This window comes from Pseudothioclava nitratireducens (assembly GCF_029210495.1).
Lineage (GTDB): Bacteria > Pseudomonadota > Alphaproteobacteria > Rhodobacterales > Rhodobacteraceae > Pseudothioclava > Pseudothioclava nitratireducens.
The window spans coordinates 111745-166038 of the sequence record NZ_JARGDK010000006.1 but is presented as its reverse complement, the minus strand read 5'-3'; the positions used below and the strand labels follow the sequence as shown (position 1 = coordinate 166038).

Here is a 54294-nt window from a genome sequence, read left to right as displayed (position 1 = left end):
TGCCACGAGTTGTTCGCCTGAGGCCAAAGCCCGTTGCGGCCCCCGAGAAACGCCGCTATAGACAGCCGCAGGCACCCGTAGCTCAGCTGGATAGAGCGCTGCCCTCCGAAGGCAGAGGCCACAGGTTCGAATCCTGTCGGGTGCGCCAATCTCTCTCATTTGACGAACCTTGCGTGGCTTGATGCCGCTTGGCTGCGCATTTGCGCGCGGGTTGCGACAGCCTGCCGCAGGGGGTGATCCGGAATGTCGCAGGGGAATGTGCTCACATTCCCGTTATGGAATTTGAATACCATTGTATCCAATCTAAGCGCCAGATCTCGGAGAGCGGATGAAACACACAGCGAAAAGGATGACGGCATTCGTCTCGGCCGTCATTCTGGGGGCGGGGGTCGCGTTCGCGCAGGACGCCCCGTCCGGGGAGGAGACGCCCGAAACCGGCGCGATGTCGCGCCCGGATGCCGCGGCCCTGGCCTCCAAGGCCGCGCATATGAGCGACCCGGTCAAGAAGCTGACCGCCGATCACTCCAAGTTCGACGTGCTCAAGGGGCCGTTTGCTTCGGGTCCCGAGGTCACGGCGGCCTGTCTGTCGTGCCATACCGAGGCCTCGAACCAGGTCATGCACTCGGTGCACTGGAAATGGGAATACGAGAATCCGGAAACCGGGCAGGTGCTTGGCAAGGCCAAGGTGATGAACGCGTTTTGCGGCAACGTCGCTTCGAACGAAGTGCGCTGCACCTCGTGCCATACCGGCTATGGCTGGGAGGATGTGCGCGCGCCGATGCCCGACGATCCCAGCGCGGTGGACTGCCTCGTCTGCCACGATAAATCGGGCCAATATACCAAGCAGGACAATCTCGCCGGTCACCCGCCGCTTGAGCCCGTTGCGGAAAAGGCCAAGACGATCACCGGGCAAAAGGCCTGGGCGGTCGATCTGGCCAAGGCGGCGCTGTCGGTCGGTCCGCCTCCGGGGCGGGAGAATTGCGGCTCGTGTCACTTCTATGGCGGCGGCGGCGATAACGTGAAGCATGGCGACCTGTCCTCGGCCCTGTTCGATCCGGCCCGTTCGGTCGATGTGCATATGTCCAAGGACGGCGCGAACTTCACCTGTGAGGCCTGCCACGTCTCCGACAAGCACGTGCTGGCGGGGTCGCGCTACAATACGGATGTGGTCGATCCGCATGCCGATCGCAAGCCGGGCGAGGCGCGGGACGTCGCAAGCTGCACCTCGTGTCACTCGGACGCGCCCCATGAGGGGCCGAACCCGGTGATTGCGATGAAGCTCAACGATCACACGGATCGCGTGGCGTGCCAGACCTGCCACATCCCCGAATTCGCCAAGGGCGGGGTGGCGACCAAGACTGTCTGGGACTGGTCCACGGCGGGCAAGCTCAAGGATGGCGAACCCTATTCCGAGGACGCGTTCGTCCAATCGGACGGCAAGCACCTGCACACCTACATGTCGACCAAGGGCGATTTCGAATGGGGTGAGAATGTCGTGCCCTATTACGCCTGGTCGAATGGCACGATGAGCTACACCCTGCCGGAAACCGAGATCGACCCGACCAAGGTGGTCGAGATCAATGCGATCGAGGGCAGCCCCGAGGATGGCAAATCGCGGATCTTCCCGTTCAAGCGGATGATCGGGCGCCAGTCCTATGACACCGAGCGCAATGTGCTGCTTTATAACCATGTCTATGGTCCGGGCGATGGCACGGCGCTGTGGTCCTATTTCGACTATGACAAGTCGATCAAGGCCGCGATGGATTATGTCGGGCTGGAATTCTCGGGCAAGTACGACTTCGTCGATACCTATATGTACTGGCCGATCACCCATATGGTCGGGCCCAAGGACGATGCGCTCAAATGCGACAGCTGTCACGCCGAGAACGGTCGGATGGCCAATCTCGCGGGCATCTACCTGCCGGGCTCGGGTCTGGGGATCGGCGGCAAACTGGGGCTGGCGGCCTTCCTGATGGCGCTGATGGGCGTGATCGGGCATGGCGTCCTGCGGGCCTTTGGCAAGAAAGGGGGCCACCATGGCTGAGCGTTACGTCAAGGTTTACACCCGCTTCAACCGCATCTGGCACTGGTCGCAGATGGTCTCGATCATGCTGCTGTTCTTCACCGGTGCGCGGCTTCTGGGCTTTCACCAGATCGGGCCGTTCGGTCTTGCGGTGACGGTGCACACGATCGTGGCGCTGGCGTTGCTGGTGCTGTGGGCGTTCGCAACCTTCTGGCTGTTCACGACCGAGGGCTGGAAGCAGTTCGTTCCCCGGCTGACCGGTCTGGCAGAGGTCGCGCGTTTCTACGCATGGGGTGTCTTCAAGGGCGAAGAGCATCCCTATGTGAAGCGCTTCGACCGCCGTCATAACCCTTTGCAGGCCTTCGCCTATTTCGCGCTCAAGATGGCGCTGTTCCCGTTGATCTGGATCTCGGGGCTGCTCTATCTGACCTATGGGGTCTGGGGCGATGGCGATACCAACAGCGTGCTCTTGACCATCGTTGCGAACCTGCATGTGCTGGGCGCCTTTGCGATCGCAAGCTTCGTGGTGGTGCATATCTACCTGCTCACCATCGGACACGGCTTCCGCGAGCATGTCCGCCCGATGGTGACGGGCTATGACAAGGTGGATCTTTGCCCCGAGGGCGAGGCCTATTTCGAGAAACAGGGCAAGCTCAAGCCGCTCGAAAACTGAGGCGAGCGCCCAGAGAAACAAACGCCCCGGTCGCAGGCCGGGGCGTTTTTCGTTGCGGATCAGCCGATGCGGCCCTGCACCGGACAAAAGAAAAAGCGCCGCGAAAGCGGCGCCGTTTTCCTGTCTGGATGCGTAAGGCTTACGCGCCCCAGGTGCGGACCGGGCCGCAATCCATATGGACGAAATTCGAACGCGAGTATTTACCCACGCCACCTGCATGGCAGGCCGAAGCGGCGCGATACATCTGGCTGACCGAGCGCGACTTGAGGCGCAGGTCAGCGGCCTGACCGCGCATATGCAGCGAGTTCTTGGCGACCCCGCCGGACTTCGAGCGCAGCATCGAGTTGGTCTTGGGCGAGCGATAGCCCGACAGCATCATGTAGGGCTCGTTCACATCCATCAGGCGATGCGCGGCGGCGGCGATATCAACAGTGCGCGGGTCGATGACCTTCACCTGATTGGTGCGCCAGTCCCGCATGAAGTGATTGATTTCGTTCAGGGCTTCTTTGATGTAGCTGCCCTCGATCCAATAGACGGTGTCGATGCTCTCACCGGTCCGGCCCGAATACATGCGGATGCGACGGATGTCACCGGCGCCACGCAGAATGCCGAAAGCGTTGGAAGAGGTCGGAGCGGCTGTGATCATCGTCGCGGCAAAGGCGCCGAGAAGCCCGCGCCGGGAAAACGTCGTCATGCTCATGTCAGTTCGCCTGTCCTGTAGTCCGTGCCAGTTTCTGTGTTTGGCTTCAGGTGTGATTAACCCCTGTTGATGGCATGTTTATGGCACAAGGTGATTCTCGAGCCAACCGTTGATTTCCCTCAGCGCGGCTGCAAGGGGGAAATCGGCAGAAATTCGCCCAAGTTGAATCTGTGGCGGCGCTGCATCGCTCAGGCCTCGCGCGGCCCGCTTGGCGCGATTTGATCGCGGCGCGCTCTGGACAAGGCCGGGAATATGCGTGACCTTTGGAAAACAAGGGGTTTTCGCAAGTTTGGGGGGCACATGGCGGGCAAGAACCGGATGGGCGTGGTTTGGGGTGTTGTCGCGGCCGCGACGCTGTGGACGGCGCCGGTCGCGCTGGCCGAAGGAACAGCGCGCACGCTCAGCGGCTACACGCAGGCCATCGCCGTGTCCGCCGCCAGGGATGAGGCGCTCGCGGCCTTCTATGCCGCGCGCGATTACCGCCCGATCTGGACCTCCGAACAGGATGCAGACCGCCGCGCGGCGCTCTTGCGCGCGCTGGAAGGGGCGCCGGCCCATGGCCTGCCCGCGGAGCGTTACGATGTCGAGGGTCTGCGGGCTGCCTTTGCCGCCGTTAAAACTGAACGCGACCGGGGAGAACTCGAGGTTGCGGTGTCGCGGGCCTATCTCGACTATGCCCATGATATTTCGAACGGAATTCTTGATCCCAAGAGCATCGACAGCGGCATCGTGCGCGAGATTCCGCGCCGCGATGGGCTTGACCTTCTGCGCGGGATCGCGGGCGACCGGCCCGCGCTCTATCTGCGCGAATTGGCCCCGCAGGCCCCGCAATATGCCCAGTTGCTCAAGGCGAAACTCGACCTTGAGGCGCTGATCGCGCGCGGCGGCTGGGGGGAGACCGTGCCCGCCAAGAGCCTCAAGCCCGGCGATACCGGCCCTGCCGTTCTGGCACTGCGCGAGCGGCTGCGGGCGATGGGCTATCTGGGGCGTTCGGCAACCGCCGTTTATGACGCGGACATCCAGAAAGCGGTTCAGCAATATCAGTTCGACCTTGGCCTGACGCCGGATGGTGTCGCCGGGGCAGGGACCATCGACGAAATCAACCGTGCCCCCGAGGAGCGCATGAAATCCATTCTCGTCGCCCTTGAACGGCTGCGCTGGATGAACGGGATCGACCTCGGCGCGCGCCACATCTGGGTGAACATCACCGATTTCAGCGTGCGCATCGTGGATCACGGCAAGACCAGTTTTGAATCCGTGACCGTGGTCGGACAGAACCAGTCGGATCGCCGCACGCCGGAATTCTCGGATGAGATGGAAATGATGGTCATCAATCCGAGCTGGCATGTGCCGCGCTCGATCGTGACCAAGGAATACCTGCCGATGATGCAGCGCAATCCCAATGCGGCGGGGCATATCAACCTGATCGACTCGCGCGGGCGAACGGTGCCGCGCTCGGCGGTGAATTTCTCCAACTATACCGCGCGCAACTTCCCCTTTGCGATGCGCCAGCCGCCCTCGCAGGGGAATGCTCTGGGGTTGGTGAAATTCCTGTTCCCGAATAAATACAATATCTACCTGCATGACACGCCGTCGAAGTCGCTGTTCCAAAAGGAAACCCGCGCTTTCAGTCATGGCTGTGTGCGAGTGGGCAAACCGTTCGAGTTGGCCTATGCGCTGCTCGCGCCGCAAAGCGAGGACCCGAAGGGCGAGTTCCACCGCATCCTGAACACCGGAAACGAGACCACCGTGCGGCTGGAGCAGCCGGTGCCGGTGCATCTGGTCTACTATACCGCGTGGCCCACGGCGCGCGGTCATGTCGAGTATCGCCGCGACGTTTACGGGCGCGATGCCGCGCTCTTTGCCGCGCTCAGCAAGGCCGGGGTAGAATTGCCCGCGTTTTCGCACTAAATCGGAAGCGGGCCCGGTTTGTGCGGGTCCGCGATCCGAGGGTGAAGATGATGGCGCAAAGCCTTGAAACCATTGCTAAAGCGCTTGAAGCTCGGGTCGCGGGGGATCTGTCGATCATGATCGCGTCGGCCTCTGAGCCGCACACAGCCGCGCCGGATCAGATCGCGCTGGCGATGGACCCGAAATATCTCGACAAGATCCGCGAAGGGCGCGCACGCGCCGCCATCGTGCCCGAGGGGACGGATTGGCGGGGGTTGGGCCTTGAGGGCGCTATTTTTGTGACCCGCCCGCGTCTGGCGATGGCGGGGCTGTCCAAGGCTTTTGATCCGGGTCCCGAAATCGCGCCCGGCATCCATCCGAGCGCGGTGATCGACCCGAGCGCCGAGATCGGTATTGGCGCGGCTATTGGGCCTTTCGTCACCATCGGGGCGGGCGTGCGGATCGGTGCGCGGGCGCGGATCGCCTCGCATGTCTCGGTGGCCGAGGGCGCGCGGGTCGGCGACGATGCGATGATCCTCCAAGGTGTCCGTATTGGCGCGCGGGTGGTGATCGGGGATCGCTTCATCGCTCAGCCCAATGCGGTGATCGGCGCGGACGGGTTCTCCTTCGTGACGCCCGAGAAGTCCGGGGTTGAAGAAATCCGTCAAACCCTCGGAAAACGCGAGGAAATCCGCGAGCAGCACTGGACCCGCATCCATTCGCTTGGGACGGTCGAGATCGGGGATGATGTCGAGGTTGGCGCCAATGCGACCATCGACCGGGGCACGGTGCGTGCCACCTCTGTCGGGCGCGGGACCAAGCTCGATAACATGGTGCATCTGGGCCATAATGTTCAGGTGGGCGAGGACTGTCTGCTTTGTGGGCAGGTCGGGGTCGCAGGTTCGACCCGGATCGGCAACCGCGTCGTGCTGGCGGGCAAATGCGGGGTCTCGGACAATATCTTTATCGGGGATGACGTGATCGCGGGGGGTGGCACGAATATCTATTCCAACGTCCCCAATGGCCGCGTGATCTGGGGCAGCCCGGCGGTCAAGATGGAGACGCAGGTCGAAGCGCAAAAGAATATCCGGCGTCTGGGCCGCCTTTTCACGCAAGTCGCCGAACTTCGGGAAACTGTTACACGACTCGCGCAAAAGGGGGACACGGAGTAACTGGCTGATGAGGTCCGACGTGCAAGACAAGATCTTCGATATCATCGCGCGCGAGGCGCTGCGTGATCCCGCCGAACTGACCACTGAAACCACGCTCGACGAGCTGGGGCTGGATAGCCTCGGGCTGGTCGAGGTGATCTTCGCCATCGAAGAAAGCTTTGGCGTGACCGTTCCCTTCAACGCGAATGAACCCGGCAAGGCCGAGTTCGACATTTCCTCGATTGGGGCGATCACCCGCGCGGTCGAGCATCTGCTGGCCGGGACGCGCCCCGCGCAGGCTGTCGCCTGACGATGCGCCGGGTCGTAATAACCGGGGCTGGCACGGTCAACGCGCTGGCCCTGGATGTGCCCGGAACGCTGGCGGCGATGGCCGAGGGGCGTTCGGGGATCGGGCCGCTGACCTTCCCCGAGGTGGAGCGGCTCTCGATCGGGATCGGTGCGCAGGTGCGTGGCTTTGATCCCGATATGCATTTCGATCCGCAAAAACGCGCGCTCTATGATCCGTTTACGCAATATGCGCTTGTGGCCGCACGCGAGGCGATGGCGATGGCCGGGCTGGGGCAGGTGGCGCGCCCCGAAGGCTGGGGCTGCATCATGGGCACGGCGGGCGGCGGCAATCACACGATCAACGACGCCTATCGCGCGGTCTATGCCGAGGGACGCAACCGGGTGCATCCATTCACGGTGCCGCGCCTGATGCCGAATGCGGCCGCCGCGCATATCGCGATGCAATTTGGCCTTCAGGGGCCGAGCTTCGCGGTCTCGACCGCCTGTGCAAGTTCGAACCATGCAATCGGTCTGGCCTATCAGATGGTGCGCGGCGGCGTGGCCGAGGGGATGCTGACGGGCGGGTCAGAGGCGATGCTGAATTTCGGCGGGCTGAAGGCGTGGGAGGGCTTGCGGGTGATGTCGCCCGATGGGTGCCGCCCGTTCTCGCAGACCCGCAACGGCATGGTGCAGGGCGAAGGCGCGGGCGTCTTCGTGATCGAAACGCTTGAGAGCGCCGAGGCGCGGGGGGCCGAGCCGCTGGCGGAGATTCGTGGCTTTGCGATGAGTTCGGATGCGGGCGATATCGTGATGCCCTCGGTTGATGGGGCGTCGCGTGCGATCCGGGCTGCGCTGGACGATGCGGGGCTGTCGCCGGACGAGATCGGCTACATCAACGCCCATGGTACCGGGACGGCGGCAAATGACCGGACCGAATGTCTCGCCATCCGGCAGGTCTTTGGCGCGGCGGCGGAGCGGGTGATGCTGTCGTCCACCAAGGCGATGCATGGGCATTGCATCGGCGCGACCGGCGCGGTGGAGTTGCTGGCCTGTCTGATGGCGTTGCGAGACGGGCTGATCGCCCCCACGATCAATTTCGAGGCGTCCGATCCCGATTGCGATCTGGATGTCGTCCCGAATGTCGCGCGCGCGGCGCAGGTCGAGGCCGTGCTCACGAATGCCTTTGCCTTTGGCGGAATGAACGCGGTTCTGGCGTTGTCGCGGGTGTGAAAAAACCGCCCCGCCGGTTTCTCGGGGGGCGGTTTTCGAGATTCTCAGTTGCGCGGGCCTTACTGGGCGGGTGCCGCGTTCACCTTGGACACCGCGTCATAAGCGGCGGTGAAGCCCTTGAGCGAGATGTCGAGATTGACCTTCTGATCGGGAGCGGCCACCGGCACGATCGTCATCACGGCCTTGTTGCCGCGTTTGAAGGCGGTCACCTCCTCGGGGCGCAGCGCGAGGCGCGACACGCAGCCGCCGCCGGTGCAGAAGGTGAACGGGTAGGCCTTGGACTCGCCCGCATCGACCTTGATCAGCACGCCATGCGTGAGCAGCGTTTCGAGCGGGGTCATGATCGTGGCCCCGGCTGCGACTTTCTGGTTCGGGTCGAGCGCGAAGATCGAGATATCGGCAACATTGTTGCCCTGCTCATCCTTGAGAAGCTGATAGATCTGGCAGGGATCGTCGCCCTCGGGGGTGCGCACGCATTGCAGCTGCCAGTCTTCGAAGGTCTCGGCGACATAGGTGGTGCCGGGGCCGTCGGGCGCGGGCTGCGCGGGCGCGGCGGCCTCGGCAGCCGGTGCCTCGGTTGCGGGGGCTTCCGTCACGGGGGCTTCGGTCGCGGGGGCTTCCGTCGTCGGGGTCTCTGCGGCGGGCGCCTCAGCCGGGGCGGGGGCGTCCTGCGCAAAGCCCGCCTGCGCCATGCCGAGCAGCAATGCGAGTGCGAGAGGTTTGGTGAAATCAGCCATGTCACTCTTCCTTGAAAGGTCTTTCGCAGCGGCTTAGCACGCCCGTTTGGCGCTGTCAGGTCCGTTCTGGGGCTTTGCGGCTCACGACTGGGTGCGCTTGGCGTGAAGCCGCCGGTTACGGGCGTGGGCGGGTCGGGACGGGCACGTCCGGAATATGAAAAGCGGTTCCGTTGCCAGAACCGCTTTCCTTATATTTTCCCCCTGTCGGACTGGCCGACTTCGTCATTACGGCGGACGCTAGATCGGAAATACCGTTCCGTCAACAGCGATTTTTCGACAGGTGCGGAATTCAACCTACTGAATGCAGTAGAAAAAAAGCCGCACCCCTTGGGGCGCGGCAGTCTGACAGGGAGGAAGCGTCCCAAGCGCGCATCGCTGCCACACTTTGGGACATAACCAGACTGGCACAGTTTGGTTAAATAAGTATTGTTGGCCGCAACAGAGTTTAGCGGAGTGGGCCATGACCGGAGTTCTGACCGAAGCGGGTGTGTTTGTTGGCGGCGGTGGCGAGGGCTATGGTGCGCCGCAGGAATTGTTGCTGAAATATGCCAACCGTCACGGGCTGATCGCAGGCGCGACGGGCACCGGCAAGACGGTGACGCTTCAAATTCTGGCGGAGGCGTTTTCGGCGGCGGGCGTGCCGGTCTTTCTGTCGGATGTGAAGGGCGATCTGTCCGGCATCGCGAAAGCAGGCACCGAGACCCACAAGCTGCATGCGCCCTTCACCGAGCGCGCGGCGACGATCGGCTTCGATCTCGAATATCGCGCCTTCCCGGTGACCTTCTGGGACATGTTCGGCGAGCAGGGCCACCCGGTGCGCACGACGGTCTCTGAAATGGGGCCGCTGCTCTTGTCGCGCTTGCTCGATCTGACCGAGGCGCAGGAAGGGGTGCTCAACATCGCCTTCCACCTTGCCGACACCGAGGGGCTCGCGCTGCTCGATCTCGACGATTTGCGCTCGATGCTGGTCTATGTGGCCGAGCAGGCCGATGAGTTGGAAAAGCGCTACGGCAATGTCGACGGGCGTTCGGTGGGCGCGATCCAGCGGCAATTGCTGGTGCTCGAGAACCAGGGCGCCACGCAGTTCTTCGGAGAGCCGGCGCTGGATCTGGCCGATATGATGTCGTGCGACACGGATGCGCGCGGGCGGATCAACATCCTCGCCTCGGACAAGCTGATGTCGAGCCCGCGGCTCTACGCGACCTTCCTGCTGTGGTTGCTCTCGGAACTGTTCGAAGAACTCCCCGAGGTCGGGAACCCGGACAAGCCGAAATTCGTCTTCTTCTTCGACGAGGCGCACCTGCTCTTTGACGACGCGCCCAAGGCGCTGGTCGACAAGGTCGAGCAGGTCGCGCGGCTGATCCGCTCCAAGGGGGTGGGCGTTTATTTCGTCACGCAGAACCCGACCGACGTGCCCGACAGCATTCTCAGCCAGCTTGGCAACCGGGTGCAGCACGCGCTGCGCGCCTTTACCGCGCGCGATCAGCGTGACCTGAAGCGCGCTGCCGAGAACTATCGTCCGAACCCGCGCTTCAGCACCGAGGACGCGATCAAGGAGGTCGGCACGGGCGAGGCGGTGACCTCGTTCCTCGAAGCCAAGGGCGTGCCAAGCGTGGTCGAGCGCACACTGATCCGCCCGCCCTGTTCGCAACTGGGGCCGATCACCCCCGAGGAACGCCGCGCGCTGATGCAGTCCTCGTCCTTCGGATTGAAATACGACAAGGAGATCGACCGCGAGTCGGCGCATGAGATCCTGACCCGCCGGGCCGAAGCGGCAGCGCAGGAGGCCGCCGAAGCAGAGGCCCGGGCGCTGGCCGAGAAAGAAGAAGAGCAGCGGGTGCGCGAGTTCAACAAGGCGCGCCGCTTCGAACCGATCAAGACCTCGACGCGCAGCACGCGCAAATCGTCGAGCCGGTCAGACTCGTTGGCTGAAACCTTCGCCAAAAGCGTGGTGCGGCAACTGGGAACGAAATCGGGTCAGGCGCTTGTGCGCGGCGTGCTGGGGTCGCTGTTCAAGTCGCGTTGAGGGTATGCGGGGAGGGCGCGCGCAGCGCCCTCCGCTCAACGGGTTCAGCCCATCGACGGCGGGCGCGGCAGCAGCCGGGCCTCGGCCATCATGGCAATCAGCACCTCGATGTGACGCATCAGATTGTAATGCGCCGCCCCCTCGCGCCGCGAGGTTTCAAGCAGGGTTTCTTCGGCCATCAAACGTTCCAGCGCTGATTCGGGCGAGGGCACAGTCGGCTGCCGCATCAGCCGGCGCAGGTCACGATTGCGGTTATAGTCTCGCAGGCCAAATCGCGCTGCGCGGATCAATAGGCGCGGACGGCGAAGATTGGACACCAATTCGAAAAGGTCGGTCATGTGAAGTCCCCGGATAGTGACCGACACAGATTACTCAACCTTAGCGGGTGTTGCGCAAAGCCCCGCTCAACCGTACGCAGGGTTCGGTAATCTTTATCTTTTTTAAACAATTCTCGGCGTCGCCCTGTTTCTTAACGAACGGGTAACCAAAGCAACCCACGGTTGAGCGCGCAGACCCGCTCGATGCTCTTGCATCCATGCCATCTGGGGGAAGAATGAAACCTGCTGAAACGGCCATGGCGGGCCTTCCTGCCTGGCTGCCCGACTATGCCCGGCTCTACCTGCGCCACGTCGAAGAGGGTGTCCCGATCCGACAGTTGGCGCGGGCCGAGGGCTGCCATGCCTCGACCGTTCTGCGCCGCGTGCGCCGGGTCGAGACTCGCCGCGACGATCCGCTCGTCGATGAGGCGCTGGCGCGGCTTGGGCAACTGGCGGCAGGGGACGCGTTCGACCCGGTGGACATGGCCGTCTCACCAGAGAAAGACCCGCCGATGACCGCTCCGATCCGACCCAACCCGCTCTGTGCCGATGAAGAGGAAATCCTGCGCGAAGGGCGCCGCGTGCTGCGGCGGCTCGCCGAGCCGGGTGCGCTCTTGATCGTTGCGGTCGATATGGACAAGGCCGTGGTCCTGCGTGGCACGGTCCGCACAGCCGTGGTCGCGCGTGAAATGGCGCAGGCTTTCGCGCTCAAGGATTGGATTCAGATCGTTCATGAGAAGCGCGTCACCAGCTACGAGATCAGCGTCGCGGGGCGCGCGGCACTCAAGCGGATGCTCGACGAGGAGGCGGCGGCGCGGGGGGATGCGAGCGCGGGCAACGCCTTTGGCGATCAGCACCGCGATTATGCTGCGCGCGAGATGGAGGAACCCGATGGCCGTCGCCGCCGGATGCGGGCGAACCTCGCGGAAAGCCCGTTGGGCGTGCTTGCCCGGCGCAAGGATCGGGATGGCAAGCCGTTTCTGTCGGCGGAGCTGGTCGCGGCGGGGGAGCGGCTGCGCGAGGATTTCGAGCTGGCCCAGATGGGGCCGCGCGTGGCGCAGAACTGGGAGCGGTTCATGACCGGGGGGGCGCGTGGGCAATACAGCCCCGAGCGCACGATGGGCGGCGGCTCGGAGCGGGCGCGGGAGCGGGTGGCGATGGCGCTGCGCGATCTGGGGCCGGGGCTAGGGGATATGGTGCTGCGCTGCTGCTGCTTTCTCGAGGGGCTGGAAGCGGCGGAGAAGCGGATGGGCTGGTCCGCGCGCTCGGGCAAGATCGTGTTGCGGATCGCGCTCGAGCGGCTCAAGCGCCATTATGACGAAACCTACGGGGGCGCTTCGCCGCTGATCGGGTAAAGGGGCGCTGCCCCCTCTGGCGCTATGCGCCATTCACCCCCGGGATATTTCGAGCGATTGGAAGTGAGGCCGGGTGCCGGGGCGTCCCGGCCTCTGGCCGCGCCGTTTCCTGGTGGGCGCGGGCCCAAGTGGCGCGTGGGGCGCCGCTTGTTGGAATGGTTCTAGATTCGCTGTGATAGTGGTGCAAGCCCGGATCGGCACTTGCTGCGCGCCGGGCTACACGTTCCCGTGAGTGTGCCGGGCGCGATGGGGCATTGCGGGATTGCCCCTGCGGCGCGAAGGGCGTATGGCAGGGAAGACCCGAGCTCGAGGGAGGACACCCCCATGCGCGACCTGAAAATTCCCGGCGAACGCCACCCGGAAAAGGCCCATCGGCCCGATCAGGCCCAGCCGAAGAAACCCGACTGGATTCGCGTCAAGGCGCCGGTGTCGCAGGGCTATAAGGACACCCGCGAGATCCTCAAGACCAACAAGCTGACGACCGTCTGCGAAGAGGCGGGCTGCCCCAATGTCGGGGAATGCTGGAGCCACGGCCATGCCACCATGATGATCATGGGCGAGATTTGCACGCGGGGCTGTTCATTCTGCAATGTGGCGACGGGGCGCCCCGATGCGCTTGATGTGTTCGAGCCGGGGCGCGTGGCCCATGCGGTGGAGACGCTGGGCCTCAAGCATGTGGTGATCACCAGTGTGGACCGCGACGATCTGGAGGATGGCGGCGCCGAGCACTTCGCCCAGACCATCCGCGCGGTGCGGCACCGTTCGCCGCAGACCACGATTGAGATCCTGACGCCCGATTTCCTGAAATGCGATGAGAGCGCTTTGGAAAAGGTGGTCGAGGCGCGGCCTGACGTGTTCAACCACAATCTCGAGACCGTGCCGGGGCTTTATCCGACGGTGCGGCCGGGCGCGCGCTATTTCCACAGTCTGCGCCTGTTGCAGCGGGTCAAAGAGCTGGACCCGGCGATGTTCACCAAATCGGGGATCATGGTTGGTCTGGGCGAGGATGAGCAGGGCGTGCGTCAGGTCATGGATGATATGCGCTCGGCCGATATCGATTTCCTGACGATCGGTCAGTATCTCCAGCCGACGCCCAAGCATCACCGGGTCGAACGGTTCGTCACGCCCGACGAATTCAAGACCTATGAGAAGGCCGCCTATAACAAGGGCTTTCTGATGGTCTCTGCGACGCCCCTCACGCGGTCGAGTTATCACGCGGGCGACGATTTCGCGCGGTTGCGCGCGGCGCGGCTGGCCAAGCTCGGGCAGGGCTGAGGATCAGCCCTCGGGCGTCCAGGCGCGTGCCTGTGGCGCGGTAAGTCGCAACAGATCGACCGCGCGGGCGGCGATCTGCCGGGTGATCTCACCGACTGTTTGCGGGTTCAGGTAAAAGGCGGGGACCGGGGGCAGGACGATGCCGCCCATCTCGGTGACCGAGGTCATGTTGCGCAGATGCGCGAGCGTGAGCGGGGCTTCGCGTGCAAGCAGGATCAGCGGGCGACGTTCCTTGAGCTGCACCGAGGCCGCACGGGTCAGCAGATTGTCGTCGAGCCCCTGTGCGATCGCCGCGAGGCTGCGCATCGAACAGGGCGCGACGATCATCCCCGCGACCGGGTGCGAGCCCGAGGCGATGGTTGCGCCCAGATCGCGGATCGGGTGGGTCCGATCGGCGAGCGCGCACAGCTCGGCCTGCGCGTCCGGCCCGATCTCCAGTTCCAGCGTGCGTTCGGCCATCGGCGAGAGCACCAGATCGATCCGCGCGCCCGCGCTGCGCAGGGCCTGCGCGCAATCGAGCGCCAGCGCCGCGCCGGACGCGCCCGAGACGCCAAGGACCACGCGCGGCCCGCTCATCCCAGCACCTTCGAGAGGATTTCTGCCGCGCGCGCCTCATGCGCGGGGTCAAGCGCCATCACCTCGCCCCAGTCGCGGGTGGTCTCGGCGCCGATCTTGGTGGTCGCGTCGATCCCGATCTTGCCCGCCAGCCCTTCGCGGGGGGAGGCGAAATCGAGGTAATCCATCGGTGTGCTGTCGATGCTCATCACATCGCGCGCCGGGTCCATCCGCGTCGAGATCGCCCAGAGCACATCGTCCCAGTTGCGCGCGTCGATATCGTCATCCACCACGACGATCATCTTGGTATAGCTGAATTGCGGCAACATCCCCCACAGCGCCATCATCACGCGGCGTGCCTGTCCGGGGTAGCGCTTGGCGATTCGGACCACCGCCATCCGGTAGGAGCAGGCGGCGGGCGGCAGCCAGAGGTCGAGCACCTCGGGGATCTGCGCCTGCACGACCGGCAGGGCGAGGTCGTTGAAGACCTCGCCGATCACGGAGGGCTCGTCCGGCGGGCGTCCGGTCACGGTGCTGAGGTAGAGCGGATCGCGGCGGCAGGTGATGGCGCTGACCTGCATCAGCGGGAAGGGTTCGGCGGCGTTGTAATAGCCGGTATGGTCGCCGAACGGGCCTTCGAGCGCGGTCTCGCCGGGATGCACCCAGCCCTCGATCACGATCTCGGCGCGGGCAGGGACCATGAGGGGGATGGTCCTGGCGGGGGCGATCTCGGTGCGCGCGCCGCGCGGCACCCCCGAGAAGGTCAGTTCCGAGACGGTCTCGGGCAGGGGCAGCGCCGCAGAAAGCAGCAGCGCCGGATCGCAGCCCAACGCGATGGCGACCGGCATCGGCGCGCCCGCGCGCGCCCAGCCACGCGCATGGGCCGCACCACCCCGATGCGCGAGCCAGCGCAGGATGAGCCGGTCCGGCCCCAGCACCTGTGCGCGGTAGACGCCCAGATTGTAGCGCTGCACTGCCTCGGGGGGGGTGTCATGCGGGCGGGTCACGACCACGGGCCATGTGATGAGAGGTCCGGCATCGCCCGGCCATGGTGTCTGCACGGGCAGGGCGGTCAGGTCGGGCAGGCGCTCTTGCTGAACGGGGGGACGTTTCATCACCTTGGGGCGGGTAGCGAGTGCGGCTTTCAGCATCGGCCAGCGCGACAGCGCGTCGCGCATCCCCTCGACCGGGGCCGGCGCGCGCAGGGCCGCGAGAAAGGACCCGAATTCAGGTACTTGCTGCACGTCCAGCCCGAGGCCCGCCGCCACACGCTGCCGGGTGCCGAACAGGTTGGCGATCACGGGGATCGGGCTTGGCTGTCCATCTGCCTGCACCGCTCTCTCGAAGCGCAGCGCCGGGCCGCCAGCGCGCAGGGCGGCCAGTTCAAAGGCCGTCATCTCATGGCGCAGATCGACGGGATCGGTCAGCCGCGCAAGCGCGCCTGACCCTTCCGCCCATGTCAGGAAGCTTCGCAGATCGGGAAAGGCGGGCAGGCTGCGCATCGGTCTCTTGGTCCAGGGTCGGACCGGACATATCAGCGCAGGGGGCGGGGCAACTTGATCAATGTCAATCCGGGCCGGGCGCGATCCGGCTAGGCAAGGGCATGATGCGACATGACCTTATTGCGCCCCTCTTCTCCGCGCCCTTCGCGCTGGCGCCGCTCAACCTCGCGCTGTCGCGGCTGATGCGACGGATTGCGGCCCGCCATCCCGGCATCCTGCGCCGCCTTGGCCCGCATGGGCAGGCGCGTATCCTGATTGATGTGCCTGATGCCCCGGTGCTATTGCTGATGCAGCCCTCGGGCCAGCGCCTCACCGCGCATCGCCGCACCGCGCCGCCGCCCGGCTCTGACGCGACGATTCGAGGCCGGCTCGGGGCGTTTCTGGCGATGCTGCACGGGACCGAGGATGGCGATGCGCTGTTCTTTTCGGGCGAGCTGGAAATCTCGGGCGACACGGCGGCGGTTCTGGCGCTGCGCAATGCGCTCGACGATGCCGAGCTGGACCTGACCGAGGAACTGGCCACGCTGGGCGGGCGCGCTGGCCCCGCATTGCGCCGGCTTTCGGGGATCGTCGCGCGGCGCTCGGGCCTTGTCCTTTCACGACCGGAGATTTTCTGATGATGGAACTGGTTTGCCCGGCGGGTACGCCCGCGGCGCTTCGTGCGGCTGTGGATGCGGGCGCACATGCGGTCTATTGCGGCTTTGCCGATGAAACCAATGCGCGCAATTTTCCGGGGCTGAACTTTTCGCGCGAGGAGATGGCCGAGGGCATTGCCTACGCCCATGCGCGCGGCGCGAAGGTGCTGGTGGCGATCAATACCTTCCCGCGCGCGGGCGATCAGCCGATCTGGCACCGCGCGGTGGCCGATGCCGAGCGCTGCGGGGCGGATGCCGTGATCCTGGCCGATCTGGGCCTGCTCGCCCATGCCGCCGAGCGCCATCCCGGCCTGCGCCTGCATCTGTCGGTGCAGGCGGCGGCGGCGAACCCGGATGCGATCAATCTTTATGCCGAGGCTTTCGGCGTGAAACGCGTGGTGCTGCCGCGGGTTCTCACGGTCGAGGAAATCACCGCCATCAACCGCGAGATCGACGTCGAGACCGAGGTCTTCGTGTTTGGCGGGCTGTGCGTGATGGCCGAGGGGCGCTGTTCGCTCTCGTCCTATGCGACGGGGCTGTCGCCCAATATGAACGGGGTCTGCTCGCCTGCGAGCCATGTCGCCTATGCCGAGCAATCGGGCGCCCAAGAGGCCCGGCTGGGGGGCTTTCTGATCCACCGCACGCCGAAGGGCGCGCCGGTGCCTTATCCGACGCTCTGCAAGGGCTGTTTCACCTCGGGCGAGCAGACCGGCCATATCTTCGAGGACCCGGTGAGTCTCGATGCGACCCGGCTGATCCCGGCGCTGCAAAAGGCCGGGGTGCGCGCGCTCAAGATCGAGGGGCGGCAGCGCTCGCGGGCCTATGTCGGGCAGGTGGTGCGCGCCTTCTGCGCCGCTGTCGAGGCCGCCGACAAAGGCCAGCCGATGCCCGAGGGCTTGCTGGCGAAACTGACCGAAGGGCAGGCCGCCACGACCGGCGCCTATGCCAAGACCTGGAGATGACGATGGATTTGAGCGTTGGGCCGAACGCCTTTTTCTGGAGCGCCGAGACGGTGCGCGATTTCTATCGCGCGCTGGCCGAGACCCCCGTGCAGCGGGTGGTGATCGGGGAATGGGTCTGCTCGAAACGGCTGCCCTTCTGGCAGGATGAAATCCCCGGCGCGGTCGAGGCGCTGCAAATGGCGGGCAAGGAGGTCGCGGTGACGAGTCTTGCGCTCATCACCCTGCGCCGCGAGCGCCGTCAGACGGCGGATCTTGCCGAGATGGGCCTGCCGGTCGAAATCAACGACCTTTCCGCGCTGCACCATATTCCCGAAGGCGCGCCGTTCTGGGTCGGGCCGGTGGTCAATGTCTATAACGAGGGCACGCTTGAGTGGCTGGCACGGCGGGGGGCGACGCGGATTTGTCTGCCGCCCGAATTGCCGCTCGCTTCGGTGGCCGCACTTGCGCGGGCCGGGCATGCGGCGGGGGTCGCGGTTGAGGTCTGGGGTCATGGCCGCGCGCCATTGGCGATTTCCGGGCGCTGCTACCACGCGCGGCTTCATGACCGGGCCAAGGATAGCTGTCAGTTCGTCTGTGGCGACGACCCGGACGGGCGCGATGTCGATACGCTGGACGGGCGCGCCTTTCTGACGGTGAACGGGGTGCAGACGCTGGGCCGCGCGGTGACCACCGTCGCGGGTCAGATCGAGGCGCTGCGCGATGCGGGTGTCGCATCGCTGCGCCTGTCGCCGCAGATTGGGGCCTTCCCCGAGATCGCACGGGCCTATGCCGCGGCGCTTGACGGGGCGCCGGACCTGCCCGGGACTCTGGCGCGGCTGATGCCGGGCGCGGAGTTCTGCGACGGCTTTCTCGCGGGACAACCCGGCGTGGCACAGGTGGCGCTCGGCTGACGGGCGGTTTGCGCGCGCGCGCAATTCATGTAAAGAGCGCGCGCAACCTCGCCTCTGTCAAAGCCTGCCTGATGTCCCTCGCCTTGTCGAAAACCGCGCCCTCGCGCCTGTCCGTTGCGCCCATGATGGACTGGACGGACCGTCATTGCCGCGTGTTTCACCGCACGATCTCGGCGCGTGCGTTGCTTTATACCGAGATGGTCACCGCGCCTGCGGTCATCCATGGAAAACGTGCGCTACTGCTGGATTACAGCGCGGCTGAGCATCCGGTTGCGTTGCAACTCGGTGGCTCGGACCCGCGCGAGCTGGCCGAGGCCACGCGGATCGCGCGCGATTGGGGCTATGACGAGATCAACCTCAACTGCGGCTGCCCGTCGGATCGAGTGCAGTCGGGGGCTTTTGGGGCGGTGCTGATGAAATCCCCCGATCTGGTGGCCGAGTGTGTGGCGGCGATGATCGAAGCCTCGGATGTCGAGGTGACCGTGAAATGCCGGATCGGTGTGGATGACGATGACCCGGCTGAGCGCCTGCCGGGGTTTCTGGAAACCGTGTCGAAGGCGGGCGTCTCCCGCTTCACGATCCATGCGCGCAAGGCTTGGCTGCAAGGTCTCAGCCCCAAGGACAACCGCGAGATTCCGCCGCTTGACTATGATCTGGTCTATCGGATGAAGGCCGAATACCCGCATCTGGACCTGTCGATCAATGGCGGCGTCACGACGCTCGCCGAGGCCGAGGCGCATCTGGCGCGGGGGCTTGATGGGGTGATGATCGGGCGGGCCGCCTATCACGATCCGATGTCGGTGCTGGGTGGCGCGGATGCGGCGATCTGGGGGCAGGGCGCTCCCGCGGATCCCTTCGCCGTGGCCGAGGCGATGAAACCCTATATCGCGGACCACCTGCAAACGGGCGGGCGGCTGCATCAGATCACCCGCCATATGCTGGGTCTGTTCCATGGCCGCCCGGGTGCGCGCGGCTGGCGCCGGACGCTGTCCGAAGGTGCCACCCGCCCCGGTGCAGGCCTTCCCCTTTATGACGCGGCACTCGCCGCTGTGATCCCGCAGGAGTGACCATGCCCGAGCTGTCGACCCTTTTGCCGCTCGTCGCCATCCTGTTGGCTGTCGGCGCCTTTGCGGGCATTCTGGCGGGCCTCCTTGGCGTGGGCGGCGGCATCGTTCTGGTGCCTGCCTTCTTCTACCTCTTTTCCGGGCTGGGCTACGGCTCGGACGATCTGATGCAGGTCTGCGTGGCGACCTCGCTTGCGACAATCATCGTGACTTCGGCGCGCTCGGTCATGGCGCATCACCGCAAGGGCGCGGTGGATTGGACGATCCTGCGCCAATGGGCGCCGCCGATCGCCATCGGGGCGGTGATCGGGGTGCTGGTGGTGGCTCAGCTGCGCACGGCGACGCTTCAGGTGATCTTCGGCGTGATGGTGTTCCTGATCGCGGGTTACATGATGTTCGGCAGATCAAGCTGGCGCCTGTCCGACCACCTGCCGGGCGGCGGTTTCCGGGCGTGGTTCGGGCCGCTGATGGGGCTGGTCTCGGTGCTGCTCGGGATCGGCGGCGGCTCGATCGGCACGCCGATGCTCACGCTGCACGGGGTGCCGATCCACCGCGCGGTTGCCACCTCGGCGGGGTTCGGCATCACCATCGCGCTGCCCTCCGCCATCGCCTTCCTGCTGACCCCGGTCGAGACCGCGCCGCCCTACAGTATCGGTGCGATCAACATCCCGGCCTTCCTGATCGTGATTGCGATGACGACCTTCACCGCGCCCTTGGGCGCGGCCCTTGCGCATCGACTCGATGCCAAGAAGCTCAAGCGCGTCTTTGCCGTTTTCCTGATGCTGGTCGCGCTCAACATGCTGCGCAAGGCGCTGTTCTGAGCCTTGGGGGGTGCGGGGGCAGCGCCCCCGGTCCTCACTTGACGCCCGCAGCCTTCGCCTGATCCCAAAGCGCATCCATTTCGGCCAGATCGCTCTGGGCAGGCGACTTGCCGCGCGCTTCAAGTTCACGCTCTATATAATTGAAACGACGCGTGAATTTTCCGTTTGTCGCGCGCAGCGCCGCCTCGGGGTCCAACCCCATATGCCGCCCCAGATTGACCATCACGAAGAGCAGATCGCCATATTCTTCGGCCAGTTCCTCGGGACCCAATGTGTCGCGCGCCTCGACCAGTTCGCGGGCCTCCTCGACGATCTTGTCGATGACCTCATCGGTTGAGGGCCAGTCGAACCCCACCCGCGCCGCGCGGTTTTGCAGCTTGAGCGCGCGGCTCAGTGCAGGCAGGCCAAGCGCCACCCCGTCGAGGACACCGACGCGCGCCACGCCCGCCGCCGCGCGCTCGGCGGCCTTGATCTTCTCCCAGTCGGCGGTCTGCTGCGCGGCGGATTTGTCACGGCTTTCGGCCCCGAACACATGCGGGTGGCGCGAGACCATCTTGGTATTGATCGCGCGCGTTACTGCTAGAATGTCGAAGTGCCCCGCCTCATCGGCCATCTGCGCGTGATAGATCACCTGTAGCAGCAGATCGCCCAGCTCGCCCGTCAACTCGCCCCAGGCTTCGCGCTCGATCGCATCCGCGACCTCATGCGCCTCTTCGATCGTGTAGGGCGCGATCGTCGCGAAATCCTGCTCGATGTCCCACGGACAGCCGGTCTCGGGGTCACGCAGGCAGGCCATGATCGCGCATAGGCGGCGGAATTGGTGGCTGGCATCGCCCGCTTCATCAAAGATCAGGGAGTCGGTCGGTTTCACCATTGCGTTGGGGCCTTTGTCTGCGATGATCTGTGCGCTTAGCGCCGCAGTATCCTCACCCCGAGCCCAGAGTCCACCATGCCCGTCCTGAACCGTATTGCCGCCCTTGCCCCCGAGATGGCCGAATGGCGCCGCTGGCTGCATCGCCACCCGGAGATCGAGTTCGATCTGCCGAAGACCAGCGCTTATGTGGCCGAGCGGCTGCGCGAGATCGGTGTCGATGAACTCCATGAGGGCATTGCGAAAACCGGCATCGTCGCGCTGATCGAGGGGCAGGGGACGGGGCCGACGATTGGGCTGCGCGCCGATATGGATGCGCTGCCGATCACCGAGCGCACCGGGGTGGCGCATGGCTCGACCCATGAGGGGATGATGCATGCCTGTGGCCATGACGGGCATACGGCGATGCTTTTGGGGGCGGCGAAATACCTCACCGAGACGCGCAATTTCGCGGGCCGCGTCGCGCTGATCTTCCAGCCGGCCGAGGAAGAGGGCGGCGGCGCCGAGGTCATGGTGCGCGAGGGGCTTATGGAGCGCTTCGGCATCACGCAGGTCTACGGCATCCACAATGCGCCCAACGTGCCCTTCGGGCATTTCCTGACCACGCCGGGGCCGCTGATGGCGGCGGTGGACACGGCCTATGTCACCTTCCGCGGGCGTGGCGGTCATGGCGCAATCCCGCAAGACTGTGTCGATCCGATCCCCGCCATCGCTTCGACCGTGTCGGCGCTGCAATCCATCGTCAGCCGCAATATCGGCGCGCAGGACGAATTGGTGGTCTCGGTCACGCAAATCCACGCGGGCTCCGCCAATAACATCATCCCCGAGGATGGCTGGTTCTGCGCCACGATCCGCTCTTTCGCCCCCGAGATCCGCGATCTGGCCGAGGCACGTTTCCGCGAGATCGTGACAGGGCAGGCGGCGAGCTTTGGTCTCGAGGCCGAGATCGACTACGAGCGGGGCTACCCGCCCACCGTGAATGACGCGGAGCGCGCGGCTTTCGCGGCGGGGGTCGCGCGGGAAATCTCGGGGCCGGATGCGGTCGATGAGACAGCGCCGCGTCTCATGGGCGGCGAGGATTTCTCCTATATGCTACAAGAACGCCCCGGCGCGTTCCTGTTTCTGGGCACTGGTCCGGGCGCAGGGTTGCACCACCCGGCCTATGATTTCAACGACGAGGCCGCGCCCCTTGGCGCGTCCTTCTTCGCGCGTCTGGTCGAACGTGCCTTGCCGCTGGGCTGAGGGCTGCCTATCTGCCATGGACGCGCGCGCCGGAGGCGGGCGGAGCCGCCTTGCCAAGGGGCGGGGCCGCCGCTAGGGTGCGCGCCGAAATGTGGGGTCCGGATCAACAGGACCCAAATGACGGGACCGGGCCTTGGAGGCCCGCAAGAAAGGACCAAAACCGATGTTCGCAACCCCCGCCTTCGCTCAGGCTGCCGGCGCCCCCGGCGGAGCCGCCGCTTTCGGGCAGTTCCTGCCGCTGATCCTGATCTTCGTGATCATGTATTTCCTGCTGATCCGTCCGCAGCAAAAGCGCGCCAAAGAGCACAAGGCCATGATCGAGGCGCTGCGCCGTGGCGATCAGGTCATCACCCAAGGCGGTATCGTCGGCAAGGTCACCAAGGTCCGCGAAGACGGTGAGGTCGAGGTCGAAATCGCCCAAGGCGTCAACGTCCGCGTCGTGAAACAGACCATCGCTCAGGTCGTCTCGAAAACCGAACCGGCCGCTCCGGCCAAGTAACGGGTCTTCGCCGCCATGTTGCAGATCTCGCTCTGGAAGCGTGTGCTGATCATCGCCGTGTGCCTTCTGGGCATGGCCATGGCGGCGCCGAACCTGTTCTACAACCGGGTCGAGGGGCATAACGATGCGCTTCTCGCCCTTGAACGCACCGGCGCGCTGAGCACCGAGCAGGTGGCCGCGCGCGATGCGTGGCCAGGCTGGCTGCCCTCGGGGCTGGTCAATCTCGGGCTCGATCTGCGCGGTGGCGCGCATCTTCTGGCCGAGGTCCATGTGACCGAGGTGTACAAGGCACGGATGGATGCGCTCTGGCCCGCCGCCCGCGCGGCGCTCGCGGCTGAGCGTGCGACCATCGGTGCGATCCGCCGTGTGGCCTCGCCCGAGGATGAGCTGCGTATCCAGATCGGCAACCCCTCCGAGATCGCCCGTGCGGTCGAGATCGCCCGCACGCTCGCGACCCCGGTCGTGACGCTAACGGGCGTGGGGCAAAACGATATCGAGGTTTCGGGCGAGGGCGACACGCTCACGATCCGCCTCTCCGAGGCCGAGCGCGCCGCAACCGACGACCGCACCATGCAGCAATCGCTGGAAATCGTGCGCCGCCGCGTCGATGCGGCCGGGACGCGCGAGCCGACGATCATGCGCCAAGGTCAGGACCGTATTCTGATTCAGGTGCCGGGCATCGGCTCGGCGGCGGAACTCAAAGCGCTGATCGGAACCACCGCGAAGCTGACCTTCCACCCGGTCGTAGGCCGGGCGGGCGATGCCAATGCGGTCGCGGGGGCGGGCAATATCGTGCTCCCCGCGCAGGATCAGAATGACGGCTATTACATTCTCGATCAGGTTCCGGTCGTCTCGGGCGACGAGCTGACCGACGCGCGCCCCGATACCGACCAGAACGGCTATCCGGCGGTGTCCTTCCGTTTCAACCCGACCGGCGCGCGCGCCTTTGGCGATTACACGGCGGCCAATATCGGCAGCCCGTTCGCCATCGTCCTCGATAACGAAGTGATCTCCGCCCCTGTGATCCAGTCGCATATTCCGGGCGGCTCGGGCATCATCACGGGCCGCTTCACCGTGCAGGAAGCCACCGACCTTGCGCTCCTCTTGCGGGCGGGCGCATTGCCGGCTGGCATGACCTTCCTCGAAGAGCGCACCATCGGCCCCGAACTCGGCGCCGACAGCATCGAGGCAGGCCGGATCGCGGCCATCGTGGGCCTGACGGCTGTTGTGGCCTTCATGGTGCTCAGCTACGGGCTGTTCGGGGCCTTTGCCGCCGCGGCGCTTCTGATCAACATCGCGCTCGTCTTTGGCGTCATGTCGATGATCGGCGGCACGCTGACGCTGCCGGGGATCGCGGGGATCGTGCTGACCATCGGTATGGCAGTGGACGCGAACGTGCTGGTGTTCGAGCGGATCCGCGAGGAGCTCAAACACGCCAAAGGGCCGGCGCGGGCGATTGAACTCGGCTACCAAAAGGCGATGTCGGCCATTGTCGATGCGAACGTGACCACCTTCCTGACCGCGACGATCCTGTTCGTTCTGGGCGCAGGCCCGGTGCGCGGCTTTGCCGTTACGCTGTTGATCGGGATCCTCACCTCGGTCTTCACGGCGATCTGGGTCACGCGGCTTATGGTCGTGCTCTGGTTCGCCCGCCGCCGTCCGAAACAGATCGAATTGTAAGGAGCGACGATCATGGCTTTCCGTCTCAAACTCGTTCCTGAAGTCACCCATTTCGACTTCTTCAGGCATCAGGTCCTGACCTTCGGCTTCTCGGTGGCGATGGTGATCGCCTCCATCGTGCTGGTGCTGACGATGGGGCTCAATTTCGGCATCGACTTCCGGGGCGGGACCACGATCCGCACCGAGTCGACCCAGCCGCTCGATGTCGGGCTGTATCGTGACACGCTACAACCGCTGAACCTTGGCGATGTCTCGATCACCGAAGTGTTCGATCCGAATTTCGACGCCGATCAGCATGTGGGCATGATCCGCATTCAGGCGCAGGAAGGCGACGAGGCGGTCACGCCCGAGACGCTCAGCGCGATCGAGGCGGCGCTTCAGGTGGTCGACCCATCGGTGAAATTCGTTTCCACCGAATCCGTCGGCCCCAAGGTCTCGGGCGAGCTGATCTGGACCGCGATCTGGTCGGTTTTGGCGGCGACGGGGGCGATCCTCGTCTATATCTGGTTGCGCTTCGAATGGCAGTTCTCGATCGGGGCCGTCGCGGCGCTGGTGCATGACGTCGTGGTCACGGTCGGTATCTTTGCGCTGTTCCAGATCCGCTTCGACCTGACGATCATCGCCGCGCTGCTCACGATCCTCGGCTACTCGATCAACGACACGGTGATCGTATTCGACCGGCTGCGCGAAAACCTCGTGAAGTACAAATCCATGCCGCTGCGCGAGGTGATGAACCTCTCGGTCAACGAAACGCTCGCGCGGACGGTGATGACCTCGGGGACCACGCTGATCGCGCTGATCGCGCTTCTGGTGCTGGGGGGCGACGTGATCCGGGGTTTCGTTTTCGCAATGACCTGGGGCGTCATCATCGGGACCTATTCCTCGGTCTTCGTGGCCAAGAATATCGTCCTGTTCCTTGGCGTGAACCGCGACAAGAAGACCGAAGACCCCTCCGCCAAGTTCTTCACCGAGAAGGTTGAGAATGCCGATAACTGAGGCCGAATATGGTGGCGCGCTGCCGGTCGATGGCTACGGACCGGGGTTCTTTCGTATCGCCGGAGAGGTTCATCACGGCAACGTGGTGATCGAGGCGGGCAGCGTCGCGCTCTGGTCCGGCTATGACGACCGCGCGCCGCTTCTGGCGCTGGCAGGCAAGGTCGATGTGCTCTTCGTCGGCACCGGTGCCGAGATCGCGTTTCTGCCGCGCGATCTTGTGGCTGAACTCGAAGCCGCAGGTGTCATGTGCGAGCCGATGGCCACGCCGTCTGCGGCGCGCACCTATAATGTGCTTCTCTCCGAAGGCCGCCGCGTGGCCGCCGCGCTGATGGCTATGCCGTCGCAGGGTGCGAGCTGACCCTTTCCCTCAACCGCCGGATCGACTAAGGCCAAGCCATGACCATGCTGAGCGTTGACAATCTGGCGGTGACACGGGGCGGGCTGGCAGTGCTCGAAGGGCTGAGCTTTGGGCTCGATGCCGGCCATGCGCTGGTGCTGCGCGGTCCGAACGGGATCGGCAAAACGACCCTTCTGCGCACGCTGGCAGGGCTGCAACCCGCGCTTCACGGCTCCATCTCGATGCCGCCCGAGTCGATGGCCTATGCGGGCCATTCCGACGGGCTCAAATCGACGCTGACGGTGACCGAGAACCTTGACTTCTGGGCCTCGGTCTATGGCACCGACAGCATCGAGGGCGCACTGGACCGAATGAACCTGCGCGGCCTGACCGAGCGCCCGGCAATGAGCCTCTCGGCGGGGCAGAAACGCCGCCTTGGCCTTGCGCGGCTGCTTGTGACGGGCCGCCCTGTCTGGGTGCTCGACGAACCGACGGTCTCGCTCGACGCGGCCTCGGTCGCGCTTTTTGCCGATGCGGTGCGCGCCCATCTTGCGCAAGGCGGCGCCGCGCTGATGGCGACCCATATCGACCTCGGCATCCCCGAGGCGGCGATCCTCGACCTTGCGCCCTTCAAGGCCAAACCACCCGAGCAGGGCGGTATTTCGGGCGCTTTCGATGAGGCCTTCATATGAGCATGCATCGTAAGTCTGCCACAAATATCCCCGCCGGAGGCACCCACGCGTCCCGGATGCGCGGAGGCCCGTCATGCTAGCGCTCTTGTCACGCGACCTGAAGCTCGCGATCCGCGCGGGCGGGGGCTTTGGCCTTGGGCTTGCCTTTTTCCTGATCGTGGTCACGCTGGTCCCGTTCGGGGTCGGCCCCGAAGGCGGTATCCTTGCGCGGATCGCACCCGGTATCCTCTGGCTTGGCTCGCTTCTCGCTTGCCTGCTGTCGCTCGACCGGATCTTCGCGCTCGATTTTGAGGATGGCTCGCTCGACCTTCTGGCGACCGCGCCCGTGCCGCTCGAAGGGGTGGTGACGATGAAGGCGCTTGCGCATTGGATCACCACGGGGCTACCGCTCGTGGTTGCGGCCCCGGTTTTCGGGGTGCTGCTGCATCTTGAGGGCGCGGCCTATCAATGGCTGGTCATTTCGCTTCTGCTCGGGACGCCCGCGCTTTCGGTGCTCGGCACCTTCGGCGCGGCGCTCACGGTGGGGCTCAAGCGGGGCGGGCTCTTGCTGTCGCTCTTGGTGCTGCCGCTTTACGTGCCGACCCTGATCTTCGGGGCAGAGCTGATCCGGCGCGGGGCCGAAGGCATGGCCACGCAGGTGCCGCTTCTGATGCTGGGCGGCATCACCACCGCCGTCATCGCGGTCGTGCCCTTCGCCTCGGCAGCGGCGATCCGGGTCAACTTGCGGTGAGTTTGACCCGCGTCAAGTTGCGCTAGGGCAAAATATGACAATCGTGCTAGGACAAACGCGCGAACGAACAGGAGTGAGCCAGACCCGATGTCGATCTGGGAATATGCCAACCCCGTAAAATTCATGAAGACCTCGTCGATGCTGTTGCCCTGGGTGACGGGGTTGACGGTGATCTGCCTTGTCGTCGGGCTGATCTGGGGCTTCTTTTTCACGCCCGAGGCCACGAATTTCGGGTCCACCGTCAAGGTGATCTATGTCCACGTGCCGTCCGCGATGATGGCGATCAATATCTGGGTGATGATGCTCGTCACCTCGCTGATCTGGCTGATCCGGCGCCACCATGTCTCGGCGCTGGCCGCTAAGGCAGCCGCGCCGATCGGCATGGTTATGACGCTGATCGCGCTCATTACCGGCGCGGTCTGGGGCCAGCCCATGTGGGGGACGTGGTGGGAATGGGACCCGCGACTGACCTCGTTCCTGATCCTGTTCCTGTTCTATCTGGGCTACATGGCGCTCTGGGAGGCGATTGATAACCCCGACACGGCGGCGGACCTGACGGGGGTTCTGTGCCTTGTGGGCTCGGTCTTTGCACTGCTCTCGCGCTATGCGGTGAATTTCTGGAACCAGGGGCTCCATCAGGGGGCCACGCTCTCGCTCGACAAGGAGGAGAACATCTCCGATGTCTACTGGTTCCCGCTGCTGATCTGCCTTGCGGGTTTCGTGCTGCTGTTCGTGACGCTGCTTCTCTTGCGCACCCGCACCGAGATCCGCGCGCGCCGTCTCAAGGCGCTTGAACAAAGGGAGCGCATGGCATGATGCCCGAGCTTGGAAAATACGCGGCCACGGTGATCCTGTCCTATATCGGGACAATCCTGCCCTTGGTGCTGCTCACGGTCTGGACGCTGTGGAAGGGGGCGAAAACCCGCCGCGCGCTGGAGCTTCAGGAAGAACGGATGGGGCGTAAAAATGGCTAGACCGCTGATGCTCCTGCCGCCGCTGATCTTTGCGGGGCTGGCAGGCATGTTCATCTGGGGTATGGGGCGCGAAGACCCCAAGCAGCTCCCCTCGGCGCTGGCGGGCAAGGATGCGCCGCCGGTGCAGCTTACGCCGCTGGGCACCGGCGCGCCCTTTACCGATGCGGATCTGCGCGATGGCGAGATCAAGCTGGTGAACTTCTGGGCGTCGTGGTGCGCGCCTTGCCGGGTCGAGCATCCGAACCTGGAGGCGCTGGCCGCCGAAGGGGTTGAGATCCTCGGCGTGAACTACAAGGACACGCCCGAGCAGGCGCTGAAATTCCTCGGTGATCTGGGCAATCCCTATGCCGCGATCGGCGCGGATGCGACGGGGCGGATGGCGCTCGACTGGGGGGTTTACGGCGTACCCGAGACTTTCGTCGTCGATGGCGAGGGCAAGGTGCTGTTCCGCTTTGCGGGGCCGGTGACCGAGCGCGTCATCGAAAGCCGGCTGCGCCCGGTCCTCGAAGGGCAGGCGGCGGAGTGATCACTCCACCGCCGGCACGCGCTTGAGATAGGCGGCCACGGCGGCGCGATCTTCGGGCGGGAGTTTGGCGTAATTGTCCACCACATAGGCCATATGGCCGCCGACGCTGTCATAATCGGGGGTGAAGCCGCTCTCTAGGTAATAGGCGATCTCTTCGACGCTCCAGCCAAGCTTGGCGGGCGTGATATTGGGCGCGCCGCCTTCGCCCGGCACACCGGCGAGCCAGCGGTTCTTGTCCATCCCGCCCAGCGCGTTGCGCGGCGTGTGACATTCGCCGCAATGGCCGAGCGCCTCGACCAGATAGCGCCCGCGCGCTTCCTCGGCGCTCAGATCGCCCTCGATCACCCAATCATCGGTGAAGAAGAGCATCTTCCAGCCGCCAAGGGACGCCCGGATGTTGAACGGAAAACCGACCTCATGGGGGGCGGAGGGCGTCGGGTCGGCGGGCAAGGTTTTCAGAAATTCATAAAGATCGGCAAGGTCTTGCGCGGTCATCTTCACGTAGGACGCATAGGGTAGCGCCGGGTAGAGATGCCCGCGCTCGCGTCCGGTCCCATGCCAGAGCGCATCGGCCAAAGCCTGACGCGACCAGTTGGCGATGCCTTGTTCCGAAGGGGATATATTGGGGGCGAGGAAGGTGCCGAAGGGGCTAGCAAAGCGTTGCCCGCCGGACAGAACCAGACGCGCCTCGCCCTGCGCGCCCTCGGCCATGTGGCACGAGCCGCAGCCCGCGGCATAATAGACCATCTCGCCGCGGGCGATATTGCCCTCGATGCCCCGGAAACGCTCGGGATCGGCATGGCCGGGGCGGGTGACGATCAGGAAAACGCCAAGCCCGAACAGTCCCAGCAAGACGAGAACGATCACTATCCGGCGCATCTTAGATCCTCCCTGCTCAGAGAAAATCTGGGGCGAACATGCGCGAAGGCAAGGAAATCAGTTCAGCCGCGGCAGGCGGCCGCCGCGCGGTTCGACCGTCGCCCAATCAGGCCAGAGCCCGAGCCATTCGAGACCCGCGATCACCAGAACGACCGCAATCACCACGGCCACGATCCTGACCTGACGCATCGAAGGGGGGCGGCGCGCCCAGCGCGCCATCCGCATGAGCCAGGTCATGTTCATTTGGTATCCTCGGGCAGGAACCGGACCTTGCCGATATAGGGCAGGTTGCGGTTGCGCTGCGCGAAGTCGATGCCGTAGCCCACGACGAATTCGTCGGGGATGTCAAAGCCGGTCCATGTCGCGCGGATGTCCACCTCGCGCCGGGAGGGCTTGTCGAGCAGCGCACAGCACTCGATCCGGCGCGGTTTGCGGGCCCGCAGCATGCCCATCACGTGCTGAAGCGTGTAGCCGGTATCGACGATATCCTCGACCACCAGCACGTCGCGCCCCTCGATGCCGGCGCGCAGGTCCTTGAGGATACGCACCTCGCGCGAGCTTTCGGTGCTGTCGCCGTAAGAGCTGGCTTCGAGGAAATCGACCTCGACCGGCAGGTCGATCTCGCGCACCAGATCGGCGATGAAGACGAAAGAGCCGCGCAAGAGCCCCACCACCACCAGCTTGTCGGTATCGGCGAAGGCGGCGGTGATTTCGCGGGCGAGATCCTCGACGCGCGCGGCGATCTGCTTGGCCGAGATCATCTGCACGATCTCATGGGGGCGGTGCGGCATCTCGGTCTCCTTGCCGGAAAAATGGGGTGCGGGGCCTTGCACCCCCCAAAGGGTTTATCGCATCTAAGGCGTGGAGGAAATAAAGGTCAGCCCATGCCCACCCATTCCGAAAAGCGCGTGATGCCTTACACTGCCCGGCAGATGTATGATCTGGTTTCGGATGTGCAGCGCTACCCGGAATTCCTGCCGTGGAACTCTGCGGCGCGGGTGCGCACGCGCAGGCCGGGGCCGGACGGGTCGGAGGTGCTGGAGGCGGATCTGGTGATCTCGTTCAAGGTGTTCCGCGAAAAGTTCGGCTCGCGCGCGACGCTCTGGCCGGAGCGCAACCGGGTCGAGGTGGATTACCTCGACGGGCCGTTCAAATACCTGCGCAGTTGGTGGCAGTTTGCCGATCGGCCCGAGGGCGGCTGCGATGTCGAGTTCTATGTCGATTTCGAGTTCCGCAATGCGATCCTGCAAAAGGTGATCGGCGTCGTGTTTGACGAGGCGATGCGCCGGATCGTGCGCGCTTTCGAGGAACGCGCCATCGCGCTTTACGGCCCCGCCGCCTGAGCCAACAAAAAAGGCCGCCCGAAGGCGGCCTTTGCGCTTGTGTCCCGAAAGGTCAGGAATTCATGTCATAGGCGCGTTCGCCATGGGTCGAGAGGTCGAGCCCGTTGGTCTCGGCTTCCTTGTCCACGCGCATCGGGAAGACCAGCGCCACCAGCTTGGCGATCACGAAGCTGACCGCCAGCGTGTAGAGGCCGACCAGCACCAGTGCGCCGAACTGCGCCAGATAGCTGCCATGGCCGAAAATGGCGATCATCATCGTGCCGAAGATCCCGCCCACACCATGCACGGCAAAAACATCGAGCGTGTCGTCGATCTTGAGGCGCTCACGGATGAGCACCACGGCCTCTTGGCAGAGCACACCGGCGACCGTCCCGATCAGGAGCGCTTCCAGCGGCCCGACAAAGCCCGAGGCCGGGGTGATCGAGGCCAGACCCGCGATGGTGCCGGTCACGATGCCGACCAGCGACGAGCGGCCGAACTTGATGCGCTCCCACGCGGCCCAGCTCAGCGAGGCGGCGGCGGCGGAGATATGGGTCACGGTGATCGCCATCGCGGCGCCGCCATCTGCGGCCAGCAGCGAGCCGCCGTTGAAGCCGAACCAGCCGACCCAGAGCATGCCCGCGCCCATGGCGACCATGCCGGGGTTATGCGGCGGTGTGGTGCGGTGCTTGCGCGGGCCGATCATGATCGCCAGCAAGAGCGCGGCAAGCGCTGCGGTTTCGTGCACGACGATACCGCCCGCGAAATCCTTGGTGCCGACCGCGCCAAAGATGCCGCCATCCGCCATCAGACCGCCACCCCAGATCCAGTGGGTGACCGGCGCATAGACCAGAAACATCCAAAGCGCCGAGAAGGCCATCACGAAGGCGAAGTTCACGCGCTCGACAAAGGCCCCGATGAACAGCGCGGGTGTAATGATGGCAAAGGTCATCTGGAAGGCGAAGAACAGCACTTCGGGGATCGAGCCCGAGACGGTGTCGGCGTCAATGCCCAGAAGGCCGAATTTACCAAGGCCGCCCCAGAGGGCATTGCCCTCGCCAAAGGCCACCGAGTAGCCGCCCAGCAGCCACAGGATGCTCATCAGCGCGGCAATCGAGAAACACTGCATGAAGATCGACAGCACGTTGCGCGCCCGCACCAGACCGCCGTAGAACAGCGCCAGCCCCGGCAGCGTCATGAACAATACAAGCGCGGTCGCAACCATGATCCACGCGGTATCAGCCCCATTCATCCCAAATCCTCCGTTTCGGTCGTTGGAGGGGCAGGACCATGAAGCGCGCGCCAGAGAAAGAGGCATATGCGTTGGGGGGGCGCGCATTTTGCGGGCGGTTTTCAAACTGCCCAAGATTTACGCGCAAGAATGTCTCAAATGCCCATATGGGGGCGGTTCGTGAACCTTAGCGCAGGGCTGCGCGCAAGAGGCCCAGCGCATGATCGCGGGCCGCTGCGCGCACTTTTGCGCGCCCGATGGCACCGAATTCGACGGCTTCGGTCTGCGTGTCGTGGCCGGTTCGGGCCAGTCCGAAACAGACGCGGCCTTCGGGTTTGAACTCGGAGCCGCCGGGGCCTGCGATGCCGGTGATGGCGACAGCAAGCTGGGCTTTGCTATGTGCAAGTGCGCCCTCGGCCATTTCCCGCGCGACCTCTTCGGAGACCGCGCCATGCGCCTCGAGCGTCGCAGGGCGCACGCCCAGCATCTCGGTCTTGGCGGCGTTGGTATAGGTCACAAAGCCACGTTCCACGACCGCCGAGGAGCCGGGGATATCGGTCAGCGCCACCGCGACCATGCCGCCGGTGCAGCTCTCGGCGGTGGCGATCATCACGCCCGCCGCCTTGGCCGCATCGAGGATCTCGGCGGGCAGGCTCACATCAGCACCGCATGGTAGAGGCCCGCGAGGAGGAACGTGCAGATGCCCGCGAAGACGCCCGCCCAAAGATCGTCGAGCATGACCCCCGCGGGGTCGCCCCGCCGGTCCGCGCGCCCGACAAGCCACGGTTTGCGGATGTCAAACAGCCGGAACAGCACGAAGGCCGCGAGCGGTCCCGGCCAGACCATCGACATATCGCGCATCCAGAACCCCATGGCGGGGAACAGAAGCGCCAGCCACATGCCCGCAACCTCGTCGATGACGATCTCGGAAGGGTCTTCTTCGCCGGGACGCAGCGCGAGTTCCGCCTTGATGGTGACGAAGCCGAGTGCGGTCACCAGCACCGTCGCCACGACCAGCGGCCAAAAGCCAAGGTAACGCTCGATCCCCCAGCCGACGACCAGCGCCGCCAAAGAACCCCATGTGCCCGGCGCGGGTTTCATCTGACCCACGTAGAAGAAGGTGTTGATCAGTTGCAGCGCCTCGCGGTTCATCGGCTTAGTCCTTGATCAGGGTGGCGGTGGCGATCGCGGCGATGCCTTCCTCGCGGCCGGTGAAGCCCAGCCGTTCCGAGGTCGTCGCCTTGACCGACACGCGGGTGGGCTCTAGCCCCATGATCCGCGCCATCTCGGCCATCATCGCTTCGGCATGTGGGCCGATCTTGGGTCGCTCGCAGACCAGCGTCACGTCGATATTGCCGATCCGAAAACCGCGCGTGCGGGCCAGTTCGGCGGCATGGGCGAGGAAAATCTCCGAGGCCGCGCCTTTCCATTGCGGATCGGATGGCGGGAAATGCCGCCCGATATCCCCCTCGGCCAGCGCGCCATAGATCGCGTCGGTCGCGGCATGCATGCCGACATCCGCGTCGGAATGGCCCAGAAGCGCCTTGTCATGCGGGATTTTCACACCGCAGAGGATGACATGATCGCCCTCGGTGAAGGCGTGCACGTCATAGCCATTGCCCAGCCGGATATCCATTCTTGCCCCCAATAGCCTCTCGGCCCGTTCGAAATCTTCGGGATAGGTGATCTTGAGATTGTCCTCGCTGCCCGCGACGATCGCAACCGCATGGCCTGCGGCGCGGGCGACCTCGACATCGTCGGCGGCACCGCCCGGATGGGCGCGATGCGCGGCGAGGATCGTCTCAAAGCGAAAGCCCTGCGGGGTCTGCGCGCGCCAGAGGCCCGTGCGGTCCTCTGTGCCCGTCACCATGCCCTCCGCGCCCCGCCAGAGCGCATCCGAGACGGGCAGGGCGGGCGCGGCGGCCTCGGCCCCTTCGAGCGCAGCCAGAACCCGCCCGACCAGAGCCGTGTCGACCAGCGGGCGGGCGCCGTCATGGATCAGCACCTGCTCGATCCCGGTGCCGGCCAGCAACTCCAGCGCATTGCGCACCGAGGCGTCGCGCGTCTCCCCGCCGGCAACCAGCGTGACCGATCCGCCAAGTATCTCCGCCCCCAGCGCCATGTCATCGGGATGCAACACGACCACGATACGCCCAAAGCCGCTGAGCGCGCGCACCGTATGGGCCAGCACCGGCTGACCTGCGAGCGGGCGCCATTGCTTGGGCATTTCCCCTCCGGCGCGGGTGCCGCGTCCGGCGGCCACGATGATGACGGCGACTGACATGAACCCTCCGCGTTTCGCTCAAGGCTTAGGCGATAGGGCGCAGCGGCGCAATGCGTCGCTTTCGGGCGGATTTCGAGGTTTCGCGCCGATGCGGCGCTTAAAAAATGTGCGATTGCTGTTTTTGGCGTCCATTTTGTGGGGCTTTGATTGTGATTCTGCCCATGAGCGGCTAATTCCGAGGCAACCAAAGGATTTACCGTGCCGCTGACACTGGGACATATCACGCTCGACCCGCCGGTTTTTCTGGCGCCGATGGCCGGGATCACCGATCTGCCGTTCCGGCGGATGGTGGCCCGCTTTGGCGCAGGGCTTGTCGTGTCCGAGATGGTGGCGAGCGGCGAGATGCTGACCGCGAAACCCTCGGTTCGGGCCAAGGCGCGGGCGGATATGGGGCTCGATCTTGCGGCCTCGGTGCAGCTTGCCGGGCGCGAGGCGCAGCCGATGGCAGAGGCCGCGCGGATCGTGGCGGACATGGGCGCGCGGATCATCGACATCAACATGGGCTGTCCGGCGAAGAAAGTGACGGGGGGGCTCTCGGGGGCGGCGCTGATGCGCGACCCGGATCATGCGCTGCGGCTGATCGAGGCGGTGGCGGAGGCGGTCGATGTGCCGGTTACCCTCAAGATGCGGCTGGGCTGGGATGACGAGACCCGCAACGCGCCCGACCTCGCGGCGCGCGCCGAAGCGGCGGGCGTGCGGATGGTCGTCGTGCATGGGCGCACCCGGATGCAATTCTACAAAGGCACGGCCGACTGGTCCGCGATCCGGGCGGTGCGCGAAGCCGTTTCGATCCCGGTTGTCGCCAATGGCGATGTGATCGACGCCGAGAGCGCCCGGACGGCGCTTCAGCAATCGGGCGCGGATGGGGTCATGGTCGGGCGCGGTGCGCAGGGCGCGCCTTGGGTTCTGGCCGAGATCGCCCATGCGCTTCACGGCACGCCTGCGCCGCGTGTGCCCACGGGCGGCGCGCTCGCCGATTTCATTTCGGAGCATTACGAGGCGATCCTGAGCTTCTACGGCACCGATCTGGGGCTGCGCCTCGCGCGCAAGCATCTGGGTTGGTATGCCGAGCGCGCGGGCGCGCCGCTGCGGGCCGAGATGATGGTCTCGCAAACGCCCGAGGCTACGCTTTCGCTCATCCGTGCCGCCTTTGGCGCAAGAGAGGCCGCATGAACCTGCCCCCGCCCGGCATCATCTGGAATTCGCTGCCAATCCCGGCGCTTCTGATCAACGCGGTGGACCGCGTCGAAGAGGTCAATCCGGCCGCCGAACTGTTCCTCAATATCTCGGCCAAATCGCTCAAGGGGCAAAGCGTGCTCGAGCGGATCTCGATCACCGCGCCGCTCGAAGAGGTGTTCGCGCGGGTGCGCAAGAACCGCTCGGAGCTGTTCGTCAACGATGTGGACGTGACGACCGGCGAACGCGCGCCGGTGCAGTGCAACCTTCAGGCCGCGCCCGTGGGCGACGACCCGGACACGGTGCTCTTGCTGATTTCGCCGCGCGAGATTGCCGAGCGTCTGGGCCGTGCGAGCCAGGTCAAATCGGCGGCGCGCTCCGCGATCGGCATGGCCGAGATGCTGGCCCATGAGATCAAGAACCCGCTTGCCGGGATCGCAGGGGCCGCGCAGCTTTTGTCGATGAACCTTTCTGGCGAGGATCTGGAACTGACAGATCTCATCGTCGACGAGACCCGCCGCATCGTGAAGCTGCTCGAACAGGTCGAGCAGTTTGGCAATGTGCGACCGCCCGAAAAGCGCGCGGTGAACCTGCATGACGTGCTCGACCGCGCGCGCAAATCGGCCGCGGTGGGCTTTGGCGCGAACATGAAATTCATCGAGGATTACGACCCCTCGCTGCCCAATACGCTGGGCGATGCCGACCAGCTGACGCAGGTCTTCCTGAACCTTCTCAAGAATGCCTCCGAGGCCTGCAAGGGCTCGGGCACGCTCAGGCTACGCACCTTCTACGAGCATTCGCTGCGGCTGCGGCGTGAAGACGGATCGGGGCAACCGCTGCCGCTTCAGGTTGAGATCATCGACGATGGTCCGGGCATCCCGCCCGACATCGCCGCCTCTATATTCGAACCTTTCGTTTCCGGTCGGGAGAACGGAACGGGGTTGGGACTCGCCTTGGTTTCCAAGATAATTTCAGATCATGATGGCTGGATCAGTGTAGATTCGGTGCCCGGACGCACCACCTTTCGAGTGTCTTTACCAGTCGCGCCGAAGGAGAAGTGAGTTATGGACGGAACTGTTCTTGTCGCCGATGACGACCGGACGATCCGCACGGTCTTGACGCAGGCGCTGACGCGCGCGGGCTGCAAGGTGCATGCGACCGCCTCGCTGGTGACGCTGATGCGGTGGGTCGAAGAAGGGAAGGGCGATCTGGTCATTTCCGATGTGATGATGCCGGACGGAAACGGTCTTGAGGCGCTGCCCCGGATTTCCGAACTCCGCCCCGGTATGCCGGTGATCGTGATTTCGGCGCAGAACACCATCATGACCGCGATTCAGGCCGCCGAGGCCGAGGCCTATGACTACTTGCCCAAGCCCTTCGATCTGCCCGATCTGATGAAACGGGCCGCGCGCGCGCTCGAACAGAAACGCCGCGCGCAAGTCACGCCCAAGGAACCGGCGGGCGAGTTGCGCGATGTGGGGGGCGATCTGCCGCTCGTGGGGCGCACACCGGCGATGCAGGCGCTCTACCGGCTTGTCGCGCGGGTAATGAATGCCGATCTGCCGGTGCTGATCTTCGGCGAAAGCGGCACGGGCAAATCGCTCATCGCGCGGGCGATCCACGACTTCTCGGACCGCCGCACGCTGCCCTTCGTGGTGGCGCAAGCCGCTGATCTTCAAGGCGCGGAGGGCCCCTCGATGCTCTTGGCAAAGGCGCGCGGTGGCAGTCTCGTCTTTGACGAGGTGGGCGATTACGACGATGAGACGCAGGCGCGGATCGTGCGGATGCTCGACGCGTTGCCTGACCCCGCGCCGCGGATCATGGCCACGACGCAGATCGACTTGTCGGGTCTGATGGAGGCGGGCAAGTTCCGTCAGGACCTGTTCTACCGTCTGGGCGGCGTCACGCTGCAAGTGCCCGCCCTGCGTGAGCGGGTCGAGGATATTCCGCTTCTGGCCGATCACTTTCTGGCCCGCGCGGAGCGTGACGGGCTGGGCGCGCGGCGGCTCTCGAACGAGGCCAAGTCGCTGGTGCGCGCCTATGCCTGGCCGGGCAATGTGCGCCAGCTTGAAAATACGATCCGCCGTCTGGTGGTCACCTCGCCCGAGGAAGAGATCACCCGCTCCGAGGTCGAATTCGTGCTGGGCAACCAGCCCGCGATCGAGCCTTTGCGTCAGGGGGGGGAGGGTGAAAAGCTCTCGGCGGCCATCGCGCGGCACCTGCGGCGTTATTTCGACCTGCATGGGGGAAACCTGCCCGCACCGGGACTTTATGAGCGCATTCTCAAGGAGATGGAGGCGCCGCTCATCGAAATCGCGCTCGACGCGACCGGCGGCAATCAGGCCAGATGTGCCGATTTGCTTGGCATCAACCGCAATACCTTGCGTAAAAAGATCACCGATCTGGATATTCAGGTGACACGGCGGCGCAAACTGATGTAAACCTGCCACAGAGGGCTGTTGCATATTCGTCCCTATGGATTCGGGCGGCAGCTTGGCTTGTGGGGGGCTTTCGTGCGGGGCACGGCACATCGGACAGCGTGGGATCGTCTCGTGCGATTGCGGCGTCAGCGGCGGTTTCAAAGCCTGATTACGCTGGGGCTCGTGGTGCTTGGGCCGTGTCTGGCGATTGCCACGTTCTTCGTGCTCGGGCCGCTGGGGCAGGGCGGGGATTCGAATGCGCTGCGGCTGATCCTTCTGGCCGATTTCATCTATTTCCTGCTGCTTGCCGGGCTGATCGTCATGCGGCTGATGCAGATGCTGGCTGCCCGGCGCGCGCGTTCGGCGGGGTCGCGGCTGACCTTGCGTCTGACGGGGGTGTTCGCGGGGATCGCGCTGGTGCCGACGGTTCTGGTCGCGGTCTTTGCGGGCCTGACGGTGAATATCGGTCTTGAAGGCTGGTTTTCGGATCGCGTCCGCGAGGTGGTCGGAACTTCTCTGACCGCCGCCGAGGCCTATCAGGGCGAGCATCGTCGCGACCTGACCGAGGATATCGACGCGCTGGCTGGCTTCCTGAACCTGCGGCGGCAGGCGGCGACCTTTATGCTCGACGGCGATCTGCGCGAGCTTTTGACCATTGGGCAGGCGAGCATTCAGCGTGGTTTGAAAGAGGCCTATGTGATCGACGGCACCGGCGAGATCGTCGCGCGCGGCGAGCGCAGCTATCTCTTCGATTACGAGGCCCCCGCGCCCGAAGAGGTCGTGCGGGCGCAGCGTGGCGAGGATGTGTTGATCGAGGATTGGGAGAACTCGGAATTCCGGGCGCTCAAGCAACTCGATGCGTTCGTGGACCGCTATCTCTACATCTCGCGCGCGGTGGACGGGGGCATCCTGTCGCTGCTCGACGACACGCGCGAGACGGTGAGCCTCTACCAACAGCTTGAGGCGACACGGGGGCGCGTGCTTTTCGAATTCGGCCTCGTTTATATCGGCTTCGCGCTGATCCTGATCCTCGCAGCGGTTTGGCTGGGCCTGTGGTTCGCGGAGCGGCTGTCGCGCCCCATCGGGCGGCTGGCGGCGGCGGCGGAGCGGGTGGGCGCGGGGGACCTTGATGCCCGCGTGATCGAGGCCGATGGCGACGATGAGATTGCCACATTGGGCCAGAGCTTCAACCGCATGACCCGGCAGCTCAAAGGCCAGCGCGAGGCGCTGGTCGCGTCCCATGAGACCACCGAGGCCCGGCGGCGGCTGTTTGACTCTGTGCTCTCGTCGGTGACTTCGGGTGTGATCGGGCTGGATGCCGAGGGGCGGCTCGACTTTCTGAACCGGTCTGCAACGCGGCTTCTGGAGCTGTCGCCCGAGCGCGACCATGATCGTGTCCTTAGCGATGCGGTTCCAGAGTTTGAAAGCCTTTTCAATCGCTTGCGGGAAGGGCTTCACGAGGTGGTTCAAGAGGAAATCCGGGTTTCACGCGGGGGGCGTCTGGAAAGTCTTTTGGTGCGAATGGCTGTGCGGCGCAACGATGAGGGTGTGCCGGAAGGCTATGTGGTCGCCTTCGAGGATGTGACGGAGCTGGTCTCGGCGCAGCGGATGGCGGCCTGGGGCGATGTCGCGCGCCGGATCGCGCATGAGATCAAGAATCCGCTCACGCCCATTCAGCTTTCGGCCGAGCGTATCAAACGCAAATTCACGCCGCTTGCGGGTGAAGAGGTCGAGGCGCTGGATCAGTATACGGGCGTAATCATTCGTCAAACCAATGACTTGCGGCGCATTGTTGATGAGTTCTCGCGCTTTGCCCGCATGCCCGAACCTGACCGGCGCGACCATGACCTGTCGAAGCTGATGCGCGATGCGGTGCTGTTGCAGCAAGACGCGTTGCACGGGGCCAATCTGGTCTCGGAAATCTCAGAGGCCCCGGAGATCGTGGAGCTTGACGCCACGATGATCTCGCAGGCGGTCACAAACCTGATTAAGAACGCGGGCGAAGCCATTGAAAGCCTGTATGAAAAAGGCGCGCCTGAAAACTATGTGCCGGAGGTGCGCGTGGTCATGGAGGCGGGCCCGGAACAGGTCACGATCCGCATCATGGATAATGGGATCGGTCTGCCGCACGACCGCTCGCGTCTGTTCGAGCCCTATGTGACGACGCGTGCGAAGGGCACCGGGCTCGGCCTGCCCATCGTCAAGAAGATCATCGAAGAACATGGCGGGACGCTCACGCTGACCGATGCGCCCGCCTTCGTGCCGGGGGCCCATCAGGGCGCCATGGCTGAAATCCGGCTGCCACGCGCCCGCACGGGTGCCCGCGCCATCAAGGAAAGGCCCTCCGAGGCCACAATGGGGACGACATGAGTGACATTCTGATCGTGGACGACGAAAAGGACATCCGGGAATTGATCGCGGATATCCTCAAGGACGAGGGCTTCCAGACCCGTCTGGCGGCCAATTCGGACGAGTGCATGGACCAGCTCAACGCCGAGGAACCGGCGCTGATGATCCTTGATATCTGGCTCAAGGACAGCCGGATGGACGGGATCGACATCCTCAAGCATGTGAAGCGCGACAACCCGGACGTGCCGGTCATCATCATCTCGGGCCACGGCAATATCGAGATCGCGGTGGCGGCGATCAAGCAGGGCGCTTACGACTTCATCGAGAAGCCGTTCAATATCGACCAGCTTCTGGTTGTGATTTCGCGCGCGATGGAGACCGCGCGTCTGCGCCGGGAAAACAGTTCCTTGCGCCGCCGCGAGGGGACGCCAGCAGAGATGCTGGGCAATGCCGCCGCCTTCCGTAAGCTCAAGGATCAACTTGAAAAGGTGACCAAATCCAATGGGCGGGTGATGCTGACGGGCGAGCCCGGCTCGGGCAAGGAAGTCGCCGCGCGCTTCATCCATGTGAATTCGAACCGGGCCTCGGCGCCCTTCGTGACGGTCAACTCGGCCTCGATTGAGCCTGAGCGGATGGAAGAGGTCCTGTTCGGGCGCGAAACCGCTGAACGCGGGGTCGAAAAGGGTCTTCTCGAACAAGCGCATGGTGGGGTGATCTATTTTGACGAGGTGGCCGACATGCCGCTCGGCACCCAGTCCAAGATCCTGCGCGTGCTGACCGAACAGCAATTCACCCGAGTGGGCGGGGCGGACAAGGTGCGCGTCGATCTGCGGGTGATTTCCTCGACCACCCGCGATCTGCCCTCCGAGATCGCCGCCGGGCGCTTCCGTCAGGAATTGTTCGACCGCCTGAACGTCGTGCCGATCGCGGTCCCGGCGCTCTCGGAGCGGCGCGAGGATGTGCCGCTGCTGGCTCAGCATTTCATCGAGGGGCTGAACCGCGCTCAGGGTCTGCCGCTGCGCGAGATTTCCGAAGAGGCGGCGGCGATGATGCAGACCATGGAATGGCCGGGCAATATCCGCCAGTTGCGCAACGTGATCGAGCGGGTGCTGATCCTGGGCGAAGGCACCGGGCCGATCGAGGCGCGCGAACTGCCGGGCGACGCCGCGCCGGAGGAAGAAGGGCGGATCGTGCTCGGCGGGCAACTGGCGACGCTGCCTTTGCGCGAGGCGCGCGAACTGTTCGAGCGCGAATATCTGCTCACCCAGATCAATCGCTTCGGAGGCAACATTTCGCGCACGGCGAATTTCGTGGGCATGGAGCGCTCGGCGCTGCACCGGAAGCTCAAATCGCTGGGTGTCGTGACCAGCGCCAAATCCGGTGCGCGCGTGGCCCATGTCGAGGACGAGGCCGATCAGGACGCCTGAGCGGCGCTCGATTGACCAGACCACGGGCCGCGCCTAGAAAGGGCGGGACGCAGCGCATGGAGTTCGCATGAAGGTCATCATCTGCGGGGCAGGGCAGGTCGGCTGGCAGATCGCCCGCCATCTCGCCGGAGAGCGCAACGACGTCACCGTCGTCGATTCCAACCCCGAGCTTGTGCGGCGTGCCTCCGACACGCTCGACGTGCAGGGCGTGGTGGGCTTTGCCTCGCATCCCGATGTGCTTGACCGGGCGGGGGGGCGCGATTGCGACCTGCTGATCGCGGCGACTTATTCGGACGAGGTGAACATGGTCACCTGTCAGGTGGCCCAGTCGGTCTTTGGCATCACGCGCAAGATCGCGCGGCTCCGGGCACAGACCTATCTCGCGCCGGAATATGCCGATCTCTACCGCCGCGAGCATCTGCCCATCGACGTCATCATCAGCCCCGAGCGTGAGGTGGCCGAGGCTGCCTTGCAGCGGCTCGCGGCGCCCGCGACGTTTGATACGGAGAGTTTTCTGGGCGGCAAGGCGCAGCTTTTGGGGATTGCGCTGCATGAAGAATGTCCGGTTCTCAACACCTCGCTGCGCGAGTTGACCGATCTGTTTTCGACGCTGCGCGCCATCGTCGTGGGGGTGCGCCGGGAGGGGCGGCTTTTCGCGCCAGAGCCGGGCGATCAGCTGTTTGCGGACGACCAGATCTATGTCTTCTCGCATATCGAGGACGTGAACCGCACGCTCGAGATTTTCGGCAAGGCCACCAAGAAGCAGGAGCGCGTCGTCATCATCGGCGGCGGCAATGTGGGGCTTGCGGTGGCGCGCGCGCTTGAGGCGCGTTCGGACCGGGTGCGGGCCAAGGTGATCGAAAAGAACCGCGCGGTGGCCGAGCGGGCGGCCGATGCGCTGGAACGCACGATCGTGCTCAATGGCGACGGAATGAGCAGCGATCTGCTGGCCGAGGCGAATATCGAGACGGCCGATGCGGTGCTCGCCGTGACCGATGACGACAAGACGAATATTCTGGTCTCGGTGCGCGCCAAGCAGGCCGGGTGCCGGATGGCGATCAGCCTTGTGAACGACCCGACGCTGGTGCCGCTCATGGCGCCGCTCGACATCGACGCCTATATCAATCCGCGCGCGACCACCGTGTCCTCGATCCTGCGCCATATCCGGCATGGGCGGGTGCGCGGGGTCTATTCGATTGGCGATGCCGAGGCCGAGGTGATCGAGGCGCAGGTGCTTGGGACCTCGCCCATCGCGGGCAAGCTGGTGCGCGAGATCGAGTTCCCCGAGGGCGTTCTGATGGGCGCGGTGCAGAAGGGCGACAAGGTGCTCAAGCCGCTCGGCAGCACCAAGATCGAAGAGGGCGACGTGATCGCGCTTTTCGCGCTGAGCGCCGACATCCCCGAGGTGGAGCGCCTGTTGCAGGTCTCCATCGACTTCTTCTGAGGCGGGCGCGCGATGCTCGAGAGGCTGCGCAGCCTGCCCCAGATCGTGATCCTCCTTGGGATCGGGGCATTGGCGATGTATCTGCCGGCGGCGCATGCGTTGGCGTTGCGCCAGCATGATATCGGTCGGCCGTTTTTCTACTCCGGCACGCTCTTTCTGATCCTCGCGCTGCTACTGGCGCTGGCGAGCGCGTCGAATACGCGCGGTCATCCGGCGCGCGATCAATTGCTGACGCTGGTGGCGGCCTTCACGCTCTTGCCGCTGGTCTTTGCGATCCCCTTCAACGAGGCGGTGCCCGATACCGGCCTCTTCAACGCGTGGTGGGAGATGGTCTCGGCCTTCACGACCACGGGCGGCACGCTGTTCGCACCCGAGCGGCTGGCGCCGTCGCTGCATCTGTGGCGTGCAACGGTGGGTTGGTTGGGCGGTTTCTACATGCTGGTGATCGCCATCGCGGTTCTGGCGCCGATGCGCCTTGGCGGGTTCGAGGTGTTCTCCTCGGGCGGACCCGGCGGCGCGACCACGATCGTCGCGTCGCGCAGCGAGGGCAGCGCGGACACGATGGAGCGTCTGGGTCATTTCGTTGTCGAACTGGCTCCCGCCTATCTCGGACTGACGGTGCTGCTCTGGTTCTGCCTGCTGGTCGCGGGCGATTCCGCTTTCGTGGCGCTGTGCCATGCGATGGCGACCCTTTCGACCTCGGGGATCACGCCGGTCGCGGGGGGCGTCGCGGGTGCGCCGTCGGGGATCGGGGGCGAGCTGATCCTGTTCTTCTTCCTGATCCCGGCGCTCTCGCGCAGGCTTTGGCCCGGTGGTGGCGAGTTGCGCGCCTCCGACAAACTGCGCCACGATCCCGAGCTGTGGCTGGCGGGTGCGCTGGTGGCGCTGGTTGCGGCGTTTCTGTTCGTGCGGCACTGGATCGCGGCGCTCGACGTCTCAGGACCGGCGGCGGTTGCGCCGATCGTGCAATCGCTTTGGGGCAGTATCTTCACCGCACTCTCCTTCCTGACCACGACCGGATTCGAGTCCTCGGTCTGGGATGAGGCGCGCAACTGGTCGGGGCTGGGCACGCCCGGGCTTATCCTTGCGGGGCTGGCGATTGTCGGGGGCGGTGTGGCCACCACGGCGGGCGGCGTGCGGCTGTTGCGGGTCTATGCGCTCTTGCGTCATGGCGAGCGCGAACTCGACAAGCTGGTCCACCCGGCCTCGGTCGCGGGCGGGGGCGCGACGGCGCGCCGTCTGCGCCGCGAGGGGGCCTATATTTCATGGATCTTCTTCATGCTCTTCGCCTTTGCGATTGCGGCGGTGATGACCATCGTGTCGCTGGGTGGGCTCGACTTCGAGCCGGCCACGGTGCTTACCATCGCGGCGCTGTCGAATACCGGGCCGCTGGCCGGGGTGGCCAGCGATGTCCCACTTTACTGGGCGGAGCTGAGCGTCTTCACCAAATTCGTTTTTGCCATGACGATGGTGCTCGGGCGGCTCGAAACACTTGCAATCATCGCGCTCTTCAACCCCGAGTTCTGGCGCGGCTGAGGGCGTCTTCACTGGGCGCCCCTGCGCTGCCTTCCGCTAAGAACCTGATTTTGGGGCTGGAATCTCTGGATTTTCTCTCCATACTGGCCGGGAGGGGTGAATTGCCCCCCAAAACGCGCGACAAAAACATAAAAGGCTAAGAAATGGCTGGCGATAAACAGAACCTGCAGGACGCATTTCTCAATCATGTGCGCAAGACCAAGGTTCCGGTGACGATTTTCCTCATCAACGGCGTCAAATTGCAGGGCGTCATCACCTGGTTCGACAATTTCTGCGTGCTTCTGCGCCGCGATGGTCAGAGCCAGCTTGTCTATAAACACGCGATTTCGACGATCATGCCCGGTCAGCCGATCTCTCTTTATGAGGGTGAAGACTGAGCGACCTGATCTCTTCCGAGGCGAGGCCGACACGTGCCTTCGTGATCCATCCCGAGATCCGCTCGGCGGCGGGCTCTCGGCGCTTGCCTGAACATGCCTTGGCCGAGGCAATGTCGCTCGCGCTGGCATTGCCGGGCCTTGAAGTCGTCGGCGGAGAGGTCGTGCGCCTGCCCAAGCCCCATGCGGGGCATCTGTTCGGGACGGGTAAGCTCGCTGAACTGAAGGAGCGGCTCGACGCCGAGGAGATCGACCTCGTGCTGGTCGACGGGCCGGTGACGCCCGTTCAGCAGCGCAATCTCGAAAAGGAATGGGGCGTGAAGCTCCTCGACCGGACAGGGCTGATCCTCGAGATCTTCGCTGACCGCGCGCGCACCCGCGAGGGCGTGCTTCAGGTCGAGTTGGCGGCGCTCTCCTATCAGCGCACGCGGCTGGTCCGCGCCTGGACCCACCTTGAACGTCAGCGCGGCGGGCTTGGCTTCGTGGGCGGCCCCGGCGAAACCCAGATCGAGGCCGACCGCCGCGCCATCGACGAGCAGATGGTGCGCTTGCGTCGGCAACTGGCCAAAGTCGTCAAGACCCGCGAGTTGCACCGCGCCGCGCGCCGTAAGGTGCCGTTCCCGATCGTCGCGCTGGTGGGTTATACGAACGCGGGCAAATCCACGCTGTTCAACCGCATGACCGGGGCCGCGGTGATGGCCAAGGACATGCTGTTTGCGACGCTCGACCCAACGATGCGCGGGATCACGCTGCCGTCGGGGCGCAAGGTGATCATGTCGGACACGGTGGGGTTCATCTCGGACCTGCCGCATGAGCTGGTCGCGGCCTTCCGCGCGACGCTCGAAGAGGTGCTCGAGGCCGATCTGATCCTGCATGTGCGCGATATTTCGCATCCCGAAACCGAGGAGCAGGCCGCCGATGTGGGCGACATCCTCGAATCTCTTGGTGTGGATGAGGATGTCTCGCTGATCGAGGTCTGGAACAAGATCGACGCGCTCGGCCCCGCGACCCGCGAGGCGCTTCTGGTGCAGGATGCGCGCCGGGCGGATGTGCAGGCGGTCTCGGCGCTGACGGGCGAAGGGCTGGAGGCGCTGCTGGCGGCGATCGAGGCCCGGCTGGGCGAGGAGCGGCTGGACGAGACGCTGAGCCTGCCTTTCTCTGCGGGACGTGCGCGCGCGTGGCTGCATGAGCAAAACGTTGTGCGCGCCGAGCGTCAGACCAAGACCGGCTGGGACTTTGACGTCAACTGGACCGAGACCCAGCGCCAACGCTTCCGCGCGCTCTAAGCCCATTCACCACACCCGAAATACTCCTGCCGGAGGCACCCGACACCGGGTCAGCGCCGCGCGAGTTACTCGCCGCGCGGCTCCAACCGGGTGATCCCCGCCGCCGCCGCCCGCGCCAGCTCCGGGTCGAGCGACATCGGGATGTATTCGCCCCGGCGCCACAGCTCTGCCAGATCGTCGTAATGGCGCGACAGCGGATGGCCCGACTGCCCCGTCGCGGTGATGAAGACCGAACTGTCCGGGTCGGCAAAGTCATAGACGCCCCGGAAGCCGGCGGCATGGACATTGGCGAAGGGCGCCTCGCCGCTGCCCGCCATCTTGCCGCGGTTGAGCGTGAAATCCCCGCCCGAGGTGGATTGCCGGATGTTGACGAACCACGACAGGAAGGGCACCCGGCCCAGCACCGCGTGATCCTGCCGCGCCTCATGCGCGTCGCCCCAGCGCCAGCTTTCGACATTCGGCCCGAAGCGGGTCTCAAGCTCCAGCAGCGCCTCGTCGAGGGCTGCGCGCGCGATGTCGGTGCAGCTTTCCTTGGGGGCGGACTGCATGACGTCGCACCAGCGACCGGCCCCGTCGGTATTGCGGAAGACCCGTTCGATGAAGAGCGGCTCAAGATGGGTGAATTCCTGCGCCAGCGGTCCCAGTTCGTCGCGGATCAGCCGGGTTTGCAGTGCCCGCATCCAGGCGGTGAAGATCAGAGGCTCCGGCAGATGCTCGTTCATCTCGCCGTCCCACGCGGCCAGCAGTTCCAGCGCGCGCTGGCGGGTGCGCTCGGGCGTGCCATCGGGGGCGGGTTCTCCGGTGAACCACAGATCGGCGCCGACCAGCGGCAAGAGCCCGCGCGCGGCGGGGCTGACCGTATCGAGTTGAGCGGCGATGAAGCTGTCGCGCGAATGGACCTCGCGCTCGCCCATGAGCCGCGTCAGGCGTTGGACCCGCTGGCTGTCGCCCCAATCGTAGCTGACATGGTTCGGGAAGGGCCGTTCGAGCAGCTTGTTATTCGTGTTGATGACGATACCGCCCGCCGGGCGCTCGAAGCGCGGGTTGGCGGAGAAGGGCAGGGTGCCCTGCCAGCGATTCCGCGCCTCCCAGCCGGGGCTCGGCATCCGGCCTTGGGTGACATGGCCCGGATCGCGGCGCGGCAGCGCGCCCACCGTGACCAGCGCCACGCCATTCTGATCGGCCAGCGTAAGGTTCTGCACCGGGGCCTTTACCCCCGAAGCCGCGCTGATCGCGTCGCCCACGCTGCCCGCGCGCATCAGCGCCATCGCCGCGCTCATCGAGCCATCGGCATGATCGAGCGCCGTCCAGGCCAGCGAGACCACATGGCCCGGCGGGGTCACGGCAGCGAGGTTGAAATGGCCGCCCGGCAGCACCGGCCCGTTCGCGGTCCAGCGCAGCGTGATGGTGACCGGCTCGGCATCCTTCACGGTGATGATCGCGCGGCGGGTCTCGAAATCGGTCCAGCCATCGGGGGTGCGATAGCGCTCGGGGTTCTGCGGGTCGAGTTCCTCGATATAGAGGTCCTGATCGTCGGCATAGGTCGAGGTCAGCCCCCAACCCAGCCGCGCATTGCGCCCGCTCAGCACCAGCGGCATGCCGGGAATCGTGCCTCCGATCACGCCGCCCGACGAAAGCTCCAGCCGTGCGAGATACCAGATCGTCGGCGCGCTCAGCCCCAGATGCGGGTCATTGGCCAGCAGCGAGCCGCCCGCCGCCGAGCGTTCGGGCGCGGCGGCGAAGGCGTTGGACGCCCCCGCCTGATCGCGCCCCGGAAAGGGCGAGAGGGCGGGCTTGGCCGCGGCGTGCCGGATGGCGCTTGGTGCGGGGGCACTCGGGAACAGCTCGGAATAGCGCGGCAGCGCCGCGACCCCGGTGCCGGGCATCGCGGGCAGGATGTCGCGCGCCCAGTCTTGGCCCAGCATCGTGACCTGTGCGCGCAGCACCTCGGTCTCGATCTGGGTCGAGAGCTGCACCGCCATCAGCTTCAGGATCGCCAGAGAGTCGGCGGGCGACCAATAGGCGATCTCGTTCTTGAAGAGCCAGAATTCCGGCGCCCCACGCCCGCGCGCGCCTTCGTTCACCAGTTCGATCCACTGGTTCACCCCGCGCGCATAGGCCTCAAGCGCGGCGCGTGTCCGAGCGTCCTGCGCTTCGAGCGAGTCGACCGCCGCGCCATAAAGATCGAGCCGGCGCATCAACTCGTCGGTCTTGAGCGTCTCCGCTCCGAATACCTCCGACAGCCGCCCCTGAACGGTCCGACGCAGCAGGCTCATTTGCCACAGCCGGTCCTGCGCATGGGCCAGACCCAGCCCGAAATACACGTCCTCATCGGTCGCGCCAAAGATATGCGGGACGTTTTCGGTCGAGCGGACGATCTCGACGGGTGCGGAAATGCCGCTCACCTGATGGGTCTCGTCATAGTCCGGCAACGAGCGCGAGGCGAAATACCACAGCCCCAGCAGCACCAGCATCGCCGCCAGCAAAACCAGCGATATCAGCCGCACCATCCATCGAAACACCGTGACCATCATGCCCTCGCTCTGGCGCCCCCGGTTGACGCAGGGGGGTGAGGCGTTACTAAGTCAGGCCAAGCGGATTATCAACGCGCCAGTGCGGCGCTCAAGGAGGGGTGATAGATGGCGAAGGTCGCGTTTCTGGGGCTTGGGGTGATGGGCTATCCGATGGCCGGGCATCTGCAGGCCAAGGGCCATGAGGTCACGGTCTATAACCGCACCGGCGCCAAGGCCGAGGCTTGGGCAGCCGAGCATGGCGGGCGCGCGGTGGCCACTCCGGCGGCGGCGGCGGAGGGCTGCGATTTCGTCATGGCCTGCGTCGGCAATGATGACGACCTGCGCGCGGTCTGCCTTGGTGAGACCGGGGCCTTTGCGGGGATGAAGCCCGGCGCGATTTTCGTGGATCACACGACGGTTTCGGCCGCCGTCACGCGCGAGCTTTCGGCGGTTGCCGCCGAGGCCGGTCTGGGGTTCGTCGATGCGCCGGTATCCGGTGGGCAGGCGGGCGCCGAGAATGGCGTGCTCTCGGTCATGTGCGGCGGCAATCAGGCCGCCTATGACGCGGCGGAGCCGGTCATCGCGGCCTATGCCAAGATCTGTCGCCGCCTTGGCGAGAGCGGCGCGGGCCAGATCACCAAGATGTGCAATCAGATCGCGATTGCGGGTCTGGTGCAGGGCCTCGCCGAAAGTCTCCATTTCGCGGAGAAGGCGGGCCTTTCGATTTCGGACGTGGTCGAGGTGATCTCGCAAGGTGCGGCTGGCTCGTGGCAGATGGCGAACCGCTACAAGACGATGGAGGCCGACACGTTCGAGTTCGGCTTCGCGGTGGACTGGATGCGCAAGGATCTGGGGATCTGTCTCGATACTGCCAATGAAACCGGGGCGAGCCTGCCGGTCACCGCGCTGGTCGATCAGTTCTACAAGGACGTGCAGAAGATGGGCGGCGGTCGCTGGGATACCTCGTCGCTGATCGCGCGGCTGCGCAAGCTCGGCTGAGAACAGGGGGGCTGCCCCTTCTTCTTTACTCTAATGAAAAACGCCGCCCCTTTAAGGGCGGCGTTTATATCGTTTGGGCCGGTCGATCAGAACGGGATTTCGTCGTCGAAGCCCGAGCCGCCACCCGCGGGTTGGCCGCCGCCCTGATTGCCACCGCCATAGCCCGGATCATCGTAACCGCCGCCATAGCCGCCGCCCGAGGATTGCCCGCCGCCGCCGTAGCCACCGCCCGAACCGCCGCCATCCCGGCTGTCGAGCAGCGTCAGCTCGCCGCGATAGGGGCGCAGCACCACCTCGGTCGTGTAGCGGTCCTGTCCGGATTGGTCCTGCCATTTGCGGGTTTCAAGCTGGCCTTCGATATAGACCTTGGAGCCTTTGCGCAGGTATTGCTCGGCGATTTTGGCCAGCGGCTCCGAGAAGATCGCAACCGAGTGCCACTCGGTGCGTTCCTTGCGCTCGCCGGTGTTGCGGTCGCGCCAGTTTTCAGAGGTGGCGATGCGCAGGTTGCAGACCTTGCCGCCATTCGCGAAGGTCCGCACCTCGGGGTCGCGCCCCAGATTGCCGACCAGAATGACCTTGTTCACAGATCCCGCCATTAAATCCTCCGCCATGGGTGCCGCCGATCCGGAAAGCCCGCGACATCGGGCTGGCCGGCGATTCTGAAACATTCCTCGTCGGGTATAGTGCACCTTCACCCGGATCAGAAGGGGGCGAGGGCAGAACGGCGTCTCAAACTCGGGGTGGAGGGCGCCCGGATGCATCACCGGGAGGATGGCGAGACAAGGAGAGGCTGCGCAATTTGGTCCCATCGAGCAGGGCATGACGCCATGCCGCAACAGGAGACCTGACCCTATGTTTCGCAAACTGACCGCCGCCGCGCTGCTGACCCTTGCCGCAGGCTCTGCTTTCGCCTCGGACGACGTGGCCCCGGCCAAGGCGGCCGAGATCACCGCTTTGCTCACCGCGCAGGGCTATGAGGTCCGCTCGGTCCAGATGGAGGACGGGCTCTATGAGGCCTATGCCATCAAGGACGGCGAAAAGCTGGAGATTTACCTCAACGACGCGATGGACATCGTCGAGACCAAGAAAGACTGACCGGTCCGGTCCGGGCGCGGGACACCCCCGCGCCCGTTTCTCAATGGAGGCACAGATGAGCGACGAGACGACATTCGAAGCGGCCGGGCCCGGGCCGCGCAGACAGGCCGACCCGCGCGCGGTCATGGTCTGGGACCCGCTGGTGCGCGCGTTCCACTGGACGCTGGTCGTGCTCTTCGCGGCCAATGCGCTTTTCGACGACCCGGAAAGCAAGCTGCACGAGCGGATCGGCTATGTCGTCGTGGGGCTGGTGGTGGCGCGTATCCTCTGGGGGTTTGTCGGCACCCGCCACGCGCGGTTCAGCGATTTCCGCCCCTCGATCCGCGCGGCGCTTGGGCAATTGGCGGATATGGCGACGGGGCGCCGGCGTGTGCATCTGGGCCATTCTCCGCTTGGCGCGCTGATGATCTACAACCTGATCGGGACGCTCCTGTTGATCGGCTTTTCCGGCTGGCTGATGACGACGGACCGGTTCTGGGGGGTGAAATGGCCCGAGGAGCTGCACGAGTTTCTCGTGCATTGGGCCGAGCTGTCGGTCTTTGCCCATATTGCCGCGGTCCTGATCGAGAGCCGCCGCTTGCGGATCAATCTTCCGCGGTCCATGGTGACCGGCTATAAGACCATACCGGACAAGCCCAGGGACTCACAGGACGCATGACCGCTCCGCGCACCACCCGAAGCCGCGAAATCTCTTTGATCCTTCTGATGCTCGTGCAGGCCTTCTGCGCGAGCTTTTTCCTCGGCGATGTGATCGAGGATGCGCTTGAGCCGGGCGGGTTCACGCTTCATGTCGGGCTTGAGATCATCGCCAATCTGGCACTGATCTGCGCGATCGTGGTCGAGGGCTGGGTGCTTTGGGTGTTGCTCAAGCAGCAAAGCCGAACCAGCAAGGCGCTCTCGGTCGCGCAAGGCGCGATGGCGGAGGTGATCGAGGACCGCTTCGCGGCCTGGGGCCTGACGCCCTCCGAGGCGGATGTGGCGGGGTTCACCATCAAGGGCTTCTCCATCGCCGAGGTGGCCGAGCTGCGCGGCTCTTCCGAGGCGACCGTCAAGACGCATCTCAACGCGGTCTATCGCAAGGCGGGTGTGAGCGGGCGGACGCAGCTTGTCTCGGTCTTTGTCGAGGACCTGCTTGCTGGTCCTGTCGCCTGAGCGCGTCTGCGCGTCTCTACGCCACTCTTTCCCGGCGGACGAAAATCGGTATACTCCCGCCAGGATTTGGCAGTGTGGCAGTGAACCTATGCGGAAACTGACGAGTGTTGTGTGCTTCGGCCTCGGGCTGATGCTGGTGCCGATGACGAGCGGAGAGGCGCGTGCCGAAGGGCTGCGCCTGACCGGGACCTCGACCAAATCGGGGGCCGTGCTTTTTTCGAACAAGGCCCGAGTGCTCGATACCCGCGCGGCGCAACAATACGGCTATTCTTCGCGGCTGCGCCCGGAAGGGGCGAGCACGGATGTGGCGGCGGCGACCTCGATCCCGCGCTACAAGGGTAATTACAAGGGGCAATATCTGAGCGTCGCAAAGGCAGCAGCGACGAAACACGGCATCCCGCATGATCTGTTCCTGCGGCTGGTGCAGCAGGAAAGCGGTTGGAACCCGAATGCGCGCTCGCATGCCGGCGCGATGGGGCTGGCGCAACTGATGCCGGGGACGGCGGCGAAACTGGGCGTGAACCCGCGCGACCCGCAGCAGAATCTCGAAGGCGGCGCGCGTTATCTGCGGATGATGTATAACCGGTTCGGAAGCTGGCGGCTCGCTCTGGCGGCTTATAATGCGGGGCCGGAGGCGGTTGCGAAATACGGTGGCGTGCCGCCCTATCGTGAGACCAAAAACTACGTCCGCATAATTCTGGGCAGCTAAAAGCAAGCAAAACCAATGGGTCTTGCTGCAATCTTGATGTGGCGCGCGAATTTCGCGCGCCAATTCATTGTTATATCACGGAATAATCCGGGTGTATTTGCTGCCGGCCAGGGTGGCGCCCGCGATCAGGCCCGCCTGACCGAAGACCAGCGCGATCACCGGAGCGAGGGACGTCGTGGTATCCGCACCAATCGCGCCGCCACGGTCCGGCAGAGCGTAACGCGCATCCGCGCCGAGTTCCCAGCCATCTGCCGCGCGGAAATCCGCAAGCGCCTTGTCGGTCATGAAGAACAGCGCGTGGGCATATTGCTGCGCGCCGATCTGGAACCCGATCGAGGCCGAGGTGGCCGAGTAATAATCGACCGTCACGTTGTTGATCCGCAGCGCGCCGCGCCCATAGGCGCCGCCGACGCCGAATCCGGCCTCGGTCATCAGCGGCATGTAGAGCACGCCAACGGCCTTGTTCATCAGGTCCTGCGTGCCGGGATATTTGCTCAGCAGGTAGGCGCGGGTCGCGTCCACGCGCGAGTCGAGCCGCGCAGCTCCCTGGCTTCCGATCCCGTTCCCACAGGCCGCGAGGCCAAGCCCCGCACCGGTCATCGCCAGAAGGCTCCGTCTGGAAATTTCTGTCATCTGATCTGCTCCGCTTCTCATGGGGTCAGGCCTGTTTCCGGCCCGTTCGCCACAAGTTATAGGGCACAACGTTGCCCTTGTCACTTGTTCTTGATCGGTGCAGCGGTTTCGGCGGAGGACCGCCGATCCGTCATGCGCGCAAAAGCCGTGCCGCGGCGGGGGCGAAATAGGTCAGGACCCCGTCACAACCCGCCCGGCGGAAGGCCATCAGGCTTTCGAGCATCACCTTGTCATGGTCGAGCCAGCCATTCTGCACCGCCGCCATCAGCATCGCGTATTCGCCCGAGACCTGATAGGCATAGGTCGGCACGCCGAAGGCCTCTTTGACGCGGTGGCAAATATCGAGATAGGCCATGCCCGGTTTCACCATGACCATATCCGCGCCCTCGGCCAGATCGCGCGCGATCAGCCGGATGGCCTCGTCCGAATTGCCGGGGTTCATCTGATAGGTCTTTTTATCGCCCTTGAGCGCGCCCGAGGCGCCCACCGCATCGCGGAAGGGGCCGTAAAAGGCCGAGGCGTATTTCGCGGCATAGGAGAGGATCGTCACATCCTTATGGCCGGCAGCTTCCAGCGCGCTGCGCATCGCGCCGATGCGCCCGTCCATCATGTCGGACGGACCAAGGATATCGGCCCCGGCCTCGGCCTGCGCAATCGCCATTTTCACAAGACATTCAACGGTTTCGTCGTTTAGGATCACCCCGTCGCGCACCAGCCCGTCATGGCCGTTCGCATTATAGGGGTCGAGCGCGATGTCGGTCATGATCGCGACCTCGGGCACCTCCGCCTTGATCGCGCGGATCACGCGGTTGACAAAGTTGTCG

Annotated in this window: 57 protein-coding genes and 1 tRNA gene (2 of these 58 cut by a window edge); 41 read left to right on the top strand and 17 right to left on the bottom strand. The window is 65.0% G+C overall.

Annotated features, from left to right (window positions below):
* The 4 genes from P0X85_RS09290 to P0X85_RS09275 all read left to right on the top strand — a co-directional run.
* A protein-coding gene (locus tag P0X85_RS09290; RefSeq protein ID WP_275811809.1) for a cysteine desulfurase crosses the window boundary here: on the top strand, positions 1-21 show its final stretch. Its footprint begins 1200 nt before the window's first position; the window shows 21 of its 1221 coding nt (coding positions 1201-1221); its start codon lies off the left edge, out of view; the stop codon is at positions 19-21.
* 50 nt (positions 22-71) lie between these two features.
* Positions 72-148: transfer RNA gene (locus P0X85_RS09285), tRNA-Arg, on the top strand.
* A 201-nt stretch (positions 149-349) separates the two neighbouring features.
* On the top strand, positions 350-2044 hold the full coding sequence (locus P0X85_RS09280) for a tetrathionate reductase family octaheme c-type cytochrome (protein WP_275811807.1): 1695 nt from the start codon (positions 350-352) through the stop codon (positions 2042-2044).
* Entirely contained in the window at positions 2037-2696 is a 660-nt protein-coding gene (locus P0X85_RS09275; protein WP_275811805.1) for a cytochrome b/b6 domain-containing protein, read from the top strand. Before P0X85_RS09280 ends, P0X85_RS09275 begins: the two co-directional genes overlap by 8 nt.
* A 139-nt stretch (positions 2697-2835) precedes the next feature.
* Here P0X85_RS09275 and mepK read toward each other — a convergent pair whose 3' ends face one another.
* Positions 2836-3396, bottom strand: coding sequence for a peptidoglycan L,D-endopeptidase MepK (mepK, locus tag P0X85_RS09270; protein ID WP_275811803.1), 561 nt, complete (start codon positions 3394-3396; stop codon positions 2836-2838).
* A gap of 300 nt (positions 3397-3696) precedes the next feature.
* On the opposite strand from mepK, the gene P0X85_RS09265 reads away from it, so the two are divergent.
* From P0X85_RS09265 to P0X85_RS09250, 4 genes are read left to right on the top strand one after another with little or no spacing between them, the layout of a single operon-like run.
* Positions 3697-5307, top strand: a complete 1611-nt coding sequence (locus P0X85_RS09265; protein ID WP_275811801.1) for a L,D-transpeptidase family protein — start codon at positions 3697-3699, stop codon at positions 5305-5307.
* Positions 5308-5357: 50 nt separating this feature from the next.
* Positions 5358-6458 carry a UDP-3-O-(3-hydroxymyristoyl)glucosamine N-acyltransferase gene (locus tag P0X85_RS09260; protein ID WP_275811799.1) on the top strand — a complete coding sequence of 367 codons (1101 nt, stop codon included), beginning with the start codon at positions 5358-5360 and terminating at the stop codon, positions 6456-6458.
* Positions 6459-6465: 7 nt separating this feature from the next.
* Positions 6466-6747, top strand: a complete 282-nt coding sequence (locus tag P0X85_RS09255) for an acyl carrier protein (RefSeq protein ID WP_275811797.1) — start codon at positions 6466-6468, stop codon at positions 6745-6747.
* A 2-nt stretch (positions 6748-6749) separates the two neighbouring features.
* Positions 6750-7955, top strand: a complete 1206-nt coding sequence (locus tag P0X85_RS09250; protein ID WP_275811795.1) for a beta-ketoacyl-[acyl-carrier-protein] synthase family protein — start codon at positions 6750-6752, stop codon at positions 7953-7955.
* Between the two features lie 59 nt (positions 7956-8014).
* On the opposite strand, the gene P0X85_RS09245 is transcribed toward P0X85_RS09250, so the two are convergent.
* Entirely contained in the window at positions 8015-8692 is a 678-nt protein-coding gene (locus tag P0X85_RS09245) for an invasion associated locus B family protein (protein WP_275811793.1), read from the bottom strand.
* 460 nt (positions 8693-9152) lie between these two features.
* Here P0X85_RS09245 and P0X85_RS09240 point away from each other — a divergent pair, with 460 nt between their 5' ends.
* On the top strand, positions 9153-10718 hold the full coding sequence (locus tag P0X85_RS09240) for a helicase HerA-like domain-containing protein (RefSeq protein WP_275811791.1): 1566 nt from the start codon (positions 9153-9155) through the stop codon (positions 10716-10718).
* Between the two features lie 44 nt (positions 10719-10762).
* On the opposite strand, the gene P0X85_RS09235 is transcribed toward P0X85_RS09240, so the two are convergent.
* Positions 10763-11056: a DUF6477 family protein gene (locus P0X85_RS09235; RefSeq protein WP_275811789.1), complete on the bottom strand. Its 294-nt coding sequence runs from the start codon at positions 11054-11056 to the stop codon at positions 10763-10765.
* 215 nt (positions 11057-11271) lie between these two features.
* Here P0X85_RS09235 and P0X85_RS09230 point away from each other — a divergent pair, with 215 nt between their 5' ends.
* Together P0X85_RS09230 and lipA are read left to right on the top strand one after the other, a co-directional pair.
* On the top strand, positions 11272-12390 hold the full coding sequence (locus tag P0X85_RS09230) for a DUF6456 domain-containing protein (RefSeq protein WP_275811787.1): 1119 nt from the start codon (positions 11272-11274) through the stop codon (positions 12388-12390).
* A gap of 324 nt (positions 12391-12714) precedes the next feature.
* Positions 12715-13665: a lipoyl synthase gene (gene lipA / locus P0X85_RS09225; RefSeq protein ID WP_275811785.1), complete on the top strand. Its 951-nt coding sequence runs from the start codon at positions 12715-12717 to the stop codon at positions 13663-13665.
* 3 nt (positions 13666-13668) lie between these two features.
* Here lipA and P0X85_RS09220 read toward each other — a convergent pair whose 3' ends face one another.
* Both P0X85_RS09220 and P0X85_RS09215 read right to left on the bottom strand, forming a co-directional pair.
* On the bottom strand, positions 13669-14241 hold the full coding sequence (locus P0X85_RS09220) for a UbiX family flavin prenyltransferase (RefSeq protein ID WP_275811783.1): 573 nt from the start codon (positions 14239-14241) through the stop codon (positions 13669-13671).
* Entirely contained in the window at positions 14238-15722 is a 1485-nt protein-coding gene (locus P0X85_RS09215; RefSeq protein WP_275811781.1) for a UbiD family decarboxylase, read from the bottom strand. Before P0X85_RS09215 ends, P0X85_RS09220 begins: the two co-directional genes overlap by 4 nt.
* 101 nt (positions 15723-15823) lie before the next feature.
* On the opposite strand from P0X85_RS09215, the gene ubiT reads away from it, so the two are divergent.
* The 5 genes from ubiT to P0X85_RS09190 all read left to right on the top strand — a co-directional run bounded on the left by ubiT (position 15824) and on the right by P0X85_RS09190 (position 20094).
* The gene (gene ubiT / locus P0X85_RS09210) at positions 15824-16339 is read left to right on the top strand and encodes a ubiquinone anaerobic biosynthesis accessory factor UbiT (RefSeq protein ID WP_275811779.1); all 516 of its coding nucleotides are present in this window, start codon (positions 15824-15826) and stop codon (positions 16337-16339) included.
* A gap of 2 nt (positions 16340-16341) precedes the next feature.
* Positions 16342-17319 carry a ubiquinone anaerobic biosynthesis protein UbiU gene (gene ubiU / locus P0X85_RS09205; protein WP_275811888.1) on the top strand — a complete coding sequence of 326 codons (978 nt, stop codon included), beginning with the start codon at positions 16342-16344 and terminating at the stop codon, positions 17317-17319.
* 2 nt (positions 17320-17321) lie between these two features.
* Positions 17322-18209, top strand: coding sequence for a ubiquinone anaerobic biosynthesis protein UbiV (gene ubiV, locus P0X85_RS09200; protein WP_275811777.1), 888 nt, complete (start codon positions 17322-17324; stop codon positions 18207-18209).
* Positions 18210-18280: 71 nt separating this feature from the next.
* A complete protein-coding gene (dusA, locus tag P0X85_RS09195) occupies positions 18281-19276 on the top strand; it encodes a tRNA dihydrouridine(20/20a) synthase DusA (protein WP_275811775.1) in 996 nt (331 codons plus the stop codon).
* 2 nt (positions 19277-19278) lie between these two features.
* A complete protein-coding gene (locus tag P0X85_RS09190; protein WP_275811773.1) occupies positions 19279-20094 on the top strand; it encodes a sulfite exporter TauE/SafE family protein in 816 nt (271 codons plus the stop codon).
* Positions 20095-20128: 34 nt separating this feature from the next.
* On the opposite strand, the gene mazG is transcribed toward P0X85_RS09190, so the two are convergent.
* The gene (gene mazG / locus P0X85_RS09185; RefSeq protein WP_275811771.1) at positions 20129-20968 is read right to left on the bottom strand and encodes a nucleoside triphosphate pyrophosphohydrolase; all 840 of its coding nucleotides are present in this window, start codon (positions 20966-20968) and stop codon (positions 20129-20131) included.
* 75 nt (positions 20969-21043) lie between these two features.
* Between mazG and P0X85_RS09180 the strand changes: the two genes are divergently transcribed.
* The 10 genes from P0X85_RS09180 to P0X85_RS09135 all read left to right on the top strand — a co-directional run bounded on the left by P0X85_RS09180 (position 21044) and on the right by P0X85_RS09135 (position 28641).
* The gene (locus P0X85_RS09180; protein WP_275811769.1) at positions 21044-22207 is read left to right on the top strand and encodes a M20 aminoacylase family protein; all 1164 of its coding nucleotides are present in this window, start codon (positions 21044-21046) and stop codon (positions 22205-22207) included.
* Between the two features lie 163 nt (positions 22208-22370).
* The gene (gene yajC, locus P0X85_RS09175; protein WP_275811767.1) at positions 22371-22706 is read left to right on the top strand and encodes a preprotein translocase subunit YajC; all 336 of its coding nucleotides are present in this window, start codon (positions 22371-22373) and stop codon (positions 22704-22706) included.
* Between the two features lie 15 nt (positions 22707-22721).
* Positions 22722-24386, top strand: coding sequence for a protein translocase subunit SecD (gene secD, locus P0X85_RS09170; protein ID WP_275811765.1), 1665 nt, complete (start codon positions 22722-22724; stop codon positions 24384-24386).
* A gap of 12 nt (positions 24387-24398) precedes the next feature.
* Positions 24399-25382, top strand: a complete 984-nt coding sequence (gene secF / locus P0X85_RS09165) for a protein translocase subunit SecF (protein WP_275811763.1) — start codon at positions 24399-24401, stop codon at positions 25380-25382.
* On the top strand, positions 25369-25740 hold the full coding sequence (locus tag P0X85_RS09160) for an Mth938-like domain-containing protein (RefSeq protein WP_275811761.1): 372 nt from the start codon (positions 25369-25371) through the stop codon (positions 25738-25740). The genes secF and P0X85_RS09160 overlap by 14 nt, the downstream gene beginning before the upstream one ends.
* A gap of 38 nt (positions 25741-25778) precedes the next feature.
* The gene (gene ccmA, locus P0X85_RS09155) at positions 25779-26411 is read left to right on the top strand and encodes a heme ABC exporter ATP-binding protein CcmA (protein ID WP_275811759.1); all 633 of its coding nucleotides are present in this window, start codon (positions 25779-25781) and stop codon (positions 26409-26411) included.
* Positions 26412-26484: 73 nt separating this feature from the next.
* On the top strand, positions 26485-27141 hold the full coding sequence (gene ccmB, locus P0X85_RS09150) for a heme exporter protein CcmB (RefSeq protein WP_275811757.1): 657 nt from the start codon (positions 26485-26487) through the stop codon (positions 27139-27141).
* 87 nt (positions 27142-27228) lie between these two features.
* Positions 27229-27957, top strand: coding sequence for a heme ABC transporter permease (locus P0X85_RS09145; RefSeq protein WP_275811755.1), 729 nt, complete (start codon positions 27229-27231; stop codon positions 27955-27957).
* Positions 27954-28115, top strand: coding sequence for a heme exporter protein CcmD (gene ccmD / locus P0X85_RS09140; protein WP_275811753.1), 162 nt, complete (start codon positions 27954-27956; stop codon positions 28113-28115). The genes P0X85_RS09145 and ccmD overlap by 4 nt, the downstream gene beginning before the upstream one ends.
* Positions 28108-28641 carry a DsbE family thiol:disulfide interchange protein gene (locus P0X85_RS09135; RefSeq protein WP_275811752.1) on the top strand — a complete coding sequence of 178 codons (534 nt, stop codon included), beginning with the start codon at positions 28108-28110 and terminating at the stop codon, positions 28639-28641. Before ccmD ends, P0X85_RS09135 begins: the two co-directional genes overlap by 8 nt.
* Here the strand turns inward: P0X85_RS09135 and P0X85_RS09130 are convergent, their stop codons facing one another.
* The 3 genes from P0X85_RS09130 to hpt are packed head-to-tail and all read right to left on the bottom strand — an operon-like array spanning position 28642 to position 30311.
* The gene (locus P0X85_RS09130; protein ID WP_275811749.1) at positions 28642-29520 is read right to left on the bottom strand and encodes a c-type cytochrome; all 879 of its coding nucleotides are present in this window, start codon (positions 29518-29520) and stop codon (positions 28642-28644) included. It lies immediately after the preceding gene.
* Positions 29521-29577: 57 nt separating this feature from the next.
* A complete protein-coding gene (locus P0X85_RS09125; protein ID WP_338030525.1) occupies positions 29578-29757 on the bottom strand; it encodes a hypothetical protein in 180 nt (59 codons plus the stop codon).
* Between the two features lie 2 nt (positions 29758-29759).
* Positions 29760-30311 carry a hypoxanthine phosphoribosyltransferase gene (gene hpt, locus P0X85_RS09120; protein ID WP_275811745.1) on the bottom strand — a complete coding sequence of 184 codons (552 nt, stop codon included), beginning with the start codon at positions 30309-30311 and terminating at the stop codon, positions 29760-29762.
* Between the two features lie 93 nt (positions 30312-30404).
* Here hpt and P0X85_RS09115 point away from each other — a divergent pair, with 93 nt between their 5' ends.
* Positions 30405-30863: a type II toxin-antitoxin system RatA family toxin gene (locus P0X85_RS09115; protein WP_275811743.1), complete on the top strand. Its 459-nt coding sequence runs from the start codon at positions 30405-30407 to the stop codon at positions 30861-30863.
* 52 nt (positions 30864-30915) lie between these two features.
* On the opposite strand, the gene P0X85_RS09110 is transcribed toward P0X85_RS09115, so the two are convergent.
* The 4 genes from P0X85_RS09110 to P0X85_RS09095 all read right to left on the bottom strand — a co-directional run bounded on the left by P0X85_RS09110 (position 30916) and on the right by P0X85_RS09095 (position 34357).
* Complete coding sequence (locus tag P0X85_RS09110; RefSeq protein ID WP_275811741.1) at positions 30916-32094, bottom strand: ammonium transporter; 1179 nt, start codon at positions 32092-32094, stop codon at positions 30916-30918.
* A 166-nt stretch (positions 32095-32260) separates the two neighbouring features.
* Positions 32261-32731, bottom strand: coding sequence for a CinA family protein (locus tag P0X85_RS09105; RefSeq protein WP_275811738.1), 471 nt, complete (start codon positions 32729-32731; stop codon positions 32261-32263).
* Complete coding sequence (locus P0X85_RS09100; RefSeq protein WP_275811736.1) at positions 32728-33225, bottom strand: phosphatidylglycerophosphatase A family protein; 498 nt, start codon at positions 33223-33225, stop codon at positions 32728-32730. The genes P0X85_RS09105 and P0X85_RS09100 overlap by 4 nt, the downstream gene beginning before the upstream one ends.
* A 4-nt stretch (positions 33226-33229) precedes the next feature.
* Entirely contained in the window at positions 33230-34357 is a 1128-nt protein-coding gene (locus P0X85_RS09095) for a bifunctional 2-C-methyl-D-erythritol 4-phosphate cytidylyltransferase/2-C-methyl-D-erythritol 2,4-cyclodiphosphate synthase (RefSeq protein WP_275811734.1), read from the bottom strand.
* Between the two features lie 198 nt (positions 34358-34555).
* Here P0X85_RS09095 and dusB point away from each other — a divergent pair, with 198 nt between their 5' ends.
* The 9 genes from dusB to hflX all read left to right on the top strand — a co-directional run bounded on the left by dusB (position 34556) and on the right by hflX (position 46369).
* A complete protein-coding gene (dusB, locus tag P0X85_RS09090) occupies positions 34556-35530 on the top strand; it encodes a tRNA dihydrouridine synthase DusB (protein WP_275811732.1) in 975 nt (324 codons plus the stop codon).
* On the top strand, positions 35527-36594 hold the full coding sequence (locus P0X85_RS09085; protein ID WP_275811730.1) for a two-component system sensor histidine kinase NtrB: 1068 nt from the start codon (positions 35527-35529) through the stop codon (positions 36592-36594). The genes dusB and P0X85_RS09085 overlap by 4 nt, the downstream gene beginning before the upstream one ends.
* A gap of 3 nt (positions 36595-36597) precedes the next feature.
* Positions 36598-37974 (top strand): response regulator, encoded by a 1377-nt coding sequence (locus P0X85_RS09080; RefSeq protein ID WP_275811728.1) that lies wholly within the window; start codon positions 36598-36600, stop codon positions 37972-37974.
* A 72-nt stretch (positions 37975-38046) separates the two neighbouring features.
* A complete protein-coding gene (locus P0X85_RS09075) occupies positions 38047-40323 on the top strand; it encodes a sensor histidine kinase NtrY-like (RefSeq protein WP_275811726.1) in 2277 nt (758 codons plus the stop codon).
* Positions 40320-41729 (top strand): nitrogen assimilation response regulator NtrX, encoded by a 1410-nt coding sequence (ntrX, locus tag P0X85_RS09070; protein ID WP_275811724.1) that lies wholly within the window; start codon positions 40320-40322, stop codon positions 41727-41729. The genes P0X85_RS09075 and ntrX overlap by 4 nt, the downstream gene beginning before the upstream one ends.
* A 67-nt stretch (positions 41730-41796) precedes the next feature.
* Positions 41797-43173, top strand: coding sequence for a Trk system potassium transporter TrkA (trkA, locus tag P0X85_RS09065; RefSeq protein ID WP_275811722.1), 1377 nt, complete (start codon positions 41797-41799; stop codon positions 43171-43173).
* 12 nt (positions 43174-43185) lie between these two features.
* Positions 43186-44709 carry a TrkH family potassium uptake protein gene (locus tag P0X85_RS09060; RefSeq protein WP_275811720.1) on the top strand — a complete coding sequence of 508 codons (1524 nt, stop codon included), beginning with the start codon at positions 43186-43188 and terminating at the stop codon, positions 44707-44709.
* Between the two features lie 143 nt (positions 44710-44852).
* Positions 44853-45086 (top strand): RNA chaperone Hfq, encoded by a 234-nt coding sequence (hfq, locus tag P0X85_RS09055; RefSeq protein WP_275811718.1) that lies wholly within the window; start codon positions 44853-44855, stop codon positions 45084-45086.
* A complete protein-coding gene (hflX, locus tag P0X85_RS09050; protein ID WP_338030526.1) occupies positions 45083-46369 on the top strand; it encodes a GTPase HflX in 1287 nt (428 codons plus the stop codon). The genes hfq and hflX overlap by 4 nt, the downstream gene beginning before the upstream one ends.
* A 65-nt stretch (positions 46370-46434) precedes the next feature.
* Here hflX and P0X85_RS09045 read toward each other — a convergent pair whose 3' ends face one another.
* Positions 46435-48900 carry a penicillin acylase family protein gene (locus P0X85_RS09045; RefSeq protein WP_275811885.1) on the bottom strand — a complete coding sequence of 822 codons (2466 nt, stop codon included), beginning with the start codon at positions 48898-48900 and terminating at the stop codon, positions 46435-46437.
* A gap of 108 nt (positions 48901-49008) precedes the next feature.
* Here P0X85_RS09045 and P0X85_RS09040 point away from each other — a divergent pair, with 108 nt between their 5' ends.
* Positions 49009-49881, top strand: a complete 873-nt coding sequence (locus tag P0X85_RS09040; protein WP_275811714.1) for an NAD(P)-dependent oxidoreductase — start codon at positions 49009-49011, stop codon at positions 49879-49881.
* A gap of 86 nt (positions 49882-49967) precedes the next feature.
* On the opposite strand, the gene ssb is transcribed toward P0X85_RS09040, so the two are convergent.
* Positions 49968-50477, bottom strand: a complete 510-nt coding sequence (ssb, locus tag P0X85_RS09035; RefSeq protein ID WP_275811712.1) for a single-stranded DNA-binding protein — start codon at positions 50475-50477, stop codon at positions 49968-49970.
* Between the two features lie 256 nt (positions 50478-50733).
* Here ssb and P0X85_RS09030 point away from each other — a divergent pair, with 256 nt between their 5' ends.
* The 4 genes from P0X85_RS09030 (at position 50734) to P0X85_RS09015 (ending at position 52837) form a co-directional block, all read left to right on the top strand.
* Positions 50734-50976 carry a PepSY domain-containing protein gene (locus P0X85_RS09030; protein WP_275811711.1) on the top strand — a complete coding sequence of 81 codons (243 nt, stop codon included), beginning with the start codon at positions 50734-50736 and terminating at the stop codon, positions 50974-50976.
* Positions 50977-51031: 55 nt separating this feature from the next.
* Positions 51032-51634 carry a cytochrome b/b6 domain-containing protein gene (locus P0X85_RS09025; RefSeq protein ID WP_275811709.1) on the top strand — a complete coding sequence of 201 codons (603 nt, stop codon included), beginning with the start codon at positions 51032-51034 and terminating at the stop codon, positions 51632-51634.
* A complete protein-coding gene (locus P0X85_RS09020; RefSeq protein WP_275811707.1) occupies positions 51631-52128 on the top strand; it encodes a helix-turn-helix transcriptional regulator in 498 nt (165 codons plus the stop codon). Before P0X85_RS09025 ends, P0X85_RS09020 begins: the two co-directional genes overlap by 4 nt.
* A gap of 88 nt (positions 52129-52216) precedes the next feature.
* Complete coding sequence (locus P0X85_RS09015) at positions 52217-52837, top strand: lytic transglycosylase domain-containing protein (protein ID WP_420851815.1); 621 nt, start codon at positions 52217-52219, stop codon at positions 52835-52837.
* Between the two features lie 75 nt (positions 52838-52912).
* Here P0X85_RS09015 and P0X85_RS09010 read toward each other — a convergent pair whose 3' ends face one another.
* Entirely contained in the window at positions 52913-53470 is a 558-nt protein-coding gene (locus P0X85_RS09010) for a lipid-binding SYLF domain-containing protein (protein ID WP_275811705.1), read from the bottom strand.
* Between the two features lie 130 nt (positions 53471-53600).
* Positions 53601-54294, bottom strand: partial view of a porphobilinogen synthase gene (hemB, locus tag P0X85_RS09005; protein ID WP_275811702.1) — the 3' portion only. It continues 305 nt past the right edge of the window; 694 of the gene's 999 nt are visible here — the last part of the coding sequence; the start codon falls outside the window, past its right edge; the stop codon is at positions 53601-53603.

What these genes read in the sequence shown, in the direction of transcription:
- P0X85_RS09280 (WP_275811807.1), top strand. Translation starts at nt 350, where the DNA reads ATGACGGCATTCGTCTCGGCCGTCATTCTGGGGGCGGGGGTCGCGTTC.
- P0X85_RS09275 (WP_275811805.1), top strand. Translation starts at nt 2,037, where the DNA reads ATGGCTGAGCGTTACGTCAAGGTTTACACCCGCTTCAACCGCATCTGG.
- mepK (WP_275811803.1), bottom strand. Translation starts at nt 3,396, where the DNA reads ATGAGCATGACGACGTTTTCCCGGCGCGGGCTTCTCGGCGCCTTTGCC.
- P0X85_RS09265 (WP_275811801.1), top strand. Translation starts at nt 3,697, where the DNA reads ATGGCGGGCAAGAACCGGATGGGCGTGGTTTGGGGTGTTGTCGCGGCC.
- P0X85_RS09260 (WP_275811799.1), top strand. Translation starts at nt 5,358, where the DNA reads ATGGCGCAAAGCCTTGAAACCATTGCTAAAGCGCTTGAAGCTCGGGTC.
- P0X85_RS09255 (WP_275811797.1), top strand. Translation starts at nt 6,466, where the DNA reads ATGAGGTCCGACGTGCAAGACAAGATCTTCGATATCATCGCGCGCGAG.
- P0X85_RS09250 (WP_275811795.1), top strand. Translation starts at nt 6,750, where the DNA reads ATGCGCCGGGTCGTAATAACCGGGGCTGGCACGGTCAACGCGCTGGCC.
- P0X85_RS09245 (WP_275811793.1), bottom strand. Translation starts at nt 8,692, where the DNA reads ATGGCTGATTTCACCAAACCTCTCGCACTCGCATTGCTGCTCGGCATG.
- P0X85_RS09240 (WP_275811791.1), top strand. Translation starts at nt 9,153, where the DNA reads ATGACCGGAGTTCTGACCGAAGCGGGTGTGTTTGTTGGCGGCGGTGGC.
- P0X85_RS09235 (WP_275811789.1), bottom strand. Translation starts at nt 11,056, where the DNA reads ATGACCGACCTTTTCGAATTGGTGTCCAATCTTCGCCGTCCGCGCCTA.
- P0X85_RS09230 (WP_275811787.1), top strand. Translation starts at nt 11,272, where the DNA reads ATGAAACCTGCTGAAACGGCCATGGCGGGCCTTCCTGCCTGGCTGCCC.
- lipA (WP_275811785.1), top strand. Translation starts at nt 12,715, where the DNA reads ATGCGCGACCTGAAAATTCCCGGCGAACGCCACCCGGAAAAGGCCCAT.
- P0X85_RS09220 (WP_275811783.1), bottom strand. Translation starts at nt 14,241, where the DNA reads ATGAGCGGGCCGCGCGTGGTCCTTGGCGTCTCGGGCGCGTCCGGCGCG.
- P0X85_RS09215 (WP_275811781.1), bottom strand. Translation starts at nt 15,722, where the DNA reads ATGCGCAGCCTGCCCGCCTTTCCCGATCTGCGAAGCTTCCTGACATGG.
- ubiT (WP_275811779.1), top strand. Translation starts at nt 15,824, where the DNA reads ATGATGCGACATGACCTTATTGCGCCCCTCTTCTCCGCGCCCTTCGCG.
- ubiU (WP_275811888.1), top strand. Translation starts at nt 16,342, where the DNA reads ATGGAACTGGTTTGCCCGGCGGGTACGCCCGCGGCGCTTCGTGCGGCT.
- ubiV (WP_275811777.1), top strand. Translation starts at nt 17,322, where the DNA reads ATGGATTTGAGCGTTGGGCCGAACGCCTTTTTCTGGAGCGCCGAGACG.
- dusA (WP_275811775.1), top strand. Translation starts at nt 18,281, where the DNA reads ATGTCCCTCGCCTTGTCGAAAACCGCGCCCTCGCGCCTGTCCGTTGCG.
- P0X85_RS09190 (WP_275811773.1), top strand. Translation starts at nt 19,279, where the DNA reads ATGCCCGAGCTGTCGACCCTTTTGCCGCTCGTCGCCATCCTGTTGGCT.
- mazG (WP_275811771.1), bottom strand. Translation starts at nt 20,968, where the DNA reads ATGGTGAAACCGACCGACTCCCTGATCTTTGATGAAGCGGGCGATGCC.
- P0X85_RS09180 (WP_275811769.1), top strand. Translation starts at nt 21,044, where the DNA reads ATGCCCGTCCTGAACCGTATTGCCGCCCTTGCCCCCGAGATGGCCGAA.
- yajC (WP_275811767.1), top strand. Translation starts at nt 22,371, where the DNA reads ATGTTCGCAACCCCCGCCTTCGCTCAGGCTGCCGGCGCCCCCGGCGGA.
- secD (WP_275811765.1), top strand. Translation starts at nt 22,722, where the DNA reads ATGTTGCAGATCTCGCTCTGGAAGCGTGTGCTGATCATCGCCGTGTGC.
- secF (WP_275811763.1), top strand. Translation starts at nt 24,399, where the DNA reads ATGGCTTTCCGTCTCAAACTCGTTCCTGAAGTCACCCATTTCGACTTC.
- P0X85_RS09160 (WP_275811761.1), top strand. Translation starts at nt 25,369, where the DNA reads ATGCCGATAACTGAGGCCGAATATGGTGGCGCGCTGCCGGTCGATGGC.
- ccmA (WP_275811759.1), top strand. Translation starts at nt 25,779, where the DNA reads ATGACCATGCTGAGCGTTGACAATCTGGCGGTGACACGGGGCGGGCTG.
- ccmB (WP_275811757.1), top strand. Translation starts at nt 26,485, where the DNA reads ATGCTAGCGCTCTTGTCACGCGACCTGAAGCTCGCGATCCGCGCGGGC.
- P0X85_RS09145 (WP_275811755.1), top strand. Translation starts at nt 27,229, where the DNA reads ATGTCGATCTGGGAATATGCCAACCCCGTAAAATTCATGAAGACCTCG.
- ccmD (WP_275811753.1), top strand. Translation starts at nt 27,954, where the DNA reads ATGATGCCCGAGCTTGGAAAATACGCGGCCACGGTGATCCTGTCCTAT.
- P0X85_RS09135 (WP_275811752.1), top strand. Translation starts at nt 28,108, where the DNA reads ATGGCTAGACCGCTGATGCTCCTGCCGCCGCTGATCTTTGCGGGGCTG.
- P0X85_RS09130 (WP_275811749.1), bottom strand. Translation starts at nt 29,520, where the DNA reads ATGCGCCGGATAGTGATCGTTCTCGTCTTGCTGGGACTGTTCGGGCTT.
- P0X85_RS09125 (WP_338030525.1), bottom strand. Translation starts at nt 29,757, where the DNA reads ATGACCTGGCTCATGCGGATGGCGCGCTGGGCGCGCCGCCCCCCTTCG.
- hpt (WP_275811745.1), bottom strand. Translation starts at nt 30,311, where the DNA reads ATGCCGCACCGCCCCCATGAGATCGTGCAGATGATCTCGGCCAAGCAG.
- P0X85_RS09115 (WP_275811743.1), top strand. Translation starts at nt 30,405, where the DNA reads ATGCCCACCCATTCCGAAAAGCGCGTGATGCCTTACACTGCCCGGCAG.
- P0X85_RS09110 (WP_275811741.1), bottom strand. Translation starts at nt 32,094, where the DNA reads ATGAATGGGGCTGATACCGCGTGGATCATGGTTGCGACCGCGCTTGTA.
- P0X85_RS09100 (WP_275811736.1), bottom strand. Translation starts at nt 33,225, where the DNA reads ATGAACCGCGAGGCGCTGCAACTGATCAACACCTTCTTCTACGTGGGT.
- P0X85_RS09095 (WP_275811734.1), bottom strand. Translation starts at nt 34,357, where the DNA reads ATGTCAGTCGCCGTCATCATCGTGGCCGCCGGACGCGGCACCCGCGCC.
- P0X85_RS09085 (WP_275811730.1), top strand. Translation starts at nt 35,527, where the DNA reads ATGAACCTGCCCCCGCCCGGCATCATCTGGAATTCGCTGCCAATCCCG.
- P0X85_RS09080 (WP_275811728.1), top strand. Translation starts at nt 36,598, where the DNA reads ATGGACGGAACTGTTCTTGTCGCCGATGACGACCGGACGATCCGCACG.
- ntrX (WP_275811724.1), top strand. Translation starts at nt 40,320, where the DNA reads ATGAGTGACATTCTGATCGTGGACGACGAAAAGGACATCCGGGAATTG.
- trkA (WP_275811722.1), top strand. Translation starts at nt 41,797, where the DNA reads ATGAAGGTCATCATCTGCGGGGCAGGGCAGGTCGGCTGGCAGATCGCC.
- P0X85_RS09060 (WP_275811720.1), top strand. Translation starts at nt 43,186, where the DNA reads ATGCTCGAGAGGCTGCGCAGCCTGCCCCAGATCGTGATCCTCCTTGGG.
- hfq (WP_275811718.1), top strand. Translation starts at nt 44,853, where the DNA reads ATGGCTGGCGATAAACAGAACCTGCAGGACGCATTTCTCAATCATGTG.
- P0X85_RS09045 (WP_275811885.1), bottom strand. Translation starts at nt 48,900, where the DNA reads ATGGTCACGGTGTTTCGATGGATGGTGCGGCTGATATCGCTGGTTTTG.
- P0X85_RS09040 (WP_275811714.1), top strand. Translation starts at nt 49,009, where the DNA reads ATGGCGAAGGTCGCGTTTCTGGGGCTTGGGGTGATGGGCTATCCGATG.
- ssb (WP_275811712.1), bottom strand. Translation starts at nt 50,477, where the DNA reads ATGGCGGGATCTGTGAACAAGGTCATTCTGGTCGGCAATCTGGGGCGC.
- P0X85_RS09030 (WP_275811711.1), top strand. Translation starts at nt 50,734, where the DNA reads ATGTTTCGCAAACTGACCGCCGCCGCGCTGCTGACCCTTGCCGCAGGC.
- P0X85_RS09025 (WP_275811709.1), top strand. Translation starts at nt 51,032, where the DNA reads ATGAGCGACGAGACGACATTCGAAGCGGCCGGGCCCGGGCCGCGCAGA.
- P0X85_RS09020 (WP_275811707.1), top strand. Translation starts at nt 51,631, where the DNA reads ATGACCGCTCCGCGCACCACCCGAAGCCGCGAAATCTCTTTGATCCTT.
- P0X85_RS09015 (WP_420851815.1), top strand. Translation starts at nt 52,217, where the DNA reads ATGCGGAAACTGACGAGTGTTGTGTGCTTCGGCCTCGGGCTGATGCTG.
- P0X85_RS09010 (WP_275811705.1), bottom strand. Translation starts at nt 53,470, where the DNA reads ATGACAGAAATTTCCAGACGGAGCCTTCTGGCGATGACCGGTGCGGGG.